Source organism: Colwellia sp. BRX8-7 (genome assembly GCF_014077275.1).
Classification (GTDB): Bacteria; Pseudomonadota; Gammaproteobacteria; order Enterobacterales; family Alteromonadaceae; genus Colwellia_A.
Genome location: NZ_JACGVP010000011.1, coordinates 57,672 through 115,342 on the forward strand (window position 1 = coordinate 57,672; position 57,671 = coordinate 115,342).

Annotated in this window: 60 protein-coding genes (2 of these 60 cut by a window edge); 43 read left to right on the plus strand and 17 right to left on the minus strand. The window is 38.2% G+C overall.

Annotation, left to right across the window (positions count from 1 at the left end):
* Positions 1–227: the 3' portion of a DNA adenine methylase gene (locus H4J57_RS12055; protein WP_182243068.1), read on the plus strand. It extends 652 nt beyond the left edge of the window; 227 of the gene's 879 nt are visible here — the last part of the coding sequence; its start codon lies beyond the left edge, outside the window; it ends in the stop codon at positions 225–227.
* Between the two features lie 13 nt (positions 228–240).
* Here H4J57_RS12055 and H4J57_RS12060 read toward each other — a convergent pair whose 3' ends face one another.
* Positions 241–921, minus strand: coding sequence for a helix-turn-helix transcriptional regulator (locus H4J57_RS12060; protein WP_182243070.1), 681 nt, complete (start codon positions 919–921; stop codon positions 241–243).
* A 115-nt stretch (positions 922–1,036) separates the two neighbouring features.
* Here H4J57_RS12060 and H4J57_RS12065 point away from each other — a divergent pair, with 115 nt between their 5' ends.
* The 10 genes from H4J57_RS12065 (at position 1,037) to H4J57_RS12110 (ending at position 9,369) form a co-directional block, all read left to right on the plus strand.
* Positions 1,037–1,294 carry a pyocin activator PrtN family protein gene (locus H4J57_RS12065; RefSeq protein WP_182227599.1) on the plus strand — a complete coding sequence of 86 codons (258 nt, stop codon included), beginning with the start codon at positions 1,037–1,039 and terminating at the stop codon, positions 1,292–1,294.
* Between the two features lie 87 nt (positions 1,295–1,381).
* Positions 1,382–1,579 carry a hypothetical protein gene (locus H4J57_RS12070; protein WP_182222538.1) on the plus strand — a complete coding sequence of 66 codons (198 nt, stop codon included), beginning with the start codon at positions 1,382–1,384 and terminating at the stop codon, positions 1,577–1,579.
* Positions 1,569–2,966 (plus strand): replication initiation factor domain-containing protein, encoded by a 1,398-nt coding sequence (locus H4J57_RS12075; protein WP_182243072.1) that lies wholly within the window; start codon positions 1,569–1,571, stop codon positions 2,964–2,966. Before H4J57_RS12070 ends, H4J57_RS12075 begins: the two co-directional genes overlap by 11 nt.
* Positions 2,967–2,984: 18 nt before the next feature.
* A complete protein-coding gene (locus H4J57_RS12080; protein WP_182222540.1) occupies positions 2,985–3,302 on the plus strand; it encodes a hypothetical protein in 318 nt (105 codons plus the stop codon).
* Between the two features lie 564 nt (positions 3,303–3,866).
* Positions 3,867–4,136 carry a hypothetical protein gene (locus H4J57_RS12085; protein WP_220465327.1) on the plus strand — a complete coding sequence of 90 codons (270 nt, stop codon included), beginning with the start codon at positions 3,867–3,869 and terminating at the stop codon, positions 4,134–4,136.
* 85 nt (positions 4,137–4,221) lie between these two features.
* Complete coding sequence (locus H4J57_RS12090; RefSeq protein WP_182243074.1) at positions 4,222–5,850, plus strand: hypothetical protein; 1,629 nt, start codon at positions 4,222–4,224, stop codon at positions 5,848–5,850.
* Position 5,851: 1 nt separating this feature from the next.
* Positions 5,852–6,172 carry a DUF5455 family protein gene (locus H4J57_RS12095; RefSeq protein WP_182222542.1) on the plus strand — a complete coding sequence of 107 codons (321 nt, stop codon included), beginning with the start codon at positions 5,852–5,854 and terminating at the stop codon, positions 6,170–6,172.
* Entirely contained in the window at positions 6,172–7,419 is a 1,248-nt protein-coding gene (locus H4J57_RS12100; protein WP_182243077.1) for a zonular occludens toxin domain-containing protein, read from the plus strand. Before H4J57_RS12095 ends, H4J57_RS12100 begins: the two co-directional genes overlap by 1 nt.
* 900 nt (positions 7,420–8,319) lie before the next feature.
* Positions 8,320–8,691, plus strand: a complete 372-nt coding sequence (locus H4J57_RS12105) for a hypothetical protein (protein ID WP_182243078.1) — start codon at positions 8,320–8,322, stop codon at positions 8,689–8,691.
* A gap of 114 nt (positions 8,692–8,805) precedes the next feature.
* A complete protein-coding gene (locus tag H4J57_RS12110) occupies positions 8,806–9,369 on the plus strand; it encodes a hypothetical protein (protein ID WP_182243080.1) in 564 nt (187 codons plus the stop codon).
* A gap of 1,051 nt (positions 9,370–10,420) precedes the next feature.
* Here the strand turns inward: H4J57_RS12110 and H4J57_RS12115 are convergent.
* Positions 10,421–11,491, minus strand: a complete 1,071-nt coding sequence (locus tag H4J57_RS12115; RefSeq protein WP_182243158.1) for a site-specific integrase — start codon at positions 11,489–11,491, stop codon at positions 10,421–10,423.
* A gap of 110 nt (positions 11,492–11,601) precedes the next feature.
* Between H4J57_RS12115 and dusA the strand changes: the two genes are divergently transcribed.
* The 7 genes from dusA (at position 11,602) to H4J57_RS12145 (ending at position 16,039) form a co-directional block, all read left to right on the plus strand.
* The gene (gene dusA, locus H4J57_RS12120; RefSeq protein WP_310733725.1) at positions 11,602–12,612 is read left to right on the plus strand and encodes a tRNA dihydrouridine(20/20a) synthase DusA; all 1,011 of its coding nucleotides are present in this window, start codon (positions 11,602–11,604) and stop codon (positions 12,610–12,612) included.
* Positions 12,613–12,888: 276 nt separating this feature from the next.
* The gene (locus H4J57_RS12125) at positions 12,889–13,167 is read left to right on the plus strand and encodes a hypothetical protein (protein ID WP_182243082.1); all 279 of its coding nucleotides are present in this window, start codon (positions 12,889–12,891) and stop codon (positions 13,165–13,167) included.
* Positions 13,168–13,177: 10 nt separating this feature from the next.
* Positions 13,178–13,309, plus strand: coding sequence for a hypothetical protein (locus H4J57_RS20085; RefSeq protein ID WP_259364605.1), 132 nt, complete (start codon positions 13,178–13,180; stop codon positions 13,307–13,309).
* Between the two features lie 109 nt (positions 13,310–13,418).
* Positions 13,419–14,306: a sulfurtransferase gene (locus H4J57_RS12130; protein WP_182243084.1), complete on the plus strand. Its 888-nt coding sequence runs from the start codon at positions 13,419–13,421 to the stop codon at positions 14,304–14,306.
* Between the two features lie 292 nt (positions 14,307–14,598).
* The gene (gene pspA / locus H4J57_RS12135) at positions 14,599–15,261 is read left to right on the plus strand and encodes a phage shock protein PspA (protein ID WP_182214735.1); all 663 of its coding nucleotides are present in this window, start codon (positions 14,599–14,601) and stop codon (positions 15,259–15,261) included.
* Positions 15,262–15,408: 147 nt separating this feature from the next.
* Positions 15,409–15,621 carry a PspC domain-containing protein gene (locus tag H4J57_RS12140; protein WP_182176464.1) on the plus strand — a complete coding sequence of 71 codons (213 nt, stop codon included), beginning with the start codon at positions 15,409–15,411 and terminating at the stop codon, positions 15,619–15,621.
* Positions 15,622–15,703: 82 nt separating this feature from the next.
* Positions 15,704–16,039, plus strand: a complete 336-nt coding sequence (locus H4J57_RS12145; protein WP_182243086.1) for a hypothetical protein — start codon at positions 15,704–15,706, stop codon at positions 16,037–16,039.
* Between the two features lie 54 nt (positions 16,040–16,093).
* On the opposite strand, the gene H4J57_RS12150 is transcribed toward H4J57_RS12145, so the two are convergent.
* Positions 16,094–16,828, minus strand: coding sequence for an enoyl-CoA hydratase/isomerase family protein (locus H4J57_RS12150; protein WP_182229911.1), 735 nt, complete (start codon positions 16,826–16,828; stop codon positions 16,094–16,096).
* A 70-nt stretch (positions 16,829–16,898) separates the two neighbouring features.
* Here H4J57_RS12150 and H4J57_RS12155 point away from each other — a divergent pair, with 70 nt between their 5' ends.
* The 5 genes from H4J57_RS12155 to H4J57_RS12175 all read left to right on the plus strand — a co-directional run bounded on the left by H4J57_RS12155 (position 16,899) and on the right by H4J57_RS12175 (position 24,196).
* The gene (locus H4J57_RS12155) at positions 16,899–17,378 is read left to right on the plus strand and encodes a copper chaperone PCu(A)C (protein WP_182214730.1); all 480 of its coding nucleotides are present in this window, start codon (positions 16,899–16,901) and stop codon (positions 17,376–17,378) included.
* A 9-nt stretch (positions 17,379–17,387) separates the two neighbouring features.
* The gene (locus H4J57_RS12160; RefSeq protein WP_182214728.1) at positions 17,388–18,380 is read left to right on the plus strand and encodes a DUF2333 family protein; all 993 of its coding nucleotides are present in this window, start codon (positions 17,388–17,390) and stop codon (positions 18,378–18,380) included.
* A 13-nt stretch (positions 18,381–18,393) separates the two neighbouring features.
* Positions 18,394–19,152, plus strand: coding sequence for a TIGR04219 family outer membrane beta-barrel protein (locus tag H4J57_RS12165; RefSeq protein WP_182221225.1), 759 nt, complete (start codon positions 18,394–18,396; stop codon positions 19,150–19,152).
* 450 nt (positions 19,153–19,602) lie between these two features.
* Positions 19,603–23,517 carry a rhombosortase-dependent M36 family metallopeptidase gene (locus H4J57_RS12170; RefSeq protein ID WP_182243088.1) on the plus strand — a complete coding sequence of 1,305 codons (3,915 nt, stop codon included), beginning with the start codon at positions 19,603–19,605 and terminating at the stop codon, positions 23,515–23,517.
* A 106-nt stretch (positions 23,518–23,623) separates the two neighbouring features.
* The gene (locus H4J57_RS12175) at positions 23,624–24,196 is read left to right on the plus strand and encodes a hypothetical protein (RefSeq protein ID WP_182229913.1); all 573 of its coding nucleotides are present in this window, start codon (positions 23,624–23,626) and stop codon (positions 24,194–24,196) included.
* Between the two features lie 42 nt (positions 24,197–24,238).
* On the opposite strand, the gene hslO is transcribed toward H4J57_RS12175, so the two are convergent.
* The gene (hslO, locus tag H4J57_RS12180) at positions 24,239–25,102 is read right to left on the minus strand and encodes an Hsp33 family molecular chaperone HslO (protein ID WP_182243090.1); all 864 of its coding nucleotides are present in this window, start codon (positions 25,100–25,102) and stop codon (positions 24,239–24,241) included.
* Positions 25,103–25,104: 2 nt separating this feature from the next.
* Positions 25,105–25,512, minus strand: a complete 408-nt coding sequence (hslR, locus tag H4J57_RS12185; RefSeq protein ID WP_070374949.1) for a ribosome-associated heat shock protein Hsp15 — start codon at positions 25,510–25,512, stop codon at positions 25,105–25,107.
* A gap of 232 nt (positions 25,513–25,744) precedes the next feature.
* Between hslR and gspC the strand changes: the two genes are divergently transcribed.
* The 12 genes from gspC (at position 25,745) to H4J57_RS12245 (ending at position 37,419) form a co-directional block, all read left to right on the plus strand.
* Positions 25,745–26,698: a type II secretion system protein GspC gene (gspC, locus tag H4J57_RS12190; protein WP_182214722.1), complete on the plus strand. Its 954-nt coding sequence runs from the start codon at positions 25,745–25,747 to the stop codon at positions 26,696–26,698.
* A gap of 110 nt (positions 26,699–26,808) precedes the next feature.
* Positions 26,809–28,881 (plus strand): type II secretion system secretin GspD, encoded by a 2,073-nt coding sequence (gene gspD / locus H4J57_RS12195; protein ID WP_182243160.1) that lies wholly within the window; start codon positions 26,809–26,811, stop codon positions 28,879–28,881.
* Position 28,882: 1 nt separating this feature from the next.
* Positions 28,883–30,439: a type II secretion system ATPase GspE gene (gene gspE / locus H4J57_RS12200; protein WP_182214820.1), complete on the plus strand. Its 1,557-nt coding sequence runs from the start codon at positions 28,883–28,885 to the stop codon at positions 30,437–30,439.
* 13 nt (positions 30,440–30,452) lie between these two features.
* Positions 30,453–31,676: a type II secretion system inner membrane protein GspF gene (gene gspF / locus H4J57_RS12205; RefSeq protein ID WP_182214719.1), complete on the plus strand. Its 1,224-nt coding sequence runs from the start codon at positions 30,453–30,455 to the stop codon at positions 31,674–31,676.
* A 22-nt stretch (positions 31,677–31,698) separates the two neighbouring features.
* Complete coding sequence (gspG, locus tag H4J57_RS12210) at positions 31,699–32,133, plus strand: type II secretion system major pseudopilin GspG (protein ID WP_182214818.1); 435 nt, start codon at positions 31,699–31,701, stop codon at positions 32,131–32,133.
* Positions 32,134–32,151: 18 nt separating this feature from the next.
* A complete protein-coding gene (gene gspH / locus H4J57_RS12215; protein ID WP_182221222.1) occupies positions 32,152–32,793 on the plus strand; it encodes a type II secretion system minor pseudopilin GspH in 642 nt (213 codons plus the stop codon).
* Positions 32,783–33,181 (plus strand): type II secretion system minor pseudopilin GspI, encoded by a 399-nt coding sequence (gspI, locus tag H4J57_RS12220; RefSeq protein ID WP_083277946.1) that lies wholly within the window; start codon positions 32,783–32,785, stop codon positions 33,179–33,181. The genes gspH and gspI overlap by 11 nt, the downstream gene beginning before the upstream one ends.
* An 11-nt stretch (positions 33,182–33,192) precedes the next feature.
* Positions 33,193–33,801, plus strand: coding sequence for a type II secretion system minor pseudopilin GspJ (gene gspJ, locus H4J57_RS12225; protein WP_220465911.1), 609 nt, complete (start codon positions 33,193–33,195; stop codon positions 33,799–33,801).
* 42 nt (positions 33,802–33,843) lie between these two features.
* Entirely contained in the window at positions 33,844–34,872 is a 1,029-nt protein-coding gene (gspK, locus tag H4J57_RS12230) for a type II secretion system minor pseudopilin GspK (protein WP_259364606.1), read from the plus strand.
* A complete protein-coding gene (gene gspL, locus H4J57_RS12235) occupies positions 34,872–36,206 on the plus strand; it encodes a type II secretion system protein GspL (protein ID WP_182243091.1) in 1,335 nt (444 codons plus the stop codon). The genes gspK and gspL overlap by 1 nt, the downstream gene beginning before the upstream one ends.
* Entirely contained in the window at positions 36,206–36,676 is a 471-nt protein-coding gene (gene gspM / locus H4J57_RS12240; protein WP_182243093.1) for a type II secretion system protein GspM, read from the plus strand. The genes gspL and gspM overlap by 1 nt, the downstream gene beginning before the upstream one ends.
* Positions 36,676–37,419, plus strand: a complete 744-nt coding sequence (locus tag H4J57_RS12245) for a type II secretion system protein N (RefSeq protein WP_182214715.1) — start codon at positions 36,676–36,678, stop codon at positions 37,417–37,419. Before gspM ends, H4J57_RS12245 begins: the two co-directional genes overlap by 1 nt.
* A gap of 79 nt (positions 37,420–37,498) precedes the next feature.
* Here the strand turns inward: H4J57_RS12245 and yrfG are convergent, their stop codons facing one another.
* Positions 37,499–38,173 carry a GMP/IMP nucleotidase gene (gene yrfG / locus H4J57_RS12250; protein WP_182176448.1) on the minus strand — a complete coding sequence of 225 codons (675 nt, stop codon included), beginning with the start codon at positions 38,171–38,173 and terminating at the stop codon, positions 37,499–37,501.
* Positions 38,174–38,272: 99 nt separating this feature from the next.
* On the opposite strand from yrfG, the gene nudE reads away from it, so the two are divergent.
* From nudE to H4J57_RS12265, 3 genes are read left to right on the plus strand one after another with little or no spacing between them, the layout of a single operon-like run.
* Positions 38,273–38,833, plus strand: a complete 561-nt coding sequence (gene nudE / locus H4J57_RS12255; protein WP_182214712.1) for an ADP compounds hydrolase NudE — start codon at positions 38,273–38,275, stop codon at positions 38,831–38,833.
* A 29-nt stretch (positions 38,834–38,862) separates the two neighbouring features.
* Complete coding sequence (cysQ, locus tag H4J57_RS12260; protein ID WP_182214710.1) at positions 38,863–39,687, plus strand: 3'(2'),5'-bisphosphate nucleotidase CysQ; 825 nt, start codon at positions 38,863–38,865, stop codon at positions 39,685–39,687.
* A gap of 28 nt (positions 39,688–39,715) precedes the next feature.
* Entirely contained in the window at positions 39,716–40,294 is a 579-nt protein-coding gene (locus tag H4J57_RS12265; RefSeq protein WP_182243095.1) for a YceI family protein, read from the plus strand.
* A gap of 46 nt (positions 40,295–40,340) precedes the next feature.
* Here the strand turns inward: H4J57_RS12265 and H4J57_RS12270 are convergent, their stop codons facing one another.
* From H4J57_RS12270 to H4J57_RS12295, 7 genes are all read right to left on the minus strand, one after another.
* Entirely contained in the window at positions 40,341–40,592 is a 252-nt protein-coding gene (locus H4J57_RS12270; protein ID WP_182243097.1) for a YheU family protein, read from the minus strand.
* Complete coding sequence (locus H4J57_RS12275) at positions 40,589–41,572, minus strand: hydrolase (RefSeq protein WP_182221215.1); 984 nt, start codon at positions 41,570–41,572, stop codon at positions 40,589–40,591. Before H4J57_RS12275 ends, H4J57_RS12270 begins: the two co-directional genes overlap by 4 nt.
* Before the next feature lie 329 nt (positions 41,573–41,901).
* The gene (gene cueR / locus H4J57_RS12280) at positions 41,902–42,312 is read right to left on the minus strand and encodes a Cu(I)-responsive transcriptional regulator (RefSeq protein ID WP_182243099.1); all 411 of its coding nucleotides are present in this window, start codon (positions 42,310–42,312) and stop codon (positions 41,902–41,904) included.
* A gap of 1 nt (position 42,313) precedes the next feature.
* Positions 42,314–44,689, minus strand: a complete 2,376-nt coding sequence (locus H4J57_RS12285) for a heavy metal translocating P-type ATPase (protein ID WP_182243101.1) — start codon at positions 44,687–44,689, stop codon at positions 42,314–42,316.
* Between the two features lie 442 nt (positions 44,690–45,131).
* Entirely contained in the window at positions 45,132–45,260 is a 129-nt protein-coding gene (locus H4J57_RS20090) for a DUF3149 domain-containing protein (RefSeq protein WP_157470907.1), read from the minus strand.
* Positions 45,261–45,416: 156 nt separating this feature from the next.
* Positions 45,417–46,139: a tetratricopeptide repeat protein gene (locus H4J57_RS12290; RefSeq protein ID WP_182214699.1), complete on the minus strand. Its 723-nt coding sequence runs from the start codon at positions 46,137–46,139 to the stop codon at positions 45,417–45,419.
* A 67-nt stretch (positions 46,140–46,206) separates the two neighbouring features.
* Positions 46,207–48,114, minus strand: coding sequence for an ATP-binding cassette domain-containing protein (locus H4J57_RS12295; RefSeq protein ID WP_182214697.1), 1,908 nt, complete (start codon positions 48,112–48,114; stop codon positions 46,207–46,209).
* Positions 48,115–48,216: 102 nt separating this feature from the next.
* On the opposite strand from H4J57_RS12295, the gene H4J57_RS12300 reads away from it, so the two are divergent.
* Positions 48,217–48,411: a YheV family putative zinc ribbon protein gene (locus H4J57_RS12300; protein WP_070374933.1), complete on the plus strand. Its 195-nt coding sequence runs from the start codon at positions 48,217–48,219 to the stop codon at positions 48,409–48,411.
* A 67-nt stretch (positions 48,412–48,478) separates the two neighbouring features.
* Here H4J57_RS12300 and H4J57_RS12305 read toward each other — a convergent pair whose 3' ends face one another.
* The gene (locus H4J57_RS12305) at positions 48,479–48,715 is read right to left on the minus strand and encodes a SlyX family protein (RefSeq protein WP_182214695.1); all 237 of its coding nucleotides are present in this window, start codon (positions 48,713–48,715) and stop codon (positions 48,479–48,481) included.
* A gap of 12 nt (positions 48,716–48,727) precedes the next feature.
* Positions 48,728–49,726 carry a hypothetical protein gene (locus tag H4J57_RS12310; RefSeq protein WP_310733505.1) on the minus strand — a complete coding sequence of 333 codons (999 nt, stop codon included), beginning with the start codon at positions 49,724–49,726 and terminating at the stop codon, positions 48,728–48,730.
* Positions 49,727–49,857: 131 nt separating this feature from the next.
* Here H4J57_RS12310 and fkpA point away from each other — a divergent pair, with 131 nt between their 5' ends.
* Positions 49,858–50,613 carry an FKBP-type peptidyl-prolyl cis-trans isomerase gene (fkpA, locus tag H4J57_RS12315; protein ID WP_070374931.1) on the plus strand — a complete coding sequence of 252 codons (756 nt, stop codon included), beginning with the start codon at positions 49,858–49,860 and terminating at the stop codon, positions 50,611–50,613.
* A 132-nt stretch (positions 50,614–50,745) separates the two neighbouring features.
* Here the strand turns inward: fkpA and H4J57_RS12320 are convergent, their stop codons facing one another.
* Positions 50,746–51,855 carry an NAD(P)/FAD-dependent oxidoreductase gene (locus H4J57_RS12320; protein WP_310733726.1) on the minus strand — a complete coding sequence of 370 codons (1,110 nt, stop codon included), beginning with the start codon at positions 51,853–51,855 and terminating at the stop codon, positions 50,746–50,748.
* A gap of 212 nt (positions 51,856–52,067) precedes the next feature.
* On the opposite strand from H4J57_RS12320, the gene H4J57_RS12325 reads away from it, so the two are divergent.
* From H4J57_RS12325 to H4J57_RS12335, 3 genes are read left to right on the plus strand one after another with little or no spacing between them, the layout of a single operon-like run.
* Positions 52,068–53,867 carry an assimilatory sulfite reductase (NADPH) flavoprotein subunit gene (locus H4J57_RS12325; RefSeq protein ID WP_182221212.1) on the plus strand — a complete coding sequence of 600 codons (1,800 nt, stop codon included), beginning with the start codon at positions 52,068–52,070 and terminating at the stop codon, positions 53,865–53,867.
* On the plus strand, positions 53,867–55,615 hold the full coding sequence (gene cysI, locus H4J57_RS12330) for an assimilatory sulfite reductase (NADPH) hemoprotein subunit (RefSeq protein ID WP_220465204.1): 1,749 nt from the start codon (positions 53,867–53,869) through the stop codon (positions 55,613–55,615). Before H4J57_RS12325 ends, cysI begins: the two co-directional genes overlap by 1 nt.
* A complete protein-coding gene (locus H4J57_RS12335; protein WP_157470904.1) occupies positions 55,608–56,384 on the plus strand; it encodes a phosphoadenylyl-sulfate reductase in 777 nt (258 codons plus the stop codon). Before cysI ends, H4J57_RS12335 begins: the two co-directional genes overlap by 8 nt.
* A 718-nt stretch (positions 56,385–57,102) precedes the next feature.
* Here the strand turns inward: H4J57_RS12335 and H4J57_RS12340 are convergent.
* On the minus strand, positions 57,103–57,671 hold the 3' portion of the coding sequence (locus tag H4J57_RS12340) for a TIGR03899 family protein (protein WP_182214692.1). Its footprint extends 346 nt past the window's final position; 569 of the gene's 915 nt are visible here — the last part of the coding sequence; the start codon falls outside the window, past its right edge — the gene reads right to left on this strand; its stop codon occupies positions 57,103–57,105.

Consider the following 57,671-nt stretch of genomic DNA (forward strand, 5'->3'; position numbering starts at 1 on the left):
AATTGGCAAAAGTTATTGAAAGTTTGAGGACACCATGGATTCTAACCTATGATAATGCTTCTGAAATAAAAGCTTTGTATACAAAATTTGATAAGTTTTTGTTTAATTTAAATTATAGTGCGGCACGTAAGCGTAAAGGTACAGAACTCTTTGTAAAATCAAAAAATTTATCAGTTGATATAATGATGAAAGATTATTTTAAAAAAATAAGTAATGATAATATTTAATATTATAGTGAATTTACATTCTTTGCCCTGACCAAACTACGCGTCCTATTAATTCGATATCCGTACCATTTAAATGTTCTTTGTTTATTTCCCAAGGCTCATACATATTATTATCTGATTTCACTTTGATAATACCGCCCGGTAATAACTGTAATCTTTTCACTAACAAATTGTGATCATGTCGCATCACATAAATACCATCACTTAGCCCATTAAAATTACGGTTAACCATAATCATGGCTCCGTTCTTTAGTGTTGGGTACATGCTGTCACCATCAACCAACATCAAAAAGACTTCTTTTGGATTTACACCTATTTCTTTATCTAACCATTCAGGTTCGAAACTAATCAAGTGAGTTTGCTCTTCTGCTTCTACTAATGCTCCATCACCAGCTGATGCTCTAACTTCGTAAAAGGGTAAATTTACATGACCAACAGCAAGCAATTTATTAGGTTCCGATTCAGAACTTTTGTTTATAACGGGAGTTTCATTATTATTAGGATCGAAGAACCATTTAGCTAGATATACAAATTTTTCATTACTTAATATTTGTTCTATTGCAGACAGTCCATTAGATATTCCACTCTCTATTTTCTTCAACGTACTCAAGGGTATAGATAGCTTTAAAGCAAAATCTTTTTGTGTAAGTCCTAGCGAGGATCTTAATAATTTTATCTTTTTACCATAATTCATTTGACAAAGGTTCCTGTTAGGTACTAATATCTGCCTAAGAGTTCGTTTTAGGAACTTTGTGGCAACTGTAATCGCTTTGACTTGTTATAACCGCAAATAATTACATAGGTGTTGTATGAATACAAATTTTGCATTGCTCGCTAGGTTCCAAACACCAGTGATTGAACTGAAAAATGTCTGTGAAGAATTCTTCGGTATCAAACCAAAAACAGCAGAGCAAAAAGCTAAAGGATGCGACTTTCCAATTCCTACATTTAAATTGCGAGATTCAGAACGTAGCCCGACATTAATAAAAATTGAAGACTTAGCGACTTATATCGACAAACGCTATGCAGAAGCAGAAAACGAATGGAAACAAGTTCACAACCTTTAACGCTATTACTACTAAGTATCGCGTATCGGTAAGAAAAACACGAATAAAAATTAATACGACAATTTAACTAAATTGGGATCATTAACAATGAAAGACATTTATTTTCAAAATGAAGCATGGGGCGATGTGGCAATACAGCATCAAGGCCAAGTGCATCATTTTACGAATTTAATGTCATTGATTGCCTTTTTACAACCTATCTATGGTGTTGACTTCAACTTGATTGAAGTGACCGAAGACAACTTTCAAGATTTATACGACTCAGGAGTATTCAATGACCAATAACATACCCTGCAAAGTCGATGCGTTGTCACTGACATGGTCACCTAAAGAGCTTTTACGCATAAAAGACCTTGCCAAAATTGGTGCTTGTATCAAAGGCGAGATTATCACTAATTCAAAAAACGCAGCATTAACTAGACACTTACAAACCTTAAAAACAAAGAAAGATAGTGATTTACTTAATGTTGCGGCTTTTGATGCCAATGGCTACAAGGATGTATTGAACCGATATCAAACAGCCTGTACTGAAATTACCCGTGAATATAACAACAGACGCCATAAAGACATTTCTCTTAAAACGTCTTATCTGTCTTCCAATGAAGTCGCTGCACGTTATGAACTGCGTGAAATGCTTGATGGTGAATTAGAAGTCGATACTGCCGTTAAATATGATGATCGGATAAATAACCTTTTAGAAAATATCGGGGTCGATTTACTTGATGTACTTTGTTGCGGTGAAGCTGAAAGATTTGTCTGTCGTTTAAATCATGTATTCACAGCAGAATCTTACATGTGGACAGTACAAGCCAATTCAACAGGTCGCTTTAACTATCAATATTCAGCCAACCTTTACGCAGACGGAGAGCATGCAGGAATTATTGCTTGGGGTGGAAAGAACCTTGGTTGTTATGTCTCTTTTATGGGGCTCGGTTGTGACGCGTTAGATATGGCACGTGTGTATGAAGAAATTAAAAACATACCGTCTATCAAAATAACCCGTATCGATTTAGCTCATGATGATTTCGCAGGGAAGCGCTCGATTAATGTTGCACGTAAGTATGCAAAGCAGGGGGGCTTCTGCTCTGGTGGTCGTCCTGCTTCTTACATGTATATCGAGTCAGGTCACTTAAACAAAAAAATTCAAAGTGAATTAAAGAAGCAATACAAATTCATTCCTGACAAGGGACGTTCTTTGTACGTTGGCTCTCGTCAATCAGGCAAGTTATTACGTGTTTATGAGAAGGGCATTCAGATGGGCGACCCTAATGATAAATGGGTACGTTGGGAATTAGAGCTTCATTCTAGCCAACGTATTATACCGCTCGATGCCATGATAAAACCCAGTGAATATTTAGCTGGTGCTTATCCTGCACTAGCGTTCTTAAATGAAGAGCAAAACGTTATCAAGACCACGATTAAAAAAGCCCGTATGACCATTGAACGCATTATTGAAAACCAAGTTATCAGTACCCGTAAAGCTATCAACATGATGCGCGTGCTTTGCGATATGTCTGATAACCAAATTATCGACAAATTCTTATCAGGCGTTGTTGAGCCCTATAGCAAAGCTTGGCTGCCCCAAAGGTTATCGATATCGATAACAGAGCAACAGTTTTTAGACCAAATTCAATTACAAAATAAAGCAGAAAACCACATTTTAACAACCTAAACGATAACAGGAATAACTATGTCTACTTTAAAAAATATTACACTTTTAAGCGTTAAGTTTGGCTCAGGTACTAGCAACAAATCAGGCCAACCAAAACCCTACAAATTCGCTAACGTCACTTACTTAAAAGCGGCTAAAGATTTCATCAATGACCAACACAATATTCAAATGGCAGGTTTTGAAGTGCAAGAAGTCAACATGGCTTTTGATATTGGCCTGTTCAATGAGTTCAAAGCTAACTGCCCGTTTCTGCAACCTATTAACTTGATGTTAGATGCCGACCCAGAAAACCCAGCACGTAATATTGTTTCTGGTTTTGAATCGGTAGGTAAATAACCCATGGCTAAATCAACCGTTCCTTTTTTCGACTCAGGCATAAACATAACCTCGCAAGTGATTAGCGATACACCGTTTAACTGTGTGTGTGGATGGAAAGGCAAAACGGCTGATTTAGCACTATCGCATGACATGAGTTGTTGCCCTCGGTGTTCCAACTTAGATGTCCGTATCGATTTAACTTATTTGAATGGATTGAATTAATTATGGCTCCTTATCCTTTCTGGCTTACTGCTATGCCTATTGAATATCAGTATTCATTACTGGCACTCATGTTTCTTATGGTCGCTGTTTTTGTGGTTGTTATAAGAGCGGATGATAAATAATCATGACTGAACCTCAATTTGAATATTTCATTCAATTTCTTATCGTACTTGTTGTCGTATTCGTTTTTTTTATCGGGTACTCAACGGGGAGTCGTGACAGTGATTGAATTAACATTTTCAACTATATCTGGTTATCTTTGCATTGCTTGGTTATCTGGATATGGCATTGGAAAAGCTCACTCTCTTTTTAGAGTGTTTATAAAACGTTCCTCAGGAACATATTAAAAAGGTACATCCTATGAATAAGAATCAAGTTCAGTTATTTAAAGAAAAAGCACAATCTAAAGGCCTAGCTATAAAGTCAGCTGTTGTTACCGCTTGTTTTATGGCTTGTGCAAATGCAAACGCCGCTTTAGTTCAGGCTGATGCTGATGCTGTAGTTACCGAAGTTCTAGCTGATTTGGCCATTGCTGTTGCTGCTGGTTTTGCGATTTTTGGTACTGCTACTGCCGCTAAAGCTGGTTTCGGTATGCTATCTCGTTTTATCGGTAAAGGTGCTCGTGGTTAGTTTTAACTAGCTTTTTTTTAGCTAGGGGGGTGCAGGCCACTTGTGGTCTGCCCCTCCTAGATAAAAATAACTATGGGGCATTATCATGTATAAGTTTTTCATTTTTATTTTAGTATCTACAATTTCTTTCACAACACTAGCAAATCCAACTATTCGCGCAATCTCAACACCAAAGTATTTTCCACCAACACCTTATTCGAAAATCGGCATTAATGCTTATAACGCTAGTACTGTTAGAGGCGCTGTTTCTGTTGCTGGGCGTTTTGCCGTTGCTACTTTAAATCCCAGTTCGCCACTAGCCCTAGCAAAACAATTAGCTAGGGCAAATCCATACGCTATTGCCGCTATGGCCGCATCAATTTACTTTCAAGATGAAATCGGCCAATGGTTAGAGCCACCTACTGAAACAGGCGAAAGACCTCAAGCACCACCTAAGTCTGAACCTATTTTTGGTGGCAACTGTACTTCTTATCAAACTGGCCTTTCTCCCGGTGCAATGTCTATGCAAGAATGTAAAAGTAACTTATCAGCAGAAGATAGTAGACCACGCTATGCAGAAGATACCATTGAATTAAAGTGGCCATCTTCGGTTGAATATGAAATTAAGGTTCAAATTTGTTCTGCGCGAGTAGTTAATGGTGTTAATGACCCTTGCGCAACTTATACTGTCGGCTCTCTTGGCACTTTTGTTCAAAAAACAACTGTTATTGGTTATAGTACCGAATGCCCTCATGAAGAACATCCCGCCTTTATAATTCCTGTTGATCCAGATGGTGACGGTGAAATAGATTATTGTTTAAACCCTGCTCATCAAGATGGTTATCAGGCTAAACCTGTTGGTTTTGAAGATATAGCTCAACCCTATGCTGATGACTTGATGGAATACCACAATACATCTATAGATTTATTGCAAAATTGGAACCCTGACCCTGCTAGTTCTGTCGACTCACAATGGCAACCTTACGTAATCGGTTCAAGTGATATTGTAGAACCTGAATTTATCAGTTCTTATAATCAGCCCAGTGGCGTTTCAAATACAGCCAACGATTACATGATATATGTTTCAAGTGGTGACTTTCAAACTTCGAACCCCTCAGGCGCTAATTATGTACCCCCTGAAATGGTTCAACCAATCCAAACAGCTATTACATCAGTTTTTAATAACAGCCCATTTATTGACCCCACGACAGGGACAATATCTAGCCCTGTAACCTCAACAGATGGTGCCGCTACTCCTGCACCTGTTCCAACTGGGAGTGCAACAAATCCTATTAATGTCACTGGAGATATAAACGTAAATGTTACTATTCCAGAAGATGACACTATTTCACAAGCTGAGTATGAAGAATCAAATGCAAAGGATTATCAAGATTTTGACCTTACCGCTCAACTTGAGAAATCAAAAATAGACGAATCAATTTCAGGTCTTGAAACAGCTGATTCAAATTTTATAGATTCTTTAACACCAGATATTACAAATTTTGCTGTACCTGATTTTCCAACATTGGCAACTATTTGGCCTAGTTTTACAACAGGTGTTTGTACTGGTTTTTCACTAAACACATCGATAGCTGGTAATCAAAAATCAATAATGTTTGATGCACATTGCCCACCATATAACACTTATATTCATCCTTTGCTTGTTTGGATACTTTACATGATGACAGGTTTATATGTGTTTCATTTGGCTTCACAAACTCTAGGGAGAAAATAACATGGGTGTTATAGCTGCCTTTTTAGGTACTATTTTTTCAGGTATTACGGGGCTTATATCTGTTTTTCTTGCGCGTAAAGCCGCTTTTTCAATAGCCTATATTGCTATTTACATTGCTATTGCCGCTGTATTTATTGCCGCTATTAATACGGGGCTTTCTGCAATTTCAACATCAGTACCAACCAACAGTTTTATATTGTCGGGCTTATCATTACTTCCATCAAATACGGTTCAATGTATCGGTATTATTAGTGCAGCCCATGTTGCAGCCTTTGCTTTTAGGTTTAAAGACGTTTTACTTGGTTTTAAGGTTAAAGCGTAATGGCTACTTTTATCGAGGGGCGTCGCGGCTCTGGCAAATCAAAGTGGGCTGTCGCTAAAATACAACTCTACTTAAATGAAGGTCGAAAGGTTGTCACTAACCTTGATTTGTTTTTAGAGAACATGTGCCCTGATAATAACGCTGTAAATTATATTAGATTGCCTGATTACCCAAGGTCCATAGATTTGCATGCTATCGGCTCAGCTTATGACACATTAGATGAAAACGACCCTGATACATACGATGAAAATAAAAACGGTGTGGTTATAATTGATGAGCTTTTAACGTCATTTAACTCAAGAAACTGGAATGACCCAGACCGCTTAAATGTCATTAATTGGATAGTTTTATCGAGAAAAAAAGGCTGGGACTTATATTTTATCGGTCAAGATTTCGGCTCAATAGATAAACAAATTCAAGATACCGTTATCGAAGAGATTATTTCTTGTCGTTCAAACGAAAAACTCTACCCTGGTGTATTTTGGAATTTCATTATAAAGCCAATTTACATGCGCTTCGCAGGTAAAAAACATTTTGCTTATCGCTATGATGGGAAAACAAAGGGCAAAGATACCTTTAATTATCGTGAATCTTTTAAGCGTGAAGATTTACATAGTTGTTATAAAACAGGCCAGATTTTTAAAAAAAAGGTGCGTTTAATTCATAACGAAGGGGCTAAGAAACCCATTGAATTTGATGATAGAGCCTTGTTTTCTGTCATAGGAAAACACTATTTCACAACATCAAAAAGCTATCCAATGGCTATTTACAAGCCAAAGGATAATTTAGCCACTAAGCTAAAAACAAAATTGACCTCGAGCATTAAAAAACCAATGCTGATTAATGTAATGCTTATGGCTTTATCTGTTGTTTTTGCTTATTTGTACTTCACTAAGCCGCAGAACGTAACAAATACCATCGTAAAAATTGAGCCGGTACAGCCAATTGTTAATAAAGAAGTTAAAAGCCTTACTGACATCAAAGTGAAATTAAGTGATAGCGATATCGGTATTATTTATATTAATTGTTTTCAATATTCAAGTGATGGCCGTTTCGATTATTGCTTTAAAAATAGGGAAGGCGACATAGTTAAGCCTGAGCATATTGGTTATAAAATCTTATCCAATGGTGAATGTCATGTGAAGCTTGTTAGGAATGAAATTGAATTGGACGTTTATTGTGATCCAGTTATTAGGCGAGAAAAGCCGATTAATACTAACGATGAAAGCTTAGTTACATCACTTTGATTTTATACAGCGTAGCGGAAACTTCTTTGTTCCAACAAAGAGTGATTAGCTTGCGATGTTAATAGAGTCAATTGATGTCTAACATCAAATACACTCAAGGCCGCACAGTATAAATTGATTTGCGAACGCATTTAATGCCGTGCAAAGTCATTTTTAAAATCAACCATTGCCGTCCTGCAAAACCCTTCTTAAAATATCCTGTAATGTATTGCGGGGTATAACGCCTACCATTTTACTCGCTTCTAGCCACAACTTGTTATTTTCAGTTTTTAACATACAGCTAACACAACAAATAACAGGGAATGTTACTTATGACGACTAGAGAAATTGAACGGATGAATATCCTCTCTGAGAAAACACTGTCCCTAACTGCGACTCCAGAAGAACTCGCTGAATTTTATCAACTGCTTAATATTATGAAAAAGTCAGACACGCATAATATCGTTCTCGGGTTGCCACGTAGATATAATCTATTAACGTGATCCATAATGTTTCATTAGTTAGCCTTACAGTTTATTCTCAGTAGCAATTTAATTATTATTGGCTAAGGTCTTTTTGGTGCGCTTAGGAGACCTTAGCCTCAAAATTTTTGCCCTATATTTTCTAATGAATTTTTTCATGGCGTATTACTGAGAAGTCTTAGTAATAATCATAAAACAACCTTATGTTATTCTAATTTATTGATATTTAAGATAATAATATTGATTTTGATGTTAGATATTACTGAGAAGTCTCAGTAATATCCACTTTCTAACAAAAATACAAAATTTGTATTTCCTAAAGCTCTGAAATTATGGGATATTAATTTCAATTAAATAATATTTATGGGACGGACATTACTGAGAAGTCTCCATAATAAGCGTTAGGTTTCAAATCATACACCGGAGTAGTATTTTAATTATGGACACAGTAAAAGCAGATAATATTGCAGTTGACATAGCTGACGAAAACAAAAAAAAGAATGAAACCTTAACAACGGAATTACACTTTGAGTTACTAAAGCAGTATGCATGGCTTTCGTCGGCAGTAATTGGAGTAATAATTTTCCTTATACAACTAAAAATAGTTGCCGTAGGGGAAGCTGTATATGTTTCAATGGCTTCATTAGGGCTTTTAATATTTTTTGCTGTTATTGGGCAAGATCATATTGTGGACTCCTTACTTAAAGGTAAGGATGTTTATCAAATATCTAAAATGTTGAAGTTCATCCGTGGCACTTCTATGGGTTGTTTAGGGTTTGGTGCAGGTTATTTTTCTATTACGCTTTTTTAAACCTAACAAGGCAATCAAGCAGGAAAATTTACAGCTGGCTGTTTTCACTGCGTTCAACATTTTAGCCAGCTATAAATTTCCTCTTATTGAGGCGTTAGCACTATAGGTGAAATAATGACTAGTGTCGAAGGAAAAGAAGCTGCTGAACTTTTCTCAAAGTACCATGCCCTAATCTCATCAGAAAGTGATCGAGGTGCTGTTATTTTAGCTGGTTCTATTTTGGATCTAGTACTCGAAAAATTGATAGTGTCGTTTTTACTTCCACCAGTTAAAAAAGAAGATAAATTAATCAGTGGTGCTTATGCCCCTCTTGGCAGTTTTTCTGCCAAAATTGAGATGAGTTATAGGTTAGGGTTAATCAAACCTCAAGTGCTAAAACAGTTACAATTATTTAAAAGCATAAGAAATGACTTCGCTCATCGCATCACAGATGCAGAACTTAGTAGCCAAGAAAACAAAAGTAGAATGCAGGAAATATTGAATAAAACTCCTGACATGGAAAGCGCACTTTTAGAAACGTATAGCAAAGTTTTTAAAGAACACGAAATAAAGAAAGACAATAATAATCTAATAGCATTAATTGGTGTAAGACATGCATTTAATACTCTTTTTGCATGTATGTGTATGTCACTTGAAAGAGTTTCTCTTGATACCAAACGGATTGCTGCTACTCAATAATAGTGCTAACAAGCACTTTAAACGGAACAAAAACTAATCTGAATTCAATTCTAGCCAGTAAGTGCTAATGTCCGCTGTGTGGCATTTACTGTCTTAATTAGTTTTAGATTATGTATATAGATATTTTGCATTTAAGTCACCGATAGGTGACTTTTTTATACCCCCGTCTAGTAATACGGGGGTAAAGTATTTTTTATTTACCTTTAGTGATTAATTTTATATTTCTAATTATTATTTATTTAATTTCTCGTGATCACATTTGGAAAAAACTCAAAATAAATCCATAGCAAGCTCAAAAGAAATCCAAAAGAAATCCAAAAGAACTCAAAAAGAACCATTTTCACACTGTGCATATATCCACGTGCGTATTAAAGTACCTAAATGGTACCAAGATTCAGTTTGTTCTTAGTCCCTATGCTACATCTGGTTAAATTCGCAAAAGTTCATATATGAGTCATTTGGTGGCTTGTTTCGCAATTGTTTAAAAATAACTCTTTTTACGAGTGAGTCGTTATAGTATAATGAATTCAGATAGATTTTCGTCTATCTACTTTATTAACTTAACGGAAGGACATTATTATGAATAGAAAACATGATGAAAATGAGTATTATTCAGATCCAGTTCAATTAGAATTAGCTTTGTGGGAGATATAAGGATGGCTAAAACACAGACAAATAAAAAGAAGGTTTATGTGCATGAGCATACTAAGACAGTTAACAAGAAGAAGATCACAGTACCAACGCACTATAGATCAACTCCTAATTAACTTTAACTTCTGGCGAAGTATTTTTGATTAAGGAGTTCGAGCTCTTTAATCAAAGTAATTATATACATTACGTATATTTTATCAAGTAAGCCCCATTTTGGGGCTTTTTATTTAAACCGATTGATATTTAGGATTAATAAATCCAACCAGTTGTTCTAATATTAAATAATTATGGGCAGTTGAATTACAACACAAAAAAATTATAACTCACTGATTTTATATTTTTATATTTTTATATTTTTTAGGTGTGCGGAATCTTAGTCTGAGTTTCTATTTTTCGATCTTTAGTTATCATATTTCCCATGCAGTTTATGTGGAAATAGCTGAGTATATACTTGCCATAGGATATTCAAATTCCTATGGCCAGTTACTTGAGCTACTTCTTCAATGCTATAGCCTTTTTCAAATAATCTAGAGGCCCCTTCGCGCCTTAAATCATGGTAACGTAAATCTTCAATGCCTAAATCATTTCTTACTCGTTGAAATCCAGCAGTTACACTTCTTGAATTATAGGGAAAAATTAGCTCACCAGTTTTAGGTTGCTTAGTGGCAATATTGAAAGATTCACCCAATAGCGGAGCAATCATGTGATTACCTTCCTTTTTACGAGGATCTTTTCTGTCTCTAACAATAATTGTTTTATGTTTTAGGTTTAAATCGTCCCATCGTAGCTTGCATACTTCACCGATTCGCATACAAGTTAGAATACTAAAATCTAAAATGTCTAAGTAAGGAATACGGACTATGCCGTTTGGTCTTTGATTTTCCCTTTCTTCTAGTCCAATTCTTAATTTATCGAGCTCAAGCTGTGTTGGCCTTCTAGTTCTTCGGTCACTCTTACCAATTAAACTCATATCAATTAGCGTTGGAATAGCTTCATCAAAAACTGAAAAATTGGCTTCAATATCAAAAACTGGGTGGGCTTTTTTCATTACCGCACGTAAATAACAAATATCATGATAAACAGTTGCAGGCTTTGCTCCTGCAAGTTGTCTTATTTTACAGTGTGCAATTAAATCGCTAGTTTTCAGTTTATTGCTTTGTATTTTTGCGATGTCACAGTCCCTAAGCATTTTGATAACGTATTGCTTAGTTCTTCCTGTCTTCTCCCATAAATGGACATCTTCAAAATATAAATCTAACAATGCACTGAGTGGTATCGTTTTCTTAATACCAATTTCGTCATTCTCTATTTCTTGAACACGCTTCCTTCCATATGTACGAGCGAGTTCTTTTTTACGGAATGTTTTAGATTCTCGGTGTATAATTGCGTTTTTTTGTTTAACAACGACTTTACAGCGATAAGAAAAGTCACCGTTTGCCTTTGTACGTTTTTCAATTGTAAAAGATGCCATCATTAATCCTACTTTTTTGTGGGGTACATATGGGGTACTGCATATCGAAACTCAGGGTAATCCGCGGTAATTCACTGTAATTCTATACAGTATATTTATAAGGTGTTTTTGTGTCAATCCCAGTAAAACCGCTAAACTCAGGTAACCCCATCGACCATCGACTTTCTGTTGCACCCATGCTCGATTGGACTGATCGCCATTGCCGTTACTTCTATCGTGTTATGTCAAAGCACACCGTGCTATACACCGAAATGGTGACTACTGGCGCAATTATATTTGGTAAAGGTGATTATTTATCCTTTAACAAAGAAGAGCACCCTGTTGTACTGCAACTGGGGGGAAGTGATGTTAAAGCCATGACAGAGTGTGCAAAAATGGCTGAGCAGTATGGTTATGATGAAATTAACATTAATGTTGGCTGCCCATCTGATCGTGTCCAAAATGGTCGTTTTGGTGCTTGCTTAATGGCTGAACCTTCTTTGGTAGCTGACTGTGTCAATGAGATGCAAGCGGCAGCCAATATTCCGGTTACTGTTAAATCGCGTATCGGTATCGATGACCATGACAGTTATGAGTTTTTACATAATTTTGTTGATGTGGTCTCTCAGGCTGACTGTAAACATTTTATTATTCATGCACGTAAAGCTTGGTTAAGCGGTTTAAGCCCTAAGCAAAATAGGGAAGTTCCGCCCCTTGATTATGGTCGTGTTTATCAAATCAAAAAAGACTTTCCACAGTTACAAATTTCAATTAACGGCGGTATTAAAACCTATGATGAGGCGAATGAGCATTTAACTCATATTGATGGTGTGATGATAGGCCGTGAAATTTATCAAAACCCTTACATGTTAGTTGAAGCAGATAACGCGATTTATCAAACAAACACGGATATTCTTTCTCGAGAGCAAATTGTTGCCGAGATGGCGCGCTATATTGATATTCATATTGCCAACGGCGGGCGTGCTTGGCATGTTGTTCGCCATATGCTTGGACTCTGCAATGGTTTAGCGGGTGCTAGGCAGTTTCGTCGTTATTTAAGTGAGCAATGCAGTGGTAATGAAGTTACCAGCCAAGTTCTTTTTGATGCGTTCGCACAAGTGACCCTTCCTGCAGGCGAGTAATTTTCTGTTTTGTGTACCGATTTTGGGAAATTGTATCCCTAAATCGGAATACTATTTATTTTGCCGTTTAGCGATAAAGATAATGTTATCGCTATAATTATTAATAATTGGCTTTTTTGACCACTTTTCTTTTATTTAGTCTTAAACTTTATTTTTATGATAAAAGCATAGATTAATTAATCCTATAAAATTCAATTGTTTAATTTTTTTTTGATCTCTGGCACAACCTTTGTAATAGATATTACGACTTAACTATTATAAAACTTGGAGAACAACATGAAAACATTATTGATCACCGCATTAACTACCGCTTTATTATCTTTTAACAGTTTTGCAGACAACACTACAGACATCAAAACTATCGCTAATCTGATGGTTAAAACAGGCATTGAACAACTTAATACAAAATTAACGAGTAACGTAAAAGATAAAGTTCAGCCAGATATCACGATGTCAGCTTTAGCCAACAACAAATATCCCCAAATTTTAGTGGCTAAGCTTAGTAACAAAAAGGGTACCCAACAAAAGAATACCGCTAAAGCCGCGGATGAGTAAGGAATTGATTATGCCGAGCTTAGAGCTAATTTTTACGTTATTGATGTTACCTGCTGTATTTTTATTGGCAGCGTCTTTAGTGGTAAGCCTAGTAGAAAATAACCGTGAACAATCATCAGCCGAAAAACAAGCCGCAAGCTAAACGCAGGGAATTTGTTGTACCCTGCCAATTTATATTGTTTTTTCGACTGTACAACTATCGATTTATTCGCTATTTTTTAAGCCTTATTCAAAAATGAATGACGCTAACTATGCCTTCGACTTTTCAGCAAATAATATCGTGCCGTCAGCTGCATGATTTGCTTTTTCCTACACTCCATTTAACCGGAGACTCTGCAAAACCCTTATCAAATATAATACTGCTTGATGCGAGTATCCCACCCGTTGGTAATATGCGCTCGCCAGAAAAACAATGGCCAGACTTTACGTTGCCTTATGCCAAGCGATTCGATTTAAATAAAAACTTTTCTGATTTATCAAATCCACTTCCCCACACTATGCCAAGTGCTGAACATTTTCAGCAGCAAGCGCGTGCGTTAGGGGTAATGACAGACAGTCAAATTGTTGTTTACGATGACCAAGGCTTATTTTCTGCAGCGCGTGCTTGGTATATGTTTAGAGCAATGGGACATGAAAATGTTGCCGTACTTGATGGCGGCTTACCCGCTTGGTTGGCATCAGGGTATCGTGTTTCATCAGCGACATCTTCCGTTACTAGCCGTGGTAACTTTATCGCTACATTTTGTAAAAAATATTTTTATAGCAGCCAAAATATAGAGCATAACCTTAACTCTCAAGAACACCTTATTGTTGATGCTAGGGCTAAAGAACGCTTTGAGGGCAAAGTTGCTGAGCCACGCGAAGGTATTCGTAGCGGTCATATTCCCTCTTCTGTGAATTTACCCTTTAGTGATTTATCGCATGATGGCTGCTTGCTCGCCAAAAATATTTTAAAAGAAAAATTTAACGCTATTAATAGCGAAAATAAACCAATGGTGATGAGCTGTGGCTCTGGGGTAACCGCCTGTGTTTTAGCGTTAACCGCCGAAATGAGCGGTTATAAGCACGTAAAAGTTTATGACGGCTCATGGAGTGAGTGGGGCGCAGGTGATTATTTTCCGGTAGTCGTTACTCAATAATCCAACGCTCATTTTAATAAAATTCCACCATGTTATGGGTATAGTCAAATTAACTAATTAATTTGTGAATTTGACTATATTTTCGTCTGACATATTATGTCCCCTTTCTTTCTGTAATCGATGTCTTTATAAAATCCCTTAATAAACAGTAGTTTAATTTGTTTTGCTGAGTTGGCATGTCACTTGTAATAGAAAACACAGTAGCAAGTTAAGCATTAACATTTTGGTTAATACTTAATGAGTCATTAAATTAAAATACTAATAGCAGCGCATTTGCGCAGGAGAATGGATTATGGGCATGTTTTCACGTTTTACCGATATTATTAACGCTAACTTAAACAATATGTTAGATAAAGCTGAAGATCCTGAGAAAATGGTTAAATTGATCATTCAGGAAATGGAAGAAACCTTGGTTGAAGTACGCTCTACTGCAGCAAAAAATATAGCAGAAAAGAAAACCTTAATGCGTAAAATAGCATCACTAGAAGCTAGTATTAATAATTGGCAAGAAAAAGCCGCATTAGCCATTAATAAAGGGCGTGATGATCTTGCGAAGTCTGCGCTACATGAAAAGCAAAAATGTTCAGTACAAGTCAGTGAATTCCATGATGACTTAGCGCAGCTAGAGATTTTTTTGAGTGCAGTACAAGAAGACGGTCAACGTTTACAAGAAAAACTTCAAGAAGCTAAACGTAAGCAAGACGCTTTTGCATTACGCCAAGAGTCAGTTGAAGTACGTTTAAAAGTGCGTGAAAGAGCGATTGTCTACAACATAGATGAAGCCATTAATAAATTTGAACGCTACCAACAAAAAATTGACCGAGTAGAAGCTGAATTAGAGTCTTATGACTTTACCGAGAATAAAGATCTCGCCAGCCAGTTTCGTGATTTAGAAACAGATGAATCTATTGAACAAGAATTAGCCGATTTAAAAAAGCAAGTTGTTAATGGCTAAGCGACAAAAAACTAGGGGGCATTACATGATACATCACAGTAGTTATTTCATAATGATCATGTGTCTTGCTCCCGTATTAACTTTTTTTGTTGGCGCAGGACTATTAACTTTTTTTACAAAACAGCGGTTAGAATTAAGGAATAAATGATGAGCTATCAACGTGAGTATTCAGTGAAAAAAACTTTAACAAAAGATGTTGCCCATAAAAAATTATCAGGCGTTTGTGCGGGCATCGCAAAATATTATGACTTACCAAGAATAGCTGTTCGTATTGCCGCTATTGGTGCTTTGCTTATATTTCCGTTAGCTAGCGGTGTTGCTTATGTGGTCGCGGCGATACTATTACCCACCAAACATTAATGGGCAGTATTAACTTAAAGCGATAGCGAGTAAATAATATTTACCGATAGCTGTGCGTAAAACTAAGTAAGCAGGAGGAATTATGTCATTTTTTAAATCATTAATATTAGCAATTTTTGCAACCTTATTTTTAACCTATGCATTAGGAATAAGTTTTATAGAAATGTTTAATGTCGACCTTCATGTTGGTGATGAACTTATTGATCCTTTAAAAGCGATTAGTGTTTCAGCAATTATTATGGTTATTCTTGTCATGGTGGCATTTGCAATTGTTATGAGTGTGTTTGGTTCATTAATTTTTATCGGTATGATGATTTTTGGTGCGGCGGCCTTTGTGATGATTGGTATATTTTGGCCCGTTATTTTTATTGCTGTTGTTATTTGGTTAATGGCAGGAGACAAAAAACAAATCGCCTAAAGATGAACCCCCCGCAAATTTTGGCTGACTATTTCATCTTTAAGATTTATTTTTTTAAAAAAATTGCGCTAAAATATTTCTACATTGCTGCGTTTTTACTAAACGTTTAAATTCTTTAGCTTCGTTATCAATGACCTGTTGCATAGTCAATTGTGCATGTTGTTTCATCAATTTTCTACTGGTCATGACAGAATCATGAGGTAATTTAGCAATAGTATTAGCAATATCGCTAGCTATTTTTAGTAAATCTTCCGGTATGCATATTTGATTAATAAGACCGTAATCTAGTGCTTGTTCGGCAGTAAATTGCTTGCCAAGTACTAAAAGTTCAAACGCTTTGTTATGACCAATACGCAGGGGTAACAACAGGCTAGAGCCAGCTTCAGGTGATAGACCTAACTGAGTAAAGGGTAATTTAAATTTACTATTGTTTGCCGCTATGACCATGTCGCAATGTAACAACAAGGTAGTGCCAATACCTATTGCCGGGCCAGCAACTGCGGCAATAAGAGGTTTATCAAATATTGTCAGTGCTTGTACAAAATCTAATGCTACTAATTCATCATCTTGTGAGCATTGTAAAAAGTCATCCAAATCATTACCTGCACAAAAACAGTTTTCATCGCCTTGAATAAGCACACAGTGGATAGTTGAATTTTCGCTCGCATATTTTAGAGCCGCACATAAGTCGATATACATACTTTGATTAAGTGCATTTTTTTTATGTTTACGGTTAAGAGTCACGGTGAAAACATGATTGTTTTCTTGGCTAATAATTAAGTTATCCATTTTGCTCCAGCTTAGTTACAATGTTAAGGCAATAAAAATAATCTGTCTAAAAAAGGAAGTATAGCGAGAAATGAATAAAATATGTTTTATAGCCATTGTATTATCTTTTACGTTACTCAGTATCAATAGCGATGTTTTTGCTGTTGAACACGATAGTAATATTATTATTGACGGGCCTTATGTGAGAGCTAGCATACCTGGAACTAGTATCACTTCAGCTTATATGTCGATTGAAAATAAAAATGATGAGGCGCTAATTTTAACAGGAGTCAGTGGCTTGTTTTCCGATAGAATTGAAATTCATCAACACACCATGAGTGATGGTATGATGAAGATGCGTCAAGTTGAACAATTGACAATCGAAGGGAATAATAAAGTGGTATTGCAGCCTATGGGCTATCACTTAATGATATTTAACGTTAAAAAAGCCTTGTTACCTGAAGAGGAACTTTCATTAACATTGCACTTTAAGCAGCAAAAGGATCTTGTCGTAACCATTCCGGTGCGAAGTATTAAACAAGAAAACCCAGCTAAAAAACAACACCATTAGGAGCTCAACATGACGACTAATTTTTCAGGAAAAACTTTTGTCACCATTTTTTTTGCTATCATCCTCTCAGGCTATTTTCTCGGCGTTTATTGGAGCTTTGAACCTGAACAGCTTGATATTAGAGCTGAAGCAACGAAAGATGCAACGGCAGCTGGTATAAAACCTGTTGTCGGTTACACCACAACAACGGCACTTATTAGAGTAACCGAGACATTATTAAATAAACCTGGCGGTTATCTGTCAAATGATGCTTTGCCACCCTCAGTATTTTTAGACAATATCCCAGCTTGGGAGCTTGGTGCGCTTGAAATGTCGCGTGATATGGCGCTTGTTATGCGTCAGGAATTTAGCCGCTCTCAGTCACAATCGGTAGAAAATAAGCACTTAAAAGTTGCTCAGCCTCAATACAATATCGATCACAAAAGTTGGGCGATGCCAAGTGCAGAAAGTGAATACAATAAAGCAATTAACGAATTGTATGCCTATCGCAAAGCGTTAGGTGATGTTAACAGTCAAACAGCGCAATTTTATGCTCGCTCAGATAATTTACGTGACTGGATCCAAGAAGTGAATAAACGTTTAGGCAGCTACTCTCAACGATTAAGTGCAAGTGTTGGCCGTGAACAGTTAAATACCGACTTAGCTGGCGATAGCGTTGCCCAGCAATCAACATCTGCACAGTCAAGCGTTGTCTTAAAAACCAGCTGGTGGAAAATTGATAATGAATTTTATGAAGCACGTGGTGCGTGTTGGGCGTTACTTCACTTTTTACGCGCCGTAGAAATTGATTTTAATGATGTATTAGAGAAGAAAAATGCTAAAGTAAGCGTACAGCAAATTATTCGAGAATTAGAAGCAAGCCAAGAATCTATATGGAGTCCAATGATCCTTAATGGTGATGGCTTTGGTTTATTAGCTAATCATTCTTTAGTAATGGCAAATTATATTTCTCGTGCTAACGCAGCACTAATCGATTTAAATGACTTATTAAGTCAAGGATAATAAAGGGTTCAACATGAAAAAAACAGCATTAGCAGTACTTGTTACCGGGTTACTTTCAACATCAGCAATGGCTGATACTATTGCCGGACTTTATATTGGTGGCTCAATATGGAGTAATGAAGCAACAGGTACTTTTGGTGAACAAACTGGCTTAGTTGATTTTAATTTAGAAGATAAAGAGCAAGGTTCATTTTATATCGCTCTAGAACATCCGATCCCTTTAATCCCCAATCTAATGATAGCCTCAACAACGTTAGATACTGATGGCGCAACAGTTTTGTCGCAGGATTTTGACTTTTCTGGTAAAACATTCGACGCTGGCACCGCTGTCGGTAGCACCTTCGATGTTAGTTATATTGACTATACGTTATATTATGAAATTTTTGATAACGGTCTTTTCTCTTTTGATATTGGTTTAACCGGTCGTGATTTTGATGGCGATATAACGGTTGCATCAGCAATTGGTGGTACATCAGTTGAAGGAACATTAGCCGTTACAGAAATCGTACCTATGCTTTATGTTTCAACGATTGTCGGCTTACCCGGCACGAGTTTTAATCTTTTTGCCAATGGTAATTTATTATCGATTGACGATCATACTATATACGACTACCAAGTCGGTTTGAGCTACGAGCTTATTGATAACTTAGCGGTTGATGTAAATTTAACACTTGGCTATAAAGCGGTTAAATTTGAACTTGAAGATTTAGATGACTTGTATACAAACATTGAATTTAAAGGTGCTTTTGCAGGTGTTGTTGTCCACTTTTAAGGTTTTAATTGGACCTGTTTCACAAAGCTGAACTTTTTAACAGATAAAGGCGCTAATTATAAAATTAGCGCCTTTTTTGTTACGAAAAAAAGAGTTTATGCCACTCATCTGTTAAATCCGCTTAGTGACGTTATGGTAAATTTAGTATAAATAAGTTTCTACTATCCAATCAGTTACTTGCTAGAGATATTATAAATATATGTATTTATCCGTTATTATTCATTATCAAGCACTACGTTAACGTTTTTGTAACAAGTGGTTGCCTTATAAGCGTTTATTACTTTAACGTAACGTATGCTTTACTTTTTGTTTGTGTTTTTTAAGCTAAATGATTGCTTTATTGTTACATAAATGTAATAAATTAACGTAGAGCCCACGTTGTGGGTTAATAATAAAATGCTTCAGTACCCAATTTATGGGTTAATAATAAAAATATACTTAGGGAATCGTATGAACTTTAATAAATCAATCATAGCAACATTCGTAGGTGCTGCAATCGCTTCTGCTTCTATGGGAGCTATAGCTTCAGATACAGGCGCTTTTTTAAATGCACCGGCTCCAGTTGTGTCAAACCAAGTAGCTACTATCAGTGGTATGAGTAATCAGTTTGATGCTCAATTAGGTACAAATACTTTTCAGTGGGCAAGTGCAAAAAATTCTATTCCAAATATGATGGCCGTTTCTGCAGAGCATCAGAATGCTTTTGCTGCAGATTTTTATTTGAAGCAACTTACTGGTTTATCTGAGTCAAAGCCAAGCCTAGCTATGCCTATATTAGCGAACATCCATGATATTGGTCGTGGTGCAAAAATTGCTAAATATAAGCAAGAAATTGCAGGTATTGAAGTTTTTAATCGTGAATATAATATCATGATGGATCGCGAATTCAATTTAGTCGCTTCATCGGGTTACTTAGCAAGTGACAAGGCTGTTAAATCATCAGATTTATTGTTGAAGAGTGTCGACTCTGCTTTTGATGACGCCGCTAGTTCTGTTAAAGCCGTGTTTTTGGCGATGGGTGGCGACAGTGCTACGATTAAATTAACAAACAAAAAATCAGCTGATAAGTATGAAAAATTTACTGTCGCTAATACTTCTTCTCAAAAAATAATACTTGGCGAGCCACGCGCTAAAAAAGTATTTTTTGAACATAAAAACAAAATTGTTGCTGCTCATTACGTTGAAGTAGAAACAGGTGAAATAGACAGTCGCGAATCAGAGTATTATGGCTATGTTGTTGCTGCTAAAACAGGTGAGGTTTTATTTAAGAATAACTTAACTAGCCATGCAGCTGATTTTAATTATCGCGTTTTTACTGACGCTGAAGGTAAGCCATGGGATAGCCCTCATGGTGAAGTTATGCCTGCTCCTGAAGGAAGCGATCGTAGTGCGTTTATTACGCAAGAATACTTAGATGCAATGTTGATAAGTAAGAGTCACGGACCTATCAGTACTGGTGATGCTTGGTTAGCTGATGATGCAACTATGACCATGGGTAACAATGTTACCGCTTATGTGGATGCTATTGCACCTCAAGGTTTTAGCAACGGTGATTACATGGCAGAAGTGACCAGTAGTAATACCTTTGATTATAAATATGATGTTTCTGAAGCAGAATATTCAGTTGGAAACCGTAAAGCGGCAATTGTTAACTTATTCTATGTAAATAACTATTTACATGATGACTATTATGACCATGGCTTTGATGAGCTTGCGGGTAATGCTCAGACTTTAAACTACGGTCGAGGTGGTGAAGAAGGAGATGCATTAAACGTAGAGGTTCAAGATAACTCTGGTTTTAACAATGCAAACATGTCTACACCTGCAGATGGTGGTTCACCACGCATGCAGATGTATCTTTGGGAAACAACACAAGCGGTAAATGGCACTGACTTTGGTGCCACGGTTACTTCACATTCAGACATAGGAATGATATCTGTTCTTCAAATAGCTAGCTTTGGTGCAGAAACTTTTGATGTGTCTGGTGATTTAGTTCGTCTAGAAGATGCAACTGCTCCAATAAATAATGGTTGTGAAGCAGCTGTTAATGGCGCTGATCTTGCTGGAAAAATTGCTGTTATCGATCGTGGTGCTTGTGCATTTACAGATAAAGTTCTTAATGCTCAAGCTGCTGGCGCTATTGCAGTATTTATTGCTAATAACAATAATGATGGTACACCTGCACCTATGGGTGGAGCAGATGATGCTGTAACTATTCCTAGCTTTGGTATTAACTTTAGCGATGGTGCAGCAATCTATGCATTATTAGATGCAGATGAAAAAGTATCTGTTGATATGTTCAGAAATGACCTGTCGCGCGTATTCAAAGATAGTACATGGGATAACGCAATTGTTGCACACGAATGGGGTCACTATATTAGTAACCGTTTAGTGGGTAATAGTTCAGGATTAAGTAGCCAACAAGCACGCTCTATGGGTGAAGGTTTTGGTGATTTCCATGCATTGATGCTTACAACAGACGCAAGTGATAACCTAGTTTTAGGTAATGAAGAATACGATGGCGGTTACGCTGCTATAACGTATGTTGCTAGTTTTGTGGATGGCATCCGCCCTTACCCTTACTCAACAGACACAACAATTAATCCATCTACATTTGGCGATATAGGCCTTTACCCTGATCTAGTGCATTCTCCGGGTTCTATATTTTCTAATATGATTTGGGAATCTTTTATTAGCATGGTTAATGACGAGCGTCATACTTTTGATGAAGCTAAGAACTTAATTAAAGATTATGTAGTAGCTGGTTATAAGATGATGCCAATGGCGCCTACATTCACTGAAGGTCGAGATGCTATATTGTCAGCAGCATATGCAAACGACGTAGAAGATTACAACCTTATGCTTGCAGCATTTGCAAAACGTGGTATGGGATTAGGAGCTAAGTCGCCAAGCCGATTCGCTACTGACCATGCAGGCGCAGTAGAGTCTTATGCAACAACATTAAGTTCATTCTCTGCAAATTCTCATATGTTAAATACTAACTATGAAGGACTTACTTCAGGTTACTGTTCTAAAGATAGCGTGCTTGATAAAGGTGAAACTGCAACAGTTAGCTTTACTATTCAAAACCGTGGTAGTGAGACTTATGAAAATATTACCGCACAAATTGAAGTTGTAGGCGATCAAGATGTAACATTTGCAAATGAAGGTGTGGTAACTTTTGATAGTCTTGGTGTAACTGGTTCAGCAACAAGTTCACCTATTGAATTTACGTTGAATGATGCAAGTATGGCAGAAGACGTTGAATTCAAAGTTACTTTCCCTGGACTTACAGCCGATGTTGTTAACGATTATTCGTTTACTACAAAGGTTAACTATGACTTTAAAGATCGCGCACCAGTAGGTTCTTCTACTGTTGATGATATGGAAACATTATCATCACAGCACGACTTTATGGAAAATGTTATAGGTGGTGGTGAAGCTGCTGCCGGTACTGGATATTTAGATACAAGATTTGCCGGTGCTCTTGGTGGCGTTCTAGGACAACAGTATTTATTTATCAATAATAATGGTTTTGAATCAGATGTCGCTTATGAAACAAGAGCATTTAGCGTTGGTTTCGATGGTGATTTTGTTATTAACTGGTTCCATTACTATGACTTCGAAGCTAATTGGGATGGCGGTGTTGTTGAAGTAAGTGTTAACGGTGGTGACTGGGCTGATGTTACTGAGATGGGTGGTACTTTCTTAGGTGGTGGTTACAACGAGAATCCGATTTTCACTGAAGCTGGCACAGCATTATCTGAACGTCTGAGCTTTACTGACTTCGCAGCTGGTTATGAAGGCGTATCTTTTGGTGAAGCACTAAATGGTAATGAAGTTAAATTCCGTTTCCGCGCAGTAAGTGACTTTACAGCAAATAACTTAGGTTGGTTGATTGATGGTGTTCAATTTGACAATGTAAATAGCTCGATTTTCAGTGATGTAGTTGCAGGTGATAGTGTTGCTTGTGATAACCGTGCACCGATTGTAACAGCCGTTACTGATGTAGAGCGAATTGTTAGAGAAGGTATCTCTGTTAGCATGAGTGTTGAAGCTACAGATCCTAATGGTGATGCATTAACATACAGCTGGGAACAAACCTCTGGTCCAACAGTGACATTAGCGGGCTCAAACACAGCAGCTATATCTTTCACTTCTCCTAGTATTGAATCTGGTAGTGAAACACTAACATTTGTAGCAAGTGTTAATGATGGTACTGTCGATGCTACACAGAGTTTCTCTGTAGTGGTTAATGATATGCCTAGTATGGTTCCAGCTAGGAAAGATTCTAGCGGTGGTTCAACTGGCTTATTAGCCTTCTTGCTATTACCTTTAGCGTTATTACGTCGCCGTAAAAAGTAAGTAGTAACAACAAGTAAAAATAAAGCTGATTGGTCATTCAATCAGCTTTTTTTATAACTAAACGTTTATCACTTAATTATGACTGGAAATAAAAAAGGAAGTAAATATGCGTAACCTTAGTGTCATCGCCCTTAGTGTAACTTTTTTAATGGCTTGTTCAGATAAAAGAGAAGTCGTACAGCCACTAGAAAAAAAAACCAGCGATAAAGAAGCTGCTTCTTTAAAGCCAAACACATCAGTTGCTACAACTAATGAAACACTTGCACGGGCCACTAGTAGCGGTTTAAGTGAAAGTAATGGAAGTTTAAAAAATAACAACGTTTTTAAAAAACTGACAAATTCAGAAAACAAATACTTAATGCTCAACGAACAGAAATTTGAATTACAAGCAGATAAGCTGACTAATGGCGCTAAAGTTGTTAATTTATTAATGTCAGAAACGGGCACGGTAAAGGGCACTTTTGTGGTTATCGTTAACAACTTAGCCAGCCTAACAAGCTATGACAATACCGCAAATATTAATAAAATAGCTAAAAGTACCTATCGATTAACGCCAGAAGAGGGTGTCGATCTCTTAAGTTATTATAAATCACTTGTAGCAGCAAAACAGTTTGAGCGCGTAGAAATAGAAATAGATTACAGTGGTAAAGTGGGTCGCCCATTAGCAGAAGAGCGCTAAAAGGCGAACAGGTAGAATTAAGACGTTAAGTCTGAGGGTAAACTAGTGCTTGGGCTCATGAATAAAGTGTGCAAGTTTTGGTTCATCAAACTTATACGTTGTTAAACAATATTCACAAGTCATCGATACGCAACCTTGCTCTTCTATAATGCTTATCAATTCGCTTGGTGAAACTTGAGAAATAGCCGTTAAACATTTTTCCTCAGAACAACTGCATTGATAATTAACCGATTGAGGTTCAAATAAACGAACCTCTTCTTGATGATACAAACGATACAATAAGTCTTCAGCGTCTAATGAAAAAATCTCATCTGCTTTTATTGTATTGGTTAGTTGGCACAAGTGTTCGAAATCACTAAGCTGAGTTTCCTTGCTATCACTATCAGGGAGCAGTTGTATTAAGCTACCAGCAACTTGAGTGTTATCAGCATTATTAAATAACCAAATTTTTGTGGGTATTTGTTCAGAAACTTCAAAGTAGTGTGCTAAACAATCAGCTAAATTATCTTTATCTAGTGCAACAACTCCTTGGTAAGGTTCGCCTTTTTCAGGGCGTATAGTAATAACCATCGTACCTTTACCTATTAGTTCTTTTAAGCCTATACCAGCAGTTGACTCAGCTAAACGAGCTATGCCACGCATATTTTGTTTATCGTCACCATTAACTGACATATAGCTAATGGGGCCATCGCCCTGTAATTGAACGGTAATTTCGCCCTCAAACTTTAAAGTAGCTGTAAGCAAGCAAGTGGCGGCAACTAATTCACCTAACAAGGCTTGCACGCCGGGAGGGTATTCATGCAAAGCGATAATTTCTTGATAAGCTTTAGTCAGTTGTACAAGCTCTCCACGAGCATGCTTACCATCAAATAAGTAGCGATTTAAAACATCAGTTTTAACAGTCACAGTTAGATCCTTTCTTTAAATTGTATTAATTGTCGACGTTGTTTCTTATCGGGTTTGGTATCACTAGCGGGGCTAAGTAAAGTGCCTTGTTTACGTGCTAAGGCATTTTTTTCACGAGTGGTAATACTGTTGGGTGTTTCTTGGTAAAGAGTTTGCGCAAAACTCGCATCTCGACGTTTATCTGCCAGCGCCACAACAATAATTTCTCGTTCTTCATAACTCTGGCGTAAGACAACTTTATCTCCTAAAGCAACGACTTTACCCGACTTTGTTCGTTGACCATTATAGAACACTTTACCACCATCAATCATTTGTTTGGCAATGGCACGTGTTTTGTAAAAACGAGCAGCCCATAACCACTTATCGAGACGGGTTGAAGTGTTTTCAGTGAGAGGTGAATTATGTTTCATCTACTTACCATCTTCCTATAAATATATGTCGCGGCGAAAATATCATAATTGCTTATAATGTCTAGTCTTTTAACTAAGTGTATAGCTGAACTGGCAATATTAGTTTGCACATAACAGCACTAAATTGTTAATAAATATTTTAATCATCATCTTACCCTTGTTGATAATGTCTAGCTCAAGTACTATCACGGTATAATAATGAAAATTAATTTAAATTTCTATAAAGATAACCATGCAATTACCTTCAAATTTTTCTAGTGTAGTCGACTTCTCTTCACAATTACCTCAGCAAAAAATAGCTAAGGTGATCAGTGTATTTTTGTTAGCTTACATCGCGTATGTTTTTGCACAAATCACTTGGCTTGTTGCGCCGAGTGGTCAATATCATGCATCTTCAAATGTTAGCGTAAAAGTAGCAATACAGAACACTGAAAAAGCTGATATCAGTTTAACAAATTTAAAAACATTGAACTTATTTGGCTTATATACAGACAGTATAGATACAATTGAAACGGTTGAAGTGGAAAGTGCACCTCAAACACAGTTACGTTTAACGCTATCAGGGGCAGTAGCAAGTGATGACAAAACTACGTCTGCGGCGGTCATTGAAAACGCTGGTAAGCAAGACACCTATAGTCCTGGTGAAACCATTACCGGAACACGTGCCGTGCTCGATAGTGTCTTTCGTGATCGAGTGCTTTTAAAGCATGCCGGAAAACTTGAAACCTTGATGCTTGATGGCTTTGATTACAATGAAAAAATACAACAAAACGTGGTAAATAAATCGGCAATATCTCCGGCTAAAACTCGAGAATTAAATAGTCGACTAACATCACCTAATGTTATTGATCAAAGAACAAATAAGATGTTGAGTAAAAGTGCAGAGTCATTTAAAGACGAAATTAATACCGACCCAAGTAAAATTACCGATTATTTAAAAATATCGCCAAAACGTAAAAGTGGCAAAATAGTAGGTTACAGATTGTTGCCGGGTAAAAACGCAGATTTTTTTCAAAATTCAGGGCTGAAATCTGGTGATATCGCGATTCAAATGAATGGTTATGATTTAACGGTGCCAAGCGAAGCCGCACAAGCACTTGCTGCATTAAAACAAGATAAAGAAGTATCACTATTAATCGATCGTAATGGTGAATTGAACGAAATATTATTTAGTATCGGTGGTTAATACCTTTACTGACCAAAATTGAGAATTAAGTTATGAAAAATTTTTCCTTGCGCAAGACTCTTCGCGCCCCTTGGTATAAAGGATTGTTAGCAACAGGTTTAACTGTTGTGATGATGAATACTTTATTATTTAGTGCTGATATACATGCGGCTAAGTACTCGCCAAACTTTAAAGGTACTGAAATTGACGAATTCATCAATATAGTCGGTAAAAACCTGAAAAAAACCATGATCGTTGACCCTAACGTTCGAGGTAAAGTGACATTACGTACCCAAGATCAACTTACCGAAAAACAATATTATCAAGTGTTCTTAAATGTGCTTGAAGTGTATGGTTTTTCTGCTGTTGAAATGGATAATAATGTTGTAAAAGTTATTCGTAATAAAGACGCTAAAACTTCATCAATACCGGTTGTTGGTAACGAAAACCCTGGTGTGGGTGATGAAATGGTGACTCGAGTTGTTGAAGTTAAAAATGTCACGGTACGTGAATTAACCCCATTACTTCGTCAACTTTCAGATCAAGCCGGTGGCGGTAACGTGGTCAATTATGATCCCGCTAATGTCATCATGCTAACGGGCACTGCTGCGGTTGTTAATCGTTTAGTCAATATTATTGAGCGTGTCGACAAAGCTGGCGATCAAGACGTACAAATTATTAAACTGCAATATGCATCGGCGGCAGAAATGGTGCGTATTGTTGAAGCCATGCATAAATCTGATCAAGGAAAATCTGGTACGCCAACCTTCCTTATCCCTAAAATAGTTGCTGATGAGCGCACCAATAGTGTAATTGTTAGCGGTGAATCTCAAGCCCGTTCGCGTGTCGCTAAGTTAATTTCCCGCTTAGACAGTGAATTAGAAACCAATGGTAATACCCGTGTTTACTATTTGAAATACTCAAAAGCTGAAGACTTAGTCAAAGTACTTGAAGGGGTCAGTAAATCAATTGAAGCCGAAAACGCTGGCGCACAAACGAGTAAACAAAGCAGTAAAAAACGTAATGTCAGCATTGACGCTCATGAAGACACCAATACCTTGGTTATTACCGCTCAGCAAGACATGTTACGTTCACTTGAGGAAGTCATCCGCAAATTAGACGTTCGTCGTGCGCAAGTGCTTGTTGAAGCGATAATCGTCGAAGTTTTTGAAAGTGATGGTATTAGTTTAGGTGTGCAATGGTTCAGCGAAGATGGTGGTTTTACCCAGTTCAATAATGGTCCTGCGCCTATAAGTGCTGTAGCAGCGGCTGCTGAGGCAGCTCAGTCAACACCAGGTACTAAAGGTACTACCGTTACTTCTGAAAGTGGTGCCACAACGATTAACCCTAATCAAGACGATATTAAAGGAGACTATTCATTAGCCGCAACCTTACTCGGTTCAGTTAGCGGTGGTATGTTTGGTATTATGAAAAATGGCTGGGGCGCAATCATACAAGCGGTGAGTAATGACACTAATTCCAATATCCTTGCTACGCCAAGTATCACTACACTCGATAATGAAGAAGCGCACTTTTTAGTTGGACAAGAAATTCCTATTCTTACTGGCTCTACTGCCGGTAGCAATAACGGTAATCCATTTCAAACCGTTGAACGCCAAGAAGTTGGTATAAAACTAACCGTTACCCCACAAGTGAATGAAGGCAGTGGTGTGCAGTTAACCATAGAGCAAGAAGTCTCTTCGGTGAGTGGCGCTACAGGGGTAGATATTTCTATCAACAAACGAGAAATTAAAACGGTAGTGATGGCCGATTCTGGCGCAACCGTGGTACTGGGTGGCTTGATTGATGAAGACGTTCAAGAAAGTGAACAAAAAGTACCTTTATTAGGTGACATACCTTTTATTGGGCACTTATTTAAATCAACAACAACCTCAACGCGTAAACGTAATTTAATGGTATTTATTCGCCCAACGATTATTCGTGATGGCAAGTTGATGAATGAAATTAGTAAAGAAAAGTATAACTATATTCGTGCGACTGAAATACGTAAGCAAGAAGAAGGTTTGTCATTAATGAGCGATGAAAAAATGCCATTGTTACCTGAATGGAATGACCAACTGACCTTACCTCCTTCATTCGATGAATACATGAAAGAAAGTCAGTCTAAAGACTCTAGCTTATTACCGCCTGTCGTTAAAAGCGAGGGTGATGACTCATCAACTTCAGACCAAAAAGACCAATAATATGGCTGATATTGAAAAGAGAGAAGACATCGACAGCGTAGTGACTTTAAATGTTGCAGGTAATGGTCAAGAGGCAGAAGAAGTAAAAGTGCAGATCAGCCGTTTGCCTTTTAATTTTGCCAAACGTCATCATGTACTCATTAGTAAAAGTAACGACCAATACACCTTACATTGCTTAGCCAATGTTAAAAGTGCGGCAGTATTAGAAGTGCGTCGGGTCTTAAAAAGCCCCTTTGCTATTGAATTTCATTCGTTAGATGAATTTGAACAGTTATTAACTATTTCATACCAACGAGACTCTTCAGAAGCTCAACAGATGATGGAAGATATTGGCAACGAAGTTGACTTGTATTCTCTCGCTGACGAGATGACAGAAACAGAAGATCTGCTAGAAAATGAAGATGATGCGCCAATCATCAAATTGATCAATGCGATGTTGAGTGAAGCAATAAAAGAAAATGCTTCTGATATTCATATTGAAACTTTTGAATTAGCGCTACAAATTCGTTTTCGTGTTGATGGCGTTTTACGTGAAGTATTAAAGCCAAATCGTAAACTTGCTTCATTATTAGTTTCTCGTATCAAGGTTATGGCAAAACTCGACATTGCTGAAAAACGCATACCACAAGATGGTCGTATTTCTTTGCGCATTGCCGGTCGTGCTGTTGATGTACGTGTTTCAACAATGCCAACGGGCCATGGTGAGCGTGTGGTACTACGTTTACTTGATAAGAACTCGGTTCGTCTCGATTTAGAAGATTTAGGCATGACACTTGCCAACCGAATAAAGTTTTCAAAACTCATCGAAAAACCCCATGGCATTATTTTAGTTACGGGTCCTACGGGATCGGGTAAAAGTACCACGCTTTATGCGGGACTGAGCCAAATTGATTCGAAAGAGCGTAACGTTTTAACGGTTGAAGATCCCATCGAGTACGCCATTGAAGGTATTGGACAAACACAAGTTAATACCAAAGTTGATATGACCTTTGCTCGCGGGTTACGGGCGATACTTCGCCAAGATCCCGATGTTGTTATGGTTGGTGAAATACGCGATTTAGAAACCGCTCAAATTGGCGTGCAAGCGAGTTTAACCGGTCACTTAGTGATGTCGACATTGCATACTAACAGTGCCGCTGGTGCCATTACTCGTATGGAAGATATGGGCGTAGAGTCGTTTCTACTCTCATCAAGTCTCTTGGGGGTCTTAGCACAACGACTCGTGAGAACATTGTGCCCGCATTGTAAAGAAAGCCATTTACCTGATGGCCCAGAGCTTAAATTACTTGAGTTACCTCAAGACAACACTCAGCATATTTATCGCGCAGTTGGTTGTAGTGAATGTAGCCAAAAGGGCTACAAAGGCCGTATGGGTATTCATGAACTTATTGTTGTCGACGATAAAGTACGCGAGCTTATTCATAATGGTAAAGGTGAGCAGGCTATTGAAAAGTTTATTCGCCAAAATACGCCAAGCATACGCCGTGACGGCTTTGATAAAGTGTTGACCGGACAAACGACACTCGAAGAAGTTTTGCGTGTTACCAAAGAAGATTAACTAGAGTTTTATTATGGCAGCTTTTGATTATCAAGCAGTAAATAGCCGTGGTAAAACGGTAAAGGGTGTTATCGAAGGTGATACACCGAGACAAGCGCGTGGCTTATTACGTGACAAAGGCTTAATGCCTACTGAAGTAACGCCAAGCTTACAAAAAACTAAGCAAGCCGCGAATAAATCACGGTTTGGTGGACGAACAAAAGTATCTGTTGCTGAACTTGCTTTAATCACACGTCAGTTGGCAACATTAGTCGAGTCGGGTTTACCGATTGAAGAATCTTTGCTTGCCGTTGGCGAACAATGTGAAAAAAACAGCATGAAAAGTATGATCATGGCGGTGCGAACAAAAGTAACCGAAGGTTATGGTTTAGCGGAGAGTATGGCCGAGTTTCCGCATGTCTTTAGTCACTTATACCGAGCAATGGTTGCCGCAGGTGAAAAATCCGGTTTCTTAGATACGGTTTTAAACCGCTTAGCCGATTACACCGAGCAACGGGAACACTTACGTTCACAAATCATTCAAGCGCTTATTTATCCCGTTATTATGACGGTCGTAGCCATAGGCGTTATCGCAATACTGTTAACGGCGGTAGTCCCTAAAATTGTTGGCCAGTTTGATCACATGGGCGCAAACTTACCTGCAACGACTCAGTTTTTAATTAGTACCAGTGATTTTTTAAGAGATAATGGTTTGTATATCCTTATTTTGATTGCATTACTGATTGGTGGCTTTAATCATTTAATGAAAAAGGCCAGCTTCAAGTTTGCTTTTCATCGCAAGGTGATTAGTTTTCCAGGGCTGGGCAAAATTATTCGTGGTATTAATACCGCTCGGTTTGCTCGTACCTTAAGTATCTTAACCGCCAGTGCTGTTCCTTTGCTGGAAAGCATGAAAATATCAGGTGAAGTTTTAGAAAATTTATACATTAAGCAATGCGTTAAAGAGTCGGCCGATAAAGTGCGCGAAGGCGCGAGTTTACGAGTTTCTTTAGAGCAAACGAAATTATTTCCACCGATGATGCTTCATATGATTGCTAGTGGTGAAAAAAGTGGCAAGTTAGAACATATGCTTGGTCGATCAGCAGACAACCAAGACAGGGAGTTTGAAGCGTTGATGAATATATCGCTAAAAGCTTTTGAGCCCGCCTTGATGATCGCTATGGCAGGTATCGTTCTTTTTATAGTTATGGCTATTTTACAGCCAATTCTTCAGTTAAATACCTTAGTAGGAGGTTAATGTGCACAAAAAAATTCAACCAATGAAAGTGAAAAATAAACAACGTGGCTTTACTTTATTGGAAGTGATGGTTGTTATTGTTATTTTAGGTTTGTTAGGCAGTGTTGTTGTTCAAAACTTGATGGGCAATATGGATACCGCAAAACTTCAAAAATCAGTACAAGATATTAATGCATTAGAAACGTCGTTAAGTATGTACAAAATGGATAACTATAACTACCCAACGACTGAACAAGGCTTAGAAGCTTTAGTTGAAGAAACTGACGTTGAACCTTTACCGCGTCGTTTTCCAAACGGGGGTTATGTTAAACGTTTACCTGACGATCCTTGGGGCAACGCCTATCAACTATTAAATCCAGGCGAAAATGGTGATATTGATATTTTTACCATGGGACCCGACGGTGAACCTGGTACAGAAGACGATATTGGCAACTGGAACCTTGGCGACTACCAGTAGTTTTGGTGAACTCTTAATATGAAGCATTATTCCAAAAACAGCACAGTAGTTAACGGTTTCACTTTAATTGAAGTGATGTTGGTTATTGTGCTGGTGGGTTTAATGGTTTCGGTTGTTCAGTTTAGTGCTTCAGGTGATAAAGCCGAAGAAACACTTGAACTCTCGAGTAAACGTTTTGCTGGCGTTTTTAATATTGCTGCTGAATATGGCATGCTAAATAATATTGAATTAGGCTTAGTTATTGGCAAAAAAGGTTATCAGTTTTTAGGGTACGACGGCATAACGTGGTCGGATATCTCTGATAATGAATTATTCAGTCGCTATAAATTACCTGAAGGTGTTGAGTTGATTTTACAACTTGATGACTTGCCAATTGAAGAACCACAATTATTTGATACTGAAGTATTTAATGAGTTGCAAGCGGCTAATAAAGAGAACGACTTAGATGAAGACGTAGCTAAAGATGATGACGGTAATAATATAGAAAAAAAAATACTTATTCCCCAAATTTACATACTCTCAGGCGGTGAAATAACACCGTTTAGTCTGCGTTTTCAATTCGTTAAAAATAATTACACCGAAGCAAAACTTTATTTTAAGGCGACCGGTTTATACACCACACCGATAACCGTTGAAGGGCCACTCTTTGATGATGAATAAGGTGAAACGGGTCATTAAAACGGCTTCATTAGGCTTCACTTTAATTGAAGTCATGTTAGCGATGGCTATTTTTTCAATCGCGGGTATTGCGTTGTTAAGTGCAGCAGACAATAACTTTAAGAATTTAAGTCATTTAGAAAATAAAGTATTAGCCAATTGGGTGGCTTCAAATCAATTAGTTGCGATGACATTAGATCCAACATGGCCACCAAAAAACAATAAAAAAGGCACCGTAGAAATGGCTGGCCAAGAATGGTTTTGGCTACAAAAAGTGCTTAAAACAGAAAATAAGAATATGCGTGCTATAACGATTGAAATTCGTAATAAAGAAGATGAAAAGTTAGCGATCACTAGTATGGTTACCTATATCTCAAAGAGCCAGCCGTAGTGAAGATTTGCTTGAATAAGCCAACGAATAATGGCTTTACCTTGTTAGAAGTTTTAATAGCTATCGCTATTTTTTCAATGATCAGCATGAGTAGTTTCACTATTTTTAATACGGTATTAAAAGGTAATGAGTCATCTAAAATTCGTACCGAACGCGTTAATGAATTACAGCGAGGCTTTTTACTTATCGAGCGTGATTTACTGCAAATTGCTAAACGCAGTATTCGATTAAATGGCGAAGCTCCCCAGCAAGATTTTTTATATACTGACAGCAATAGTTTTTCAAATGGCGAAAGTACCTTAGCTTTTGTTCGCAACGGATGGACAAATCCAGGTCTACTATTACCGCGTAGCAATATGCAATCAGTCGCTTATCAATTAAATGAGGGAACCTTTGAGCGACTTCATTTTAATTTTGTTGACGCTATCCAAGGGCAAGAGCCTAAAAGAAGAAAGTTAATCACCGAGATTGAAGCGCTAAATTTTGAGTTTTTTTATGACAAAAAATGGCAAAAACAAATTATAAATAAAAGTTTACCTCGAGCGATTGCTGTTGAGCTAATAACTAAAGATTATGGGCTTATAAGACGAGAATTTTTAGTGGCGGGTGATGATGTCTAAATTTAAAGCCTACGTATTGTGCTGTTCGTTATGGGAGGTCTAATGAAGAACTCTCAGTGCCGTACTGATATGAGTAAGTCGACCGCTAAAAAAGTGACCGGTGTGGCGTTAATTACTGTTTTGCTTATCGTCGCGTTAGCCGCCGTATTAGCCACACAGATGACTGCGCGCTTGCAGTTGCAGATGCAACGTACTAATAATGTTACGCTAAATCAGCAGGCTTATTGGTATGCGATGGGCGCAGAAGCGTTTGCAAAAAGAATATTAATCAATGTTTTTAAAGATGAAAAAGACGTAACGCATTTAGAACAAATTTGGGCTCAAGGCGAAACAAGTTATCCTGTTGACTTTGGACAAATTACCGGCGAAATTTTTGATATGCAAGCCTGTTTTAATTTAAATGCTTTAAGGCCTGATGATAATGCTACTCCTACGGGCACTCAAAGGCGCCCAATAGAAGACGCTTTCCAAAAATTAATTATGTCGCTTAATGTTGAAGGTGTTAGTCAGTTTGATGCTGAATACATGACCGATGCATTGGTTGACTGGCTTGATCAAAACAGCGCTATAGCCAGTGCTGGTGGTGCTGAAGATAATGATTACTCTGCAAAAGAGTTTCCTTATTTACCCGCTAATTATTATTTGGCCAGTATTACCGAACTACGCTTAATTGAACACTTTACTGTGCCGGTTATTAATAAATTAAAAGAGTATGCTTGCGTAATACCTAATAATAATCTTCATAAAATGAATATAAACACCATAAGAAGCGACCAACCTGAATTGTTGGAGGCTTTTTTAGGTATTCCTTTAGCGGATGCAGAAAATGCCTTGGCTAGCCGAGAGGGTGCTGGTTTTAAAACACGAGATGAGTTTTTTAATTTAGCCGATATATCAAAACATACAAAAATAACCAATGATCAAAAAGAGCAGTTCGATGTTGTTAGCCATTATTTTAAACTAAAAAGTATCGCTAGTTTTAATGACAGCTACTTCGCGTTGAGCACTTTAATGAAAGTTGAAAGCAATAATAATATCTCCGTAGTGAGTCGTACCATAGGACGAGAGTAATGACCGAAAAGTTATATATCCGATTAGGTACTAACGCAAAAGACGTAGTGCACTGGGTAATATTTAGTGACGATCAAGAAGGCATCATTGCCAGTGGTGAACTCCCCAATGCCAATGCGTTAGAGCAATTAGCTGAGAAAGCCAAACAACGTGAAGTCATTACGTTTGTGCCAGCCAGTGATATCAGTTTGAAAAGTTTAACGGTACCCAGTAAATCTTCAAAAGCGATGCGCTTAGCTGTGCCGTATATGCTTGAAGATGAATTAGCACAAGATGTTGAAGAGTTATTTTTCGCTTATAGTGATATCAAAATTGTCGGTAGTGCGCACAATTGCTTTGTTGCAATTATCGAATCTGCTCAGTTGGCATTATGGCAAGGGTGGTTAAAAAGTGCAGATATTACCTGTAAAAAAATCATCCCAGATGTACTTGCAATGCCACTGACTAATGAAGTGAATGTTGGTAGTGCAATTGTATTAGGTGAGCAAATACTGATACGCCAAGGACAATGGCAAGGGATCACCATAGACAGCAACACTTGGCCGTTAATTAGTCAGTCACTTAGTGGTACTCAAACAGTAGAGAAAATTAGCAGTGAGCAAAAATCAGTAGCGGATAATGATAGCAATAATGACGTACCCAACAGTTTCTCATTAAATGCTTATTCAATATTACCTGAAACCATCGCTAAACTGACCATCAATGCGATGCCAGAAGAGCTGCCTTTGGCGTTATTAGCCGCTACATATAATCATGAAAAAGCGGGTAAGTTCAATTTACTACAGGGTGACTTCAAAGTTAAAGAACAGCGCTCACCCGTGCTAAAAAGTTGGTTTTTGGCCGCAGGTATTGCCATGTTCGCTTTATTGCTTAATGTCGGTATTAAAGGTGCCGAATTAATACAGCTTCATAGTCAACAGGCTGAAATTGAACAGCAAATCATTAGTACCTATAAAAAGGCTTTTCCAAAAACTAAGCGAGTTCGAGTCTCAACTATTCGCTCCCAACTTAAGCAGAAACTCAAAGAAGTAGGAGGGGCTAGTGGAGAAAGTGGCTTTTTAGCTATCTTAACTCAAGTGCAACCAGCGTTAGCTTTAGTGCCTGAAATAAAACCCCAAACGTTGAAGTTTGATGGTAAGCGCAACGAGATTCGTATGCAGGCAATTGCCAGTGATTATCAGTATTTTGATAAGTTAAAAATCGCTCTTGAAGAGAGTAATCTGACGGTATCTATGGGCGCGCAAAATAATCAAGGTGATCAAATTTCTGGCTCATTCAGCATAACCAGTAATGATGATAATCAGCAATCAACAAACACAAGTAAGGGGCGATAATGAAAACGTGGTGGCAACAATTAAAAAGCTCTGAGCAACGACTCGTTGCTATGATGAGCTTTGTTGTAGTGCTGTTTTTATTTTACAGCGCAGTGTGGCAACCATTGGTTACTAATACTGATAAAACTCAACAAAAAATCATGCGCCAACAAGCGCTTTATACCTGGGTGCAAGAAAATACCCTGCGCTATCAACAGTCACAAAAAAGAGTGGCATCATCAGCCAGCAATGCCAGCCTTTCTAGTATTGTTAACAGCAGTGCCGGTCGTAATAATATTTCGATAGCTCGCTTGCAACCTCAAGGTGAAGACTTACAAGTATGGATTGATGAAGTCCCCTTTACACAGTTACTTAGTTGGCTTGAATTTTTAGCCAATAATGAAAGTTTATTAGTGAAAAGTATTGATTTAAGTAAAGCCGATCGCAACGGTGTTGTTAGAGTTCGTCGCTTACAATTAGGAAAAGGTTAATGAAAAAGTGGTTTGCTTACGGAGCAATGTTCTTTAGTTTATATTTGATTTTTTTAATTGCAACTATGCCTGCAGCTTGGGTGGTTAGCTTTATTAATTTACCAAAAAACAGCCAAGTATCTCAACTTTCTGGCACAGTGTGGCAAAGTTATGCAAAACAAGTCCGCATTGATAATGTCGACATTAACAATGTCAGTAGTGAGTTAAGTTTCCTCTCATTATTGATGCTTGACCCGACAATTAAGTTAACTTTTGGCGGTGCCTTAGTCAGTGGACCAGAAGGTAGGTTGACAGCAAGCCAATTGCTTAAGCAGATAAAAATTACTAATGTTGATATCACAGTAGCTGCACAACAAATTACGGAAAAGCTTAATCTAGCTATCCCGATGCAAGCCCACAACCTTATTGAACTCAGTGTTGATGAATTTATACTCGGCAAGCCTGTATGTCAGCAAATGAAGGGCTTAATAAAATGGAACAAGGCAGCTATCACCGCATTATCAGAAAAAGCAAATTTAGGTACGTTATCTGCTGAGTTGGCTTGTGAAAAAGGGGCGCTTGCGTTTATCATTGCCCCTGAAAACGATCTTGGACTCACGTTTACCGCTTATCTGCATAATACCAATAGAGCTTCTGGAAATGGTTATTTAAAGCCAGGTGCGAACTTCCCTGAAAAATTAAAGCCACTGCTGTCCTTTATTGGCAAAGCTGATAACCAAGGGCGCTATCGATTGAATTTTTAAGCCATTTAATACGGTGATTAATCGTTACTTAGGCTAAACCTATTTCATCCTGGCTTTACGTCAGGATGAATAATAGCCATTACTTAATGGGATATTTCTTTATTTCATCAATTAATGTTCTAAAGTCTGATGTAGATGGGTAATCGTTAACAATATGTGGTGTTTTCTGACTATCTGGGTTTTCAACCGCTAATAAATGTTCAAAACCATAGCGTTGAGCCGATGCTAAAATATTGATACTATCATCAACAAACAAAGTGTTCTCTAGGCTAAAACCTTGTTTCTCTTGAAGACGTTGCCATAATAATTGTGATTCTTTGGTAACACCAAATTCATGCGTAGAATATAAAACATCAAAATATTTATCGAGTTGCGTGCGTTCAATCTTAAGCAACAAGCTATCTGGGTGAGCATTAGTAACCAGTATTATTTCTCGTCCACTCTCTCGTAGTGCCACCATAAAATCATGAGCATCATGGCGTAAGCTAATTAAGTGTTGTACTTCACGTTTTAATGCTTGAATCGGTAATTGGGTTTGTTCAGCCCAGTAGTCTAAACAGTACCAGTCAATGGTCCCAGCAACTCTTTCATAGTGGCTTGCTAAGTTTTCTTTTGCTTGCTCAAGTGAAATCTTTGCATGCTCACTGTAACGTAGTGGTAAATGATGGAGCCAGAAATGGTTGTCAAAATGTAAATCTAAAATCGTTCCATCCATATCTAAAAGTACGGTAGAAATTTTTGACCAATTAAGCATATTATTTTTCCTAAGAGCGATTAATTATTAATTATATCTAAAGTTAACGTGCTATTCTAAAACTATATTATTAATATTTTACTCTTAGGTTTAGCTACCATGAGCAATAGTTTAACACTTCCCAAAGTCACTCAACGTAAGCAAGTTGCCAAGAGTCGCTTGTTTGCTATAGAACAAGTAGATCTCACCTTCAGTAACGGCGTAGAGCGAGAATATGAACGCATGCAAGGCTACGGTCGAGGCGCTGTATTAATTGTACCTATGTTAGACGATGAAACGTTTTTATTAGTACGCGAGTATTGTGCTGGCACCCATACATATGAGCTTGGCTTCCCGAAAGGACTTATTGATGAAGGCGAAAGTGCAGAGCATGCTGCTAATCGTGAGTTAAAAGAAGAAGTCGGCTATGGGGCGAATAAATTCACCCATGTGCATCGAGTCGCAACAGCACCGGCTTTTTTCTCTGCCTCAATGGAAATATTTCTTGCTGAAAGTTTATATGCAGAAAAACTCCCCGGTGATGAACCTGAAGAGCTAGAAGTTGTCTCATGGAAACTTGCCGACTATCAATCATTACTTGCCCAACCTGACTTTAATGAAGCAAGAAGCATAGCTGCTCTAATGCTGGTAAAAGATTTAGTTAAGAATATTTTAAAATAACACTCAAAAGAAAAAGTAAGTGAAGATTAATGAACAATGAAACGTTACTCGCCATCGCGATAGAAAGTGCAAAAAAAGCAGGCCTAGAAGTTACTAAGCATTACAAGTCGGGCAATTACACGTCAGAAATTAAAGAAGATAATAGCCCCGTTACTAGTGCTGACTATGCGGCTAACGATGTATTGATGCAAGAGCTGTCACGCTTGGCACCTGGCATTCCTATTATTTCTGAAGAAGTTGGTGCATTAGCGCTTAATCAAAGAAAAAATTGGTCACGATATTGGCTACTCGACCCTATTGATGGGACAGGTGAGTTTATTAAAGGCAGTGGCGATTTTGCTGTTAATGTCGCTTTGGTGGAAAATGGCTGGCCAAGTATTGGTGTTATTCACGCACCAGATCACCAACTTACCTACTATGGACAAAATAAGCTTGGCGCTTTTAAAGAAAGCCATACCGGTAGCCAGCAAATTCATGTCGCTAAATATGATGGCAAACGAAAAATCAAAGTGGCGGTAAGCCGCCGACAAGAGCTCAGCCTAATGGGGCAATACCTTAACAACGAAAACTTTGCTTTTGAATATGTGGCATTAGGCAGTTGCTCACTGAAAAACTGTCTAATTGCTGAAGGTGGTGCAGATTGTTACTTACGTATTGGTCCTACAGGTGAGTGGGATACAGGAGCGAGCCATTGTATTATCGAACAAGCGGGAGGCTCAATAATTGATAGTGAGTTTTTACCGTTAACTTATAATCAACGGGAAGGATTAATGAATCCTGACTTTATGACTTTAGGTGCGAGTAATATTCCGTGGCAAAGTATTGTGACCCCTCATCGAGCGCGACGCTCTTAATTTTTATTTTATTTTCAAAGGACCTATTATGCGTATTATATCTACTTTTATTTTAAGCCTTTCACTCCTGCTTACGGCACCAGCCTATAGTGCTTGGCAGTTGGACTCTAAAAATTCATCGTTAACTTTTGTGTCGATTAAAAAAGGCACTGTGGCTGAAAGTCATAGCTTTAAAGAATTTACGGGTGTTATCAACAATAGCGGCCTGGCAAATGTGACCATTGACCTAAGCAGTGTTGACACCAATATTGCGATACGTGATCAAAGAATGGCGGAGTTTCTCTTTGAAACAGCTACTTTTGCACAAGCGAGCTTTAGTGCGCAACTTAATCGTGCAGATATTGATGCGATAACTATCGGTTCAAGTCAGAAAATGTCACTTACGGGTAGCCTGAATTTACATGGTCACCAGCAAGAACTTACATTGAATGTTATGGTGGCTAAGCTATCAGCAAATCATATGCTAGTGAGCACCTTAAAGCCGGCTATCATTAAAGCCGAAGACTTTGCGTTAGTGGCAGGTATTAATAAATTAAAATCATTAGCAAATCTACCAAGCATTGCTTATGCCGTGCCGGTAAGTTTTGTATTAACTTTCACCCAATAGCAAATAAGTAACGAACATCCACAGGGTGTTCGTTGCTATAAAATAACTATTGCGTTTGTTCTTGTTCTTGCTCGTTTTGTTGTTGTTCAAACTGATCAATAGGTAAAATATTTACCGTATCATGAAGCTCTGAATAAACTAAAAACGCACTACCATTAGCAAGTTGTATTTTTACTTGCGCCACTTTTTCGGACAAAGACACATCGTCCGCACCATATTCGGTACCTTCACGTAAAACAAACTCTCGAATAATACCTGTTAACGTATCGGGTTGTAGATCTTTGTAGGGGATTATCATAGGTAGCTCTCTAAAAAATTTGGAACACGATGTTCTAGCCAAAACTTTGGTCTTAAGGGATTATTACCATTGATAAAGCCAACATGCCCCCCTTTTTTACTGACCTCAAAACATATGTTACTGGGAATACTGCTAATATCACGGGTATTTTCATCACATAAGAAAGGGTCGTCATTTGAATGAATAATTAAGCAGGGTTGTTTAATTTTATCCAAAATAAAACGTCCACTCGCCTGATGATAATAATCTTCAGCGCTCTCAAAACCGTTAATAGGGGCTGTTACCAGTTGATCGAATTGCCAAATGGTCTTAATTTCATCGAGCTTATGGGCCAGTCTTTGCGATAGCGGAGCAGAGAGTAGATTACTGTCCATTTTATCCTTAATACTGTCTTTGAGCATGCCCACTAGATATTTCTGATATATACGCGAAAAGCCTTTGTTAATCCGCTTGCTACAACTGGCCAAATGTAGAGGGGCACAAATGATTGCAGCGGCTTGATAAGGATTATTAGGTTCTTTTGCTAAATAGCGCGCTAGTACATTACCCCCTAAAGAAAAGCCAATAATTGTCATTGGAAGCTGTGGATATTTTTTCTTTAAAAATTGCGTTAAATAACTAATATCATCAGTATCGCCACTATGATACGAACGTGCTTTTCTATTGACTCGTCCACTACAGCCCCTAAAATGCATCAGTACTCCGATCCACTGTTTCTCTTTAATAGCCGATAACATTCCTTTAGCATAATGACTGTTAACTGAACCTTCTAAACCATGAAGAACAACCACTAAAGGACGAGTTTCATTAGGTTTAGGTTTATCGGTCCATGCTAAATCAATAAAGTCGCCATCAGGTAACTCCACTGTTTCATTGCAAGTTTCTAGCTGTTTTCTAGATCTTAAAAATTTTGCAATAATAGTTTGGCAATGAGGATTGTGTAGCCACCAAGCTGGAGTGAATTGACTTTGAGTAAACATTTAAAGTTATAGTGGTCTGTTGTGGTTTATCAGTTTTATTATTGTATGTGAATTGAAAATAAATAGATATTTTTAGGCTAAAAAAAAGCTTACAAGGCTAAACGCCATCATAAACTTGTTGTCTTATATTCGTTGATTAATGAGTATACCTTTTCATCATTTTCTTCACGTGATTTGTTTTGACGTTCAATTACATTGAGCGTAGAGGAAGATTGATTAATAGATAAGTTAATAAGCACACCTCAGTATTTAAGATTAATTGTGCAGATAATGCATGACAATCAACATAGACAAGTGCTGTTAGTATAACAAAAAACAATTATCCTTCGTTATTCAGATGAAAGTTGAGCTAAACCTTCTAAAATAGGGCAGTCAGGGTTATCGTCACCATCACATTGATCAGCTAGTTTTTGTAATATTGTTCTCATTTGCTCTAGCTCCAATATTTTTTCATTTATCTCCTGTAAATGACTCAACGCTAGTTGCTTCACGTGTCGACTTTCTCTATCAGTATCGAGCCAGAACTTGAGCAGTGACTGAATCTCAATCATGGAAAAACCTAAATTTCTCGAACGACGGATGAATCCCAATTGTTGTATGTGTGCTTGGTTATAAAGTCGATAACCTGCATCTGTGCGACTCGTTTTTTTTAATACGCCAATTTCTTCATAGTATCGGATCATTTTGGCCGACACCACTGTTAAGTTAGAGGCTTTACCTATGGTGACAAGTTTCGCCATGTTATTTCTCCTTAAGAGTCCAACGTTGCAATAACAATGCGTTACTGACGACAAATAAGCTACTAAATGCCATCGCAGCTCCGGCAATAATAGGGTCAAGATACCCAAAGGCTGCTAGTGGAATTCCCACAGCATTAAAGATAAATGCCCAAAAAAGGTTTTGCTGTATTTTACGATAAGTTAGCCTTGCAATGATCAATGCCGTGGGTACTAGGCTTGGTTTACTGCGCATTAACGTGAAAGAAGCTGCGCTAACGGCAACATCAGTACCAGACGCCATTGCCATACCCAAATCTGCTTGGGCTAGCGCTGGCGCATCATTAATGCCATCACCAACCATAGCAACCTGATAACCTTGCTCTTGATATTGCAGAATATATTTTGCTTTATCTGCAGGCAACACCTCAGCTTTAAAATCGTCTAACTGTAATTCTGTCGCTACCGATGTTGCACTCGCTTGATTGTCACCGGTAAGCATAGCAACCTTTATACCTTGTTGTTGCAGTAGCTTCACAGCCTGCAGCGCATCAGACTTCAATTTATCACTAAAACAAAACAGCCCAAGTAATGTGATCTTATCTTGCTGCTGACTAGCCAACCAAGAAACAGAGGCACCTGGTATTTTTATGTGTTCGGTTGGAAGTTTTACCCCTAACTCCTGCATCCAATGACTACTGCCCATCAAGACTAAATTGTCACCAATGTTGCCTTTGACACCATAACCCGCGACAACTTGAAATTCAGCGACAGGTATTGGTTGTGTTTCGCTGGCTAATGCTTTTTCAACCACAGCTTTGCCTAATGGGTGCTCACTATTTATTTGTAAGGAATAGGCCAGCTGCAATACTGCTTCTTCACTACCACTGATGACCCTCATCTCATTTACAACGGGTTTGCCTTGGGTCAAGGTGCCTGTTTTATCAAATACCACTAAATTTATTTCTTTTGCCTGCTCTAACGCCACTGCATCTTTAACCAATACGCCTAATCTGGCAGCGGTTCCTGTACCTGCCATTATGGCTGCTGGAGTTGCTAAACCAAGTGCACATGGACAGGCAATCACTAAAACGGCTACCGCATTGAGAATGCCATTGGTCCAGTCATCAAATACTAAACCCAACACCAATAAGGTGGTAAGTGCGACCAATAACACCACAGGAATGAAGATACTACTGACTTTATCTACTATTGCTTGTACGGGAGCTTTTGCACCTTGGGCTTGCTCTACTAATTCAATAATTTTAGATAAAGTAGATTCGCTACCAACATTCGTGGCAAGGATCTCCAAAATACCGTCCAAATTAAGTGAGCCACCCGTGACAACGTCACCTTCTTTTTTACTTAACGGAATTGATTCACCACTAATTAACGCCTCATCCAGATGACTCTGGCCCTGCAAAATTTCACCGTCAACAGGGATGCTTTCGCCCGGTATTACTTTAACTTTTTCACCTGATTTTACTGATGAAGCGGCCACTTTTTGCCATTTACCTAAGCGCTGCACTGTTGCCTCAACAGGTTTCAAATTTTCCAATGCTCTAAGTGCATCAGTTGTTCGGCGTTTTGCTTTGTGTTCTAAATATTTACCCAGCAGAACCAAGGTTATTACTGCGCTACTACTTTCAAAATACAAGTGCGGCATGCCATGAGCGCTATTAAAGCTCCACCACAAATACAAAGATAGTCCGTAGGCTGCACTGGTACCTATGGAGACAAGAAGATCCATGTTGCCCATGCCAGCTTTTAATGCTCCCCAGCCTGCACGATAAAAGCGAGCGCCAAAATAGAACTGTACTGGCGTAGCTAATAGCCATTGCCAAACTGGCGGTAACATCCACTGTTGGGAAAACAACATGCCTAACATGGGTAACACCAGTGGCAAGGTAAGTAGGCCTGCTCCCAATACGGGCCAACATGCTTTAGTATAAAAAGGCTGATGTTGGCTGGGCTTTTCTATCACGCTGTCATTGTTCAACGGGATAAAAAGGTAACCGGCTTGTGTCACGGCTTGGGTTAGTTGTTCATCCGTTACAAAGGATAAAGTTTTTACTTGTACGTGCTCGGTGGCTAAATTGACCGATGCATCGACCACACCGGTTACTTTTAACAATGCCTGTTCGACCCGCGTCACACAAGAGGAGCAACTCATCTTTCCAATACCAAATTGCTTTACCTTTACGGGCACTTGATAACCAGCCTCAATAACAGCGGTAATTAATTCACTATGACTGGCAGTGCCTTGAATAGTAGCCGTATCTGTAGCTAGGTTAACGGTAACATCTGTCACGCCAACCACTTTGTGTAAGGCCTTTTCAACACGACCGACACATGAAGCACAGGTCATACCGTCAATTATAAATTGTGTAGTTGTATTCATAAGCTTCTCATCTTAATTGAATTGTAGAACTAAGTTGAGGTTAAAGCTTACCACGGTAGTAGGGTCAACTGTTTTAGTATAAAAAGTGTTATAAGTAACAATTTATAATTTAACGGTGAACACCGTATTTTAAGGAGGAGTACAACAATCTTAATGACTGCTTTTTTAGATCAGCGATACCTGAGGTTAAATCTTTAATGTCTATATTCGTATCAAACAGTAAAATATACGCCTGCAAAATTTTAGGTTGCTAAAGACTCCTCTTTGGCAGCTATTGCCCTTAGGGTTATATTGTAGAAATTAACTACTTCAACGTTTAATTAAATTTTTTGAAAGATATTTTCGGTGCTTAAACGTAATAATTGCAGTTGCTGACTTTATTTAACGGTTTCCACCTTAATTTAGAAGGTTGCAACTTTAATCAACTTATACAGGTTTTTACCTAATTATTTTCATTGATGTTTTTAAGAAAATAATAAACATAAAAAGCACCAATACCTAAAAGAATTGCTAATCCGCCAAAAGAATAAAGTACAACGGGATCATTAATAATCATATCGAAAAAGTTCATAATAGACTCCATAAAAATAATTGAGTTATAACAAAAATGGCTATAACGTAATGTTATAGCCATTTTAAATCGTGGGTTACTTTATGGTTGTGATATAGATCAATGAACCTTAAATTTATCCCTTAGATTATTGTCTTATTTTTTAGAGCTAAGGTTTTATTGTTTAGCTTTTAATGCTTCTTGTTCGATAATTTGTTGATAAAGTCGGTCAGCCTTTTCCCTTGCTTGAGCTATTTCTACATTGCTGAGTTTTAAGGAGTCCATATCGCGACTTTTTCCTGCATTTTGATAACCATTACTTGCGGAAATAATATTCCATATAAAAGACATCTCTACACTTTTCTCAACACCCAATCCTTCAAAATACATCAGTGCTAAATTAAACTGGGCTAGGGCGTAGTTTTGCTTTGCCGCAGTTTCATACCAACGTGCGGCTTTTGGATAGTCTTTATATGTACCCGTGCCATTGAAATACATAACACCAAGATTAAATTGTGCGGCAACGGAGTCTCTTATCGCTGCTCTTTCCATCAGTGCAAAAGCGGTTTTTAAATCTTTTTTAACGATGACTCCGTCAGAATACATCAGTGACAAACTAAATAGTGCGTCGGGGTGATTTTGTGAAGCGGCTAAGGACATTAATTCCAACGCTTTTTTGGGATCTTTTGTAACGCCGTAACCATTTAAATAAATAAGCGCCATTTGATACTGCGCAGGAGAATACTCCTGAGCAACTAAGGGTTCAAATTCATTTATAGCCGCTTTAAAAGCACCACGGTTTAATTCATAAATGCCTTGGTCAAGATCACCTTGATAAGCAAAGCTCGAAACACTACTTACTATAGATAGACAAAAAAGGGCGAATATTGTTTTTTTCATAACGTTCTCATTATTTTAATCGTATGATTATTAAGTGTAGCAAGTAATATAATTTAATGATTAATTTTTACAGTGAAGCTTGCAACATAATTTCTTCAATTTGTTCTTCTAATTCGAGCCAATACATTTCATTTTCTTCAACATCTGCTTTGAGCTTAGCTTGTTGCTTAATGAGTACGGCTAAGCGTGCTTTATGTTCACTTTGATATATCTCACTTTCGGCTAATACTCCTTCAACTTCAGCTAATTCAGTTTGCAGCAGTTGCACTTTCTTCTCGTATTTATCGGCTTGTTTACGCAGTGGAGATGCTTTTTTACGTAATTCAGCTTGGTCTTTGCGTAATTGTTTTTTATCAACAACCTCAAGAGACTTTGCGGGTTTAGTATTTTTCAGTGTTTGTTTTTTGTCTTCATTAAGCCATTGTTGATAGTCATCAATATCACCAGAGAACTCGCTAACTTGACCATTGGCAACTAAGAAAAACTCATCAACACACGACTCTAATAAAAAGCGATCATGGGCAATCAAAATAATAGCCCCTTCAAAGTCTTGTAAAGCAAAGACAAGTGCTTGACGCATTTCTAAATCAAGATGGTTAGTGGGCTCATCGAGGAGAAGTAATTGTGGCTTTTCATTAACAATTAACGCCAATACCAGACGTGCTTTTTCTCCACCTGACATGGTACTTACCGGAGAGAGTGCTTGGTCGCCAGTAAAACCAAAGCTACCTAAAAAATTGCGCGCTTGTAGCTCTGTAGTCTCAGGTTTAGCACGAACAATATGATCAATCGCACTACTTGGCATATGTAATTGTTCAAGCTGATGTTGAGAGAAGTAACCAACAGTTAAGTCTTGGGCGCAATAACGCTCGCCTTTAATTAAGGCAATATCGCCGGCTAATGACTTTATTAATGTCGACTTACCCGCACCGTTTCGTCCTAAAAGACCGATTCTACTACCGGGTACCAGTGTGAGACCGACATCACGTAAAATAATGGTTTCTGGATTATAGCCACAGGTTGTCTCTTTTAACGCTAATAACGGATAAGGCAATGTTTCCGGTGTTTTGAAACTGAAGGTAAATTGGCTATCAACATGTGCGGGTGCTAAGTCAGGTAATTTTTGTAAACGCTTTAAACGACTTTGTGCTTGTTTTGCTTTACTGGCTTTTGCTCTAAAGCGATCGACGAATGAGGTTAAGTGAGCAACTTCTTTTTGCTGTTTTTGAAATTGAGCATCTTGTTGTGCTAAATGTTCCGCGCGCTGACGCTCAAAGGCGCTATAATTACCCGAATATAATTTTGCTTGTTGATGTTCAATATGAAGAATTTGTTCAATAACGTCATCGAGAAAATCACGATCATGTGAAATAAGCACTAAAGTACCGGTAAAGCGTTTTAACCAACGCTGTAACCAAATTACCGCATCTAAATCTAGATGGTTAGTGGGTTCATCGAGTAAAAGTAAATCTGCGCGGCTAATTAACGCTTGAGCCAAGTTAAGACGCATGCGCCAACCACCAGAAAAATCCTTTACGGCATCACCTAGTTGTTCTTGTAAAAAACCTAAACCATGCAATAACTCGCTGGCACGGGCGGGTAAACTGTAGCCATTTATGGCGTCAATATGGTTGAGAATTAAGGCTTCTTGGTTGCCATCATCATTTAATCGAGCTTTCTCAAGTTGTTGCTCAAGTTGACGAAACTCTTTATCTCCGTCCATCACATAATCTAAGGCGGATTGCTCGAGGGCGGGAGTTTCTTGTTTTACTGTCGCGACATCCCAGCCTGAAGGCATATTTACATCGCCCCTATCGGGCTGTAACTCACCTAATAAGGCCGCAAATAAAGAAGATTTTCCACAGCCATTAGCGCCAACTAAGCCGACTTTGTGATTAGGATGAATAGTAAAGCTTGATGATTTTATGAGGTTTTTAGCGCCTCTATCTAAGCTTAAATCGGTGGCTATGATCATTGTGTGTTATTACTCATTTTAATTCAGGCCGCTATTGTCCTTTTCCTATCGACAAGATTCAAGGTAAAATAATACAACTCGATTTTATTTGGATTGAAACACATGAAAAAAAGATTTATTGCTGGCGCTATTTGCCCGAAATGTAATGCTATGGACACCATGGGATTAACAAAAGAAAATAATGTTGAAAAAGTTACTTGTGTTAGCTGTGGGCATCAAATGTCACAGCCAGAAGAGCATGTCGTTAAAGAAATCCGTCCGCAAGAGCAAGTGATTGGTATTTTTAAGCAAGAATAAATCATTATTTTACCAAGCTGAAATATTTCAGCTTGGTATTTATTTGAATGAAAGCTCAGGTTAAGAGTTAATAATGTGGTGGTGGGGGTTCGATATCTTGCGACTGATTTTGACCCGGATTATTATCTTGAACACGACTTGCGATTAACTTTAGCTGTGCCCTAATGTCTGAAATTTCTAATTGATGAACAGCAAGTTCATTATTCAACTGTTCAATAACATCGTCTTGAAAGGCATTACGAGATTGCAGCGTTTCAATGTTTTCTTGTAATTCGATGATTGTTTTTTGTATTTCTGTTGTCATAATTTGGGGTACCTAACGCGACTTTCTTTGCCAAAGCTCAGCGTATCCTGATGAACTTTCGGTGATTATTTGGTTCTTTCCTCGAAAGGCGACACTATACACTACCGCGCCTGCAGCACGTATACTTTCTTTTGGCGTAACTCGCCAGCTGTCAAGCCGCTCTCCGGTTAGTATGCTCCATAGGCTAACTTTTCGAGTTGGGGCTCCTGTTAATAGTTGAGTACCATCATCAGAAAACCTTACTGAGCTAAATATTTCGTGACGGTTATAGTATTGAAGTTGGCTAATGCGTTTACCTGTTTTTAAATCCCATATGTTTGAAGATTTTTTACTGTCGGCAGTAAAAGCAAACCGACCTTTAGGGTCTAGAGCCACCATAGTAACGCGACTGGGATGATTAAATCGATAAATAACCTGCCCACTTTCTGTATCCCATACATAAGCGACGTAATCATTGCCTCCTGAAATAGCGATACGGCCATTGGGGAGCATATCAACCGCATTAATTTTTTCTGTATGACCTAAGAACTCTAAGCGACGGCCATTGCTCATAGTAATGTGAACAACGGTGCCATTACTCTTACCGAGTAAAATAAAGTCACCATTATTGGACAAGGCAATATCACGAATCGTTGACTCACGTACTTTCCAATAACCTTCTGATTGCCCTGTTGCTATATTCCACAACGAAAACGCTTCTCGATTTGCGGTCAGTGCATGGCTATTATTATTGGATATATCGGCTAACAGCACTAAGTTATCGCTACTATCTTGCTGTTGTGACCAGCTGTATTTTAATGCATTCTCTTCTATGTCCCATAAACTTAAGCCATGATAAATAGAAGAGACAACACTGTATTTGCCATCATTAGAAATATTAGCTGCATAAGCACCATCTGTAGCATGTTGCCAACGCTGTACAGGCTTGTCCTCTGCAGGCTGGCAAGCACTGTTCAATAAGGAAAATAGACAGATGAAAAGCAGTGTTAGCTTGTTATTACACTTAATCACAATATTAATACTTTTTTCTTAGTTAATTTATCGTTAGTATAAGCCGCATTGTCTAACAATACATAATATTTAATCAATGGCTTAGGGGGACTTCCTCCAACTGAGTACTAGGTTACGTTAACGGAGAAAAAATGAAATTATTTAAGCCAACTATGTTAGCTATTGCACTTGTGTCAGTGTTTGGCTGTCAAGAAAGTGTAAAACCAACCGAAACAGCGCCTGTTTTAGAAACTGAAATGCAAAAACAAGCTTACAGTTTAGGTGCTTCAATTGGCATGTACATGCAAAAGAATCTTGATCAACATGAGAAGTTGGGTGTTCCACTTGACCAAGCATTAATTACTCGTGGTTTCATGGACAGTCTTGCTGGCAAATCAATCATTGAGAAAGAAGAGATCCAAGCACTATTAATGAGCCTTGATGAACAAATGAAAGCAAAGCAACTAGCAGCAGCAGACGCTGAATCTGAAGCGGCAATTGCTGAAGGCATGAAATTCTTAGAAGAAAATGCTAAAAAAGAAGGTGTACAAGTTACTGAATCAGGTATTCAATACCTTGTTGTAACTGAAGGTGAAGGTGATAAACCTAGCGCTACTGATACAGTAACGGTTCACTATAAAGGTACTTTCTTAAACGGTGAAACTTTTGATAGTTCATATGAACGCAATGAACCAGCAGTATTCCCTTTAAATCGTGTTATTAGCGGTTGGACAGAAGGCGTACAGTTAATGTCAGTGGGCTCAAAGTACACTTTTACTATTCCATCTGATTTAGCTTACGGAAAAAATGGCAACCCGCCACGTATTCCTGGTAACTCAGTATTACAGTTTGAAATTGAATTATTAGACATTCAAAAATCAGCTGAACCAGAAGAAATCACTCAGTAATATTATTACTTTAGTGTTAAAGGAGCCAATTGTGTAAGCAATTGGCTTTTTAATTCATTTTAGAAACTCAAAATATAAACACTCATTTTTCACTCGCCATAAATATCTTACTCACTTTCAAATATATAAGCATTATATGGCTAGTCTTTCGTCGACATATTCAGCTATAGCTAAACTAGAAGTTAAGCCGGGTGAGTCAATACCAAACAGATTCACTAATCCTTTCAAGCCATGCACTTTTTCACTTTGAATGACAAAATCCTTAAAACCATCATTCGGACCTTCTAATTTCGGACGAATACCCGAATAAGCAGGCTGTAATCTTTCGCTATCTAATGAAGGGTAATAGCGTTGAATCGCGGCAACAAATTTAGCTTTTAGAAGCGGAGAGACTTCATAATCAATATCATCTATGTACTGTGTATCGGGACCAAATTTTAATTGTCCGCCAATATCTAATGAGGCGTGAATACCTAAACCATGCGCTTCAGGTAAGGGATAAATGAGTTGTGTAAAAGGACTTCTCCCTTGATATGAAAAATAATGGCCTCGACAATAATAAAGCGTTGGAATATGTGACTTTTTTAAATCACTAATATTTTCGGCAACTTTATTACTGTGTAATCCCCCTGAATTAATTAAATAATCACAATGCAGCTGCATTATTTCATCTTGACTGTTTAAAGTAACAACAAAGCCATCATTATTGTTATCTGCCTTTATAAAGGTGGTTTTTCCAACAAACTGACCATTATTATGCTCAATTTCTGCCAGTAAAGCCTGCATATAACGATGACTATCAATAATGCCTGTTGAAGGGGAAAGTAAGGCAGCGGTGGCATGTAATGCTGGATTTGACTTCTTAAGCTCGTCTGCCGTTAACCAGACGAGATCATTAACATCATTAAGTGCTGCTTGTTTTATGGTTTTCGCTAAACATTGCTCTTCTTCCTCGCCGTGGGCAACCAGTAATTTTCCTAGGCGTTGATGAGGAATGCCTCGATCTTTACAATATTGATAAAGCTTCTCTTTTCCTTGCACGCATAGCTTAGCCTTTAAACTGTGCTGAGGATAATAAATGCCGGCATGAATAACTTCACTATTACGACTACTGGTTTCTTCACCAAAGCCAGCATTTTTATCAATAATGAGCACGTTATTGAGCTTATTGCTAAGTCTTGCCGCAATGGCTAAACCCACAACACCAGCGCCAATAATTATTGCGTCTACTTTTTCCATCATTTTATCTATTCTTTTAGCTTGAATTAAGTGTGGTCGCCCCTTATCTAAATTTCAAGAAAAAGAATGTCTTAAAATTTAGATAAGAGTGTGGGTAAAGGTTCAAAGAACTGACTTATTCTATTTTGGAATAAAAAAGCCTTTTCTATTCTTTTTATTATATGCAAAGTCAGTCTATTATTATTTTACTAAATTTAAATGGGCGAATTGACATTATGTTGCCAAACCAACAGAACTTACAAAAAACTATGCTAGATGCTGACCAACTTTCATCATTACAAAACGCTATTGGCAGTTACTCTCAGTTGCAGCTTGCATGGGCAAGTGGTTACTTAGCGGCTAAATCTGAAGGAGCATCGTTAAGCGTTAGCCCTACAGCTTCAGCTGTTGCAGCTCCTGCGCCTGTATTAACCATTTTATTTGGTTCTCAAACCGGAAATGCTAAAGGTGTTGCTAAAGCGTTAGCCGCACAAGCACAAGCAGAAGGTCTTACCGTCGACTTAAAAAGCATGAGTGACTTTAAGCCAAAAAGCATTAAAAATCTGACTCACCTATTAATTGTCGCCAGTACTAATGGCGAAGGTGAAGCACCCGATGATGCGATTGCTTTACATGAATATTTAGGCTCGAAAAAAGCGCCAAAGCTCGATGATTTACGCTATAGCGTTTTAGCCTTGGGCGACACTAGCTATGAGTTCTTTTGTCAAACGGGCAAAGACTTTGATGATTACTTAAGTAAGCTTGGTGCAAAACAGATTACCGCACGCGTTGACTGTGACGTTGATTACGAAGCTGAAGTAAAAGCATGGTCAGAGACTATTGTTAAAGATGTAAAAGCCTTGTTGGGTAATGAGATTGATAGCCATAATGTTGTGGTAATGCCAACACTTGGCGCGTCTAGCGAATATACTAAACAGGCGCCTTATGCTGCTGAGTTAAGTTTAAGCCAAAAGATCACCGGTCGTGATTCAGCAAAAGATGTTCGTCATATTGAAATCGATTTAGCCGATTCAGGTATCACCTATCAAGCCGGTGACGCTTTAGGTGTGTGGTTTGAAAATGACACCGAGTTAGTCGCCGAACTTATTGCAATACTTGGTTTGTCAGGTAATGAAAATATTGATGTTGGCGGTGAACGTTTATTACTGGAACAAGCATTAATTTCAACATTAGAAATTACTCAAACAGCGCCTAATTTTATTAGCTTTTGGGCGGATAAATCACAAGATAAAGCTTTGCTTACTTTGAGTGAAGATAAAAATGCTGCGCGTGAATATGCGGGTAACCATCAAATTATTGATGTAGTTAAAGCAGCTCCGGCGAAAGTAACAGCACAAGACTTTGTTGATGCGCTTAGAAAGATTACTCCACGTTTATATTCTATAGCCTCGAGCCAAGCTGAGGTTGAAGAAGAAGTACACTTAACGGTGGGCTTAGTTGAATACAGCGAAAATGATCAGTTAAGAAGTGGCGGTGCCTCAAGCTTTTTAGGTAAACGCTTAGCAGAAGGCGGCACAGTTAAGGTTTTCATTGAACACAACGATAACTTTCGCTTACCTGAAAATGGCGATACGCCTGTGATCATGATTGGCCCAGGTACTGGTATTGCTCCTTTTAGAGCCTTTATGCAAGAACGTGAAGCAAGCGAAGCAAGTGGTGATAACTGGCTGTTTTTTGGTGATCAAACCTTCACTCAAGATTTTTTATACCAAGTGGAATGGCAAGGCTATTTAAAATCAGGCTTGTTAACGCACCTTGATTTAGCCTTTTCTCGTGATCAAGCGGCAAAAATATATGTGCAAGACCGTTTACGTGAAAAAGCCAGTGAGATTTTTGCTTGGTTAGAACGTGGCGCACATTTATATATTTGTGGTGACATGAGCCGTATGGCAAAAGATGTTGAGCTTGCCTTGGTGGATATTATTGCTGAGCATGGCAAGTTGAGTACAGAACAAGCACAAGATTATTTAAAAGAATTGCGTAACGCCAAGCGTTTCCAAAAGGATGTTTACTAATGACTACAACAAATAAAGAAATCGTATTAACAGGTCCCGGACCGTTAATTGTAGAAGGTAAACAGGCTGATAACGAACGCTTAAAAGCAGATAGTAATTTTTTACGAGGGACAATTGTTGATGACTTAAAAGACCAAGTCACCGGTGGTTTCACTGCAGATAATTATCATATTATCAGAACTCATGGTATGTATCAGCAAGATGACCGTGATATTAGAACTGAGCGTAGTAAACAAAAATTAGAACCATTGCATAATGTTATGTTACGAGCTCGTATGCCTGGCGGTATCATTAAACCAGAGCAGTGGTTGGCTATTGACAAATTTGCTCAAGAGAGCACTTCATATGGCAGTATTCGCTTAACAACACGTCAAACATTTCAATTTCATGGCGTGTTAAAGCCCAATATTAAATTAATGCACCAAACATTAAATAGTATTGGTATCGACTCAATTGCGACTGCTGGCGATGTTAACCGTAATGTTTTGTGTACTTCTAACCCTATTGAATCAGAACTTCATCAAGAAGCTTATGAATGGGCTATTAAAATTAGTGAACATTTACTGCCTAAAACACGTGCTTATGCAGAGATCTGGCTAGATGGCGAAAAGCTTGAAGGCCCTGAAGGTAAAGAGACACAAGAGCCTATTTTAGGCAGCAACTACTTACCACGAAAATTTAAAACGACTGTTGTTATTCCGCCACAAAATGATATTGACGTTCACGCTAATGATCTCAACTTTATCGCTATTGCTAAAGATGGAAAATTAGTTGGTTTTAACGTACTTGTTGGTGGTGGTTTAGCGATGACTCATGGCGATAAGTCAACGTATCCTCGCAAGGCTGACGATTTTGGCTATGTGTCTTTAGCACATACCTTAGATGTTGCGACCGCTGTTGTAACAACACAACGCGACTGGGGAAACCGAGTTAATCGTAAAAATGCTAAAACTAAGTACACACTTGACCGAGTGGGTGTAGAAACCTTTAAATCGGAAGTTGAGAAACGTGCCGGTATTACTTTTGAAACCTCTCGTCCATACGAGTTCACTGAACGTGGCGATCGTATTGGTTGGGTTGAAGGTTTTGACGGTAAGCACCATTTAGCCTTATTTATTGAAAATGGTCGCTTATTAGATAGCCCGGGTAAACCCCTTAAGTCAGGTGTTGCTGAATTAGCGAAAATACACAAAGGTGATTTTCGTATGACTGCTAACCAAAACTTAATTGTCGCGGGTGTAGCAACTGAAGATAAAGCACAAATTGAAAAAATTGCCCGTGAATATGGCTTAATGAACGACACGGTTTCAAAGCAACGTAAAGATTCTATGGCTTGTGTAGCATTTCCTACCTGTCCATTAGCTATGGCTGAAGCAGAACGCTATTTACCGGGTTTTGTTACCGACGTAGAAGGCATTTTAGCCAAACATGATATGAGTGATGAAAGTATTATTTTACGTGTGACTGGTTGTCCAAATGGCTGTGGTCGTGCGATGTTGGCAGAAATTGGTTTAGTTGGTAAAGGTCCAGGTAAATACAATATGCATTTAGGCGGCAACTTGGCAGGAACGCGAGTACCTAAAATGTATAAAGAAAACTTAAGCGAACAAGATATTCTTGATGAAATGGATATGCTAGTGGCTCGCTGGTCATCGGAAAGAAACAGCAATGAAGCGTTTGGTGATTTTACTATTCGTACCGGCATTATCGCAGAAGTGAAAAATAGTAAGCGAGATTTTCATGACTAAACCTATTATTAATAGTGCTGATATCGCTGCGGCAAAAGCACCGATTAATAACCGTTTTCCTGCGTCTTTACCTAAGCCTTGGCTTAACCAGTGGAACGAGCTATTAGAGCAGCAAACCGCGACTGAACGAGTTGAATGGTCGATGGAAAATTTACCATCGCAGTTCGTTTTGTCTTCTAGCTTTGGCATTCAATCTGCGGTTATGTTGCATATGTTGACGCAAGTCGATGCGAATATCCCGGTGATTGTTACCGACACTGGACACTTGTTTCCTGAAACTTATCAGTTTATTGAACAGCTCAACGAACGTTTGAAATTGAATTTACACGTTTATAGCGCGACAGAAAGTGCGGCATGGCAACAAGCAAAATATGGTGAAGAATGGGCAAAAGATGAAACATCACTCAAAGCTTATAATCGCCGTAATAAAGTTGAGCCGCTAGAACGTGGTTTACATGAGCTCAATGCAGCAACATGGTTTTCTGGCGTGCGTCGTCAGCAATCAGAGCATCGTGAAGGCTTGTCTGTAGTCAGTATTTTACGCGGTCGTTTTAAAGTACATCCTATTATTGATTGGAGTAATAAGGATGTACATGAATACCTAACTAAGCATAACTTGCCCTATCATCCTCTATGGGACCAAGGCTATGTATCGGTTGGCGACACACACAGTACACGGCCATTAACGTTAGGTATGAATGAAAGTGATACCCGCTTTTCTGGCATGGCCAGAGAATGTGGTCTACATACTGACGGTGACGGTATTTAAATAACGCCCAACTTAACGTTTACTATTAAGGACAAACATCTTAGATGCTTGTCCTTTTTTATGTTGGCTACTTTTTGTCGGGAAAAAAACTGCATTTCAGTATCTGTTTTCGTGTTTGTAAGTACAGATCCTGAAACAAGTTCAGGATGACGGGGGTTATAGCAGGATGACGGGTTACAGCAGAATTAAGGGTTATAGCAGGATAACGTTGCTGGTAGCAGTATGAAGAGGCTTGTATCTTTATTGAGAGCTTGAAGTTTAGTGACACGATCTGGTCGATAGTGACAGGGCTTGATGTGAACTCTTGTCGTCATGCTGAACTTGTTTCAGTATCTGTATTTTGGGGGTAAGTACAGATCCTGAAACAAGTTCAGGATGACGGGCTTATAGCAGAATGAAGGGTATAGCAGAATGAAGGCTTATAGCAGGATGGCGTTGCTGGTAGCAGTATCAACAGGCTTGTATCTGTATTGGGATCTTGAAGTTTAGTAACGCGATCAGGTCGATAGTGATAGGGCTTGATGCCCACTCTTGTCGTCATGCTGAACTTGTTTCAGTATCTGTATTTGGGGAGGAAGTACAGATCCTGAAACAAGTTCAGGATGACGGGGTTGGTAGCAGGATGATGGGGCTTATAGCCATATAATGAGTCTGTAGCAGTCAGAGGGGCTTGTATCAGTATCTACATTGGTGGCTCTCAAATCACCAATTCTTATCCTTATCCCTCTATAATTGAAAAATTTTCGCTTAATGCACTTTTTAAATGCTGTAAATAAACATCATCAATATTATCGCTGATCAGACGTGCTAGCTCGCTGCCTATTGGCGTAAATTTATAAAACTTCAGTACACAAGATGATTTTTTTGCGGTAAGCGTTAATGGCTTACCGTTAAAGTTAAAATGGAACGACTCTGACTTGTTCATTGGGCTAGATTCTGTCTCTTGAATAAAGACCAGATGATTATCGGCTAGAATTAATAAATCAGCATAGCTCAACGAAAATTGGTTAAAAGGTATATTCTGTTCTCTATTTTTATTAAAAAAGTTTAGTAAGCCAGGTGTCTGATAGGCTCCTGAAATAATACGTATATTTCTTTTTGTTTGTTCTGTCACCGCTAAACTACAGGCCTTTGCTAACAATTTCGCTTCCGTGATACTCATGGCACGAAAAACCTTGAGGGTTTTAGTGGAAAATGAACCGGGTTGTGATATTTCCCCTGCTAGTATTTTTGCCCACAAATTTTGCATGGTGGTATTACTGACATCTTCGGCGAGTTCGGTAAAGG

What these genes read in the sequence shown, in the direction of transcription:
- H4J57_RS12060 (WP_182243070.1), bottom strand. Translation starts at nt 921, where the DNA reads ATGAATTATGGTAAAAAGATAAAATTATTAAGATCCTCGCTAGGACTT.
- H4J57_RS12065 (WP_182227599.1), top strand. Translation starts at nt 1,037, where the DNA reads ATGAATACAAATTTTGCATTGCTCGCTAGGTTCCAAACACCAGTGATT.
- H4J57_RS12070 (WP_182222538.1), top strand. Translation starts at nt 1,382, where the DNA reads ATGAAAGACATTTATTTTCAAAATGAAGCATGGGGCGATGTGGCAATA.
- H4J57_RS12075 (WP_182243072.1), top strand. Translation starts at nt 1,569, where the DNA reads ATGACCAATAACATACCCTGCAAAGTCGATGCGTTGTCACTGACATGG.
- H4J57_RS12080 (WP_182222540.1), top strand. Translation starts at nt 2,985, where the DNA reads ATGTCTACTTTAAAAAATATTACACTTTTAAGCGTTAAGTTTGGCTCA.
- H4J57_RS12085 (WP_220465327.1), top strand. Translation starts at nt 3,867, where the DNA reads ATGAATAAGAATCAAGTTCAGTTATTTAAAGAAAAAGCACAATCTAAA.
- H4J57_RS12090 (WP_182243074.1), top strand. Translation starts at nt 4,222, where the DNA reads ATGTATAAGTTTTTCATTTTTATTTTAGTATCTACAATTTCTTTCACA.
- H4J57_RS12095 (WP_182222542.1), top strand. Translation starts at nt 5,852, where the DNA reads ATGGGTGTTATAGCTGCCTTTTTAGGTACTATTTTTTCAGGTATTACG.
- H4J57_RS12100 (WP_182243077.1), top strand. Translation starts at nt 6,172, where the DNA reads ATGGCTACTTTTATCGAGGGGCGTCGCGGCTCTGGCAAATCAAAGTGG.
- H4J57_RS12105 (WP_182243078.1), top strand. Translation starts at nt 8,320, where the DNA reads ATGGACACAGTAAAAGCAGATAATATTGCAGTTGACATAGCTGACGAA.
- H4J57_RS12110 (WP_182243080.1), top strand. Translation starts at nt 8,806, where the DNA reads ATGACTAGTGTCGAAGGAAAAGAAGCTGCTGAACTTTTCTCAAAGTAC.
- H4J57_RS12115 (WP_182243158.1), bottom strand. Translation starts at nt 11,491, where the DNA reads ATGGCATCTTTTACAATTGAAAAACGTACAAAGGCAAACGGTGACTTT.
- H4J57_RS12125 (WP_182243082.1), top strand. Translation starts at nt 12,889, where the DNA reads ATGAAAACATTATTGATCACCGCATTAACTACCGCTTTATTATCTTTT.
- H4J57_RS20085 (WP_259364605.1), top strand. Translation starts at nt 13,178, where the DNA reads ATGCCGAGCTTAGAGCTAATTTTTACGTTATTGATGTTACCTGCTGTA.
- H4J57_RS12130 (WP_182243084.1), top strand. Translation starts at nt 13,419, where the DNA reads ATGCCTTCGACTTTTCAGCAAATAATATCGTGCCGTCAGCTGCATGAT.
- pspA (WP_182214735.1), top strand. Translation starts at nt 14,599, where the DNA reads ATGGGCATGTTTTCACGTTTTACCGATATTATTAACGCTAACTTAAAC.
- H4J57_RS12140 (WP_182176464.1), top strand. Translation starts at nt 15,409, where the DNA reads ATGAGCTATCAACGTGAGTATTCAGTGAAAAAAACTTTAACAAAAGAT.
- H4J57_RS12145 (WP_182243086.1), top strand. Translation starts at nt 15,704, where the DNA reads ATGTCATTTTTTAAATCATTAATATTAGCAATTTTTGCAACCTTATTT.
- H4J57_RS12150 (WP_182229911.1), bottom strand. Translation starts at nt 16,828, where the DNA reads ATGGATAACTTAATTATTAGCCAAGAAAACAATCATGTTTTCACCGTG.
- H4J57_RS12155 (WP_182214730.1), top strand. Translation starts at nt 16,899, where the DNA reads ATGAATAAAATATGTTTTATAGCCATTGTATTATCTTTTACGTTACTC.
- H4J57_RS12160 (WP_182214728.1), top strand. Translation starts at nt 17,388, where the DNA reads ATGACGACTAATTTTTCAGGAAAAACTTTTGTCACCATTTTTTTTGCT.
- H4J57_RS12165 (WP_182221225.1), top strand. Translation starts at nt 18,394, where the DNA reads ATGAAAAAAACAGCATTAGCAGTACTTGTTACCGGGTTACTTTCAACA.
- H4J57_RS12170 (WP_182243088.1), top strand. Translation starts at nt 19,603, where the DNA reads ATGAACTTTAATAAATCAATCATAGCAACATTCGTAGGTGCTGCAATC.
- H4J57_RS12175 (WP_182229913.1), top strand. Translation starts at nt 23,624, where the DNA reads ATGCGTAACCTTAGTGTCATCGCCCTTAGTGTAACTTTTTTAATGGCT.
- hslR (WP_070374949.1), bottom strand. Translation starts at nt 25,512, where the DNA reads ATGAAACATAATTCACCTCTCACTGAAAACACTTCAACCCGTCTCGAT.
- gspC (WP_182214722.1), top strand. Translation starts at nt 25,745, where the DNA reads ATGCAATTACCTTCAAATTTTTCTAGTGTAGTCGACTTCTCTTCACAA.
- gspD (WP_182243160.1), top strand. Translation starts at nt 26,809, where the DNA reads ATGATGAATACTTTATTATTTAGTGCTGATATACATGCGGCTAAGTAC.
- gspE (WP_182214820.1), top strand. Translation starts at nt 28,883, where the DNA reads ATGGCTGATATTGAAAAGAGAGAAGACATCGACAGCGTAGTGACTTTA.
- gspF (WP_182214719.1), top strand. Translation starts at nt 30,453, where the DNA reads ATGGCAGCTTTTGATTATCAAGCAGTAAATAGCCGTGGTAAAACGGTA.
- gspG (WP_182214818.1), top strand. Translation starts at nt 31,699, where the DNA reads ATGAAAGTGAAAAATAAACAACGTGGCTTTACTTTATTGGAAGTGATG.
- gspH (WP_182221222.1), top strand. Translation starts at nt 32,152, where the DNA reads ATGAAGCATTATTCCAAAAACAGCACAGTAGTTAACGGTTTCACTTTA.
- gspI (WP_083277946.1), top strand. Translation starts at nt 32,783, where the DNA reads ATGATGAATAAGGTGAAACGGGTCATTAAAACGGCTTCATTAGGCTTC.
- gspK (WP_259364606.1), top strand. Translation starts at nt 33,844, where the DNA reads ATGAAGAACTCTCAGTGCCGTACTGATATGAGTAAGTCGACCGCTAAA.
- gspL (WP_182243091.1), top strand. Translation starts at nt 34,872, where the DNA reads ATGACCGAAAAGTTATATATCCGATTAGGTACTAACGCAAAAGACGTA.
- gspM (WP_182243093.1), top strand. Translation starts at nt 36,206, where the DNA reads ATGAAAACGTGGTGGCAACAATTAAAAAGCTCTGAGCAACGACTCGTT.
- H4J57_RS12245 (WP_182214715.1), top strand. Translation starts at nt 36,676, where the DNA reads ATGAAAAAGTGGTTTGCTTACGGAGCAATGTTCTTTAGTTTATATTTG.
- yrfG (WP_182176448.1), bottom strand. Translation starts at nt 38,173, where the DNA reads ATGCTTAATTGGTCAAAAATTTCTACCGTACTTTTAGATATGGATGGA.
- nudE (WP_182214712.1), top strand. Translation starts at nt 38,273, where the DNA reads ATGAGCAATAGTTTAACACTTCCCAAAGTCACTCAACGTAAGCAAGTT.
- cysQ (WP_182214710.1), top strand. Translation starts at nt 38,863, where the DNA reads ATGAACAATGAAACGTTACTCGCCATCGCGATAGAAAGTGCAAAAAAA.
- H4J57_RS12265 (WP_182243095.1), top strand. Translation starts at nt 39,716, where the DNA reads ATGCGTATTATATCTACTTTTATTTTAAGCCTTTCACTCCTGCTTACG.
- H4J57_RS12270 (WP_182243097.1), bottom strand. Translation starts at nt 40,592, where the DNA reads ATGATAATCCCCTACAAAGATCTACAACCCGATACGTTAACAGGTATT.
- H4J57_RS12275 (WP_182221215.1), bottom strand. Translation starts at nt 41,572, where the DNA reads ATGTTTACTCAAAGTCAATTCACTCCAGCTTGGTGGCTACACAATCCT.
- cueR (WP_182243099.1), bottom strand. Translation starts at nt 42,312, where the DNA reads ATGGCGAAACTTGTCACCATAGGTAAAGCCTCTAACTTAACAGTGGTG.
- H4J57_RS12285 (WP_182243101.1), bottom strand. Translation starts at nt 44,689, where the DNA reads ATGAATACAACTACACAATTTATAATTGACGGTATGACCTGTGCTTCA.
- H4J57_RS20090 (WP_157470907.1), bottom strand. Translation starts at nt 45,260, where the DNA reads ATGAACTTTTTCGATATGATTATTAATGATCCCGTTGTACTTTATTCT.
- H4J57_RS12290 (WP_182214699.1), bottom strand. Translation starts at nt 46,139, where the DNA reads ATGAAAAAAACAATATTCGCCCTTTTTTGTCTATCTATAGTAAGTAGT.
- H4J57_RS12295 (WP_182214697.1), bottom strand. Translation starts at nt 48,114, where the DNA reads ATGATCATAGCCACCGATTTAAGCTTAGATAGAGGCGCTAAAAACCTC.
- H4J57_RS12300 (WP_070374933.1), top strand. Translation starts at nt 48,217, where the DNA reads ATGAAAAAAAGATTTATTGCTGGCGCTATTTGCCCGAAATGTAATGCT.
- H4J57_RS12305 (WP_182214695.1), bottom strand. Translation starts at nt 48,715, where the DNA reads ATGACAACAGAAATACAAAAAACAATCATCGAATTACAAGAAAACATT.
- fkpA (WP_070374931.1), top strand. Translation starts at nt 49,858, where the DNA reads ATGAAATTATTTAAGCCAACTATGTTAGCTATTGCACTTGTGTCAGTG.
- H4J57_RS12320 (WP_310733726.1), bottom strand. Translation starts at nt 51,855, where the DNA reads ATGATGGAAAAAGTAGACGCAATAATTATTGGCGCTGGTGTTGTGGGT.
- H4J57_RS12325 (WP_182221212.1), top strand. Translation starts at nt 52,068, where the DNA reads ATGTTGCCAAACCAACAGAACTTACAAAAAACTATGCTAGATGCTGAC.
- cysI (WP_220465204.1), top strand. Translation starts at nt 53,867, where the DNA reads ATGACTACAACAAATAAAGAAATCGTATTAACAGGTCCCGGACCGTTA.
- H4J57_RS12335 (WP_157470904.1), top strand. Translation starts at nt 55,608, where the DNA reads ATGACTAAACCTATTATTAATAGTGCTGATATCGCTGCGGCAAAAGCA.